General features: G+C 71.6%; 45 protein-coding genes, 4 tRNA genes and 3 pseudogenes (1 of these 52 running past the window's edge). 24 read left to right on the top strand and 28 right to left on the bottom strand.

The features are described 5' to 3' along the window. The 9 genes from ABZU99_RS21760 to ABZU99_RS21720 form a co-directional block, all read right to left on the bottom strand. Positions 1-738: the 5' portion of an HAD family hydrolase gene (locus ABZU99_RS21760; protein WP_355951629.1), read on the bottom strand. The gene continues 90 nt to the left of window position 1, outside the view; the window shows 738 of its 828 coding nt (coding positions 1-738); it begins with the start codon at positions 736-738; its stop codon lies off the left edge, out of view. A gap of 88 nt (positions 739-826) precedes the next feature. Then, positions 827-2,104 carry a serine--tRNA ligase gene (gene serS, locus ABZU99_RS21755; RefSeq protein WP_356046676.1) on the bottom strand — a complete coding sequence of 426 codons (1,278 nt, stop codon included), beginning with the start codon at positions 2,102-2,104 and terminating at the stop codon, positions 827-829. Between the two features lie 553 nt (positions 2,105-2,657). Continuing rightward, complete coding sequence (gene pheA / locus ABZU99_RS21750; RefSeq protein WP_355951623.1) at positions 2,658-3,593, bottom strand: prephenate dehydratase; 936 nt, start codon at positions 3,591-3,593, stop codon at positions 2,658-2,660. 106 nt (positions 3,594-3,699) lie between these two features. Continuing rightward, complete coding sequence (efeB, locus tag ABZU99_RS21745) at positions 3,700-4,950, bottom strand: iron uptake transporter deferrochelatase/peroxidase subunit (RefSeq protein ID WP_356046674.1); 1,251 nt, start codon at positions 4,948-4,950, stop codon at positions 3,700-3,702. Further along, positions 4,947-6,965, bottom strand: coding sequence for a copper resistance protein CopC (locus tag ABZU99_RS21740; RefSeq protein WP_356046672.1), 2,019 nt, complete (start codon positions 6,963-6,965; stop codon positions 4,947-4,949). Before ABZU99_RS21740 ends, efeB begins: the two co-directional genes overlap by 4 nt. 6 nt (positions 6,966-6,971) lie before the next feature. Beyond that, complete coding sequence (locus ABZU99_RS21735) at positions 6,972-7,442, bottom strand: copper chaperone PCu(A)C (RefSeq protein ID WP_356046670.1); 471 nt, start codon at positions 7,440-7,442, stop codon at positions 6,972-6,974. Continuing rightward, a complete protein-coding gene (locus ABZU99_RS21730; protein WP_356046668.1) occupies positions 7,439-8,119 on the bottom strand; it encodes an SCO family protein in 681 nt (226 codons plus the stop codon). The genes ABZU99_RS21735 and ABZU99_RS21730 overlap by 4 nt, the downstream gene beginning before the upstream one ends. Before the next feature lie 184 nt (positions 8,120-8,303). After that, on the bottom strand, positions 8,304-9,047 hold the full coding sequence (locus ABZU99_RS21725) for a YcnI family protein (RefSeq protein ID WP_356046666.1): 744 nt from the start codon (positions 9,045-9,047) through the stop codon (positions 8,304-8,306). Positions 9,048-9,159: 112 nt separating this feature from the next. Further along, positions 9,160-9,990 (bottom strand): hypothetical protein, encoded by an 831-nt coding sequence (locus tag ABZU99_RS21720; protein WP_355951607.1) that lies wholly within the window; start codon positions 9,988-9,990, stop codon positions 9,160-9,162. 201 nt (positions 9,991-10,191) lie between these two features. Here ABZU99_RS21720 and ABZU99_RS21715 point away from each other — a divergent pair, with 201 nt between their 5' ends. Beyond that, positions 10,192-10,695, top strand: a complete 504-nt coding sequence (locus ABZU99_RS21715) for an ATP-binding protein (RefSeq protein ID WP_356046664.1) — start codon at positions 10,192-10,194, stop codon at positions 10,693-10,695. Between the two features lie 150 nt (positions 10,696-10,845). Here the strand turns inward: ABZU99_RS21715 and ABZU99_RS21710 are convergent, their stop codons facing one another. Both ABZU99_RS21710 and ABZU99_RS21705 read right to left on the bottom strand, forming a co-directional pair. Further along, a complete protein-coding gene (locus ABZU99_RS21710; RefSeq protein ID WP_356046662.1) occupies positions 10,846-12,351 on the bottom strand; it encodes an aminopeptidase P family protein in 1,506 nt (501 codons plus the stop codon). A 146-nt stretch (positions 12,352-12,497) separates the two neighbouring features. Then, positions 12,498-14,132, bottom strand: coding sequence for a SpoIIE family protein phosphatase (locus ABZU99_RS21705; protein ID WP_356046660.1), 1,635 nt, complete (start codon positions 14,130-14,132; stop codon positions 12,498-12,500). Positions 14,133-14,728: 596 nt separating this feature from the next. On the opposite strand from ABZU99_RS21705, the gene ABZU99_RS21700 reads away from it, so the two are divergent. Continuing rightward, positions 14,729-15,403: a bifunctional DNA primase/polymerase gene (locus ABZU99_RS21700; protein ID WP_355951597.1), complete on the top strand. Its 675-nt coding sequence runs from the start codon at positions 14,729-14,731 to the stop codon at positions 15,401-15,403. 488 nt (positions 15,404-15,891) lie between these two features. Here the strand turns inward: ABZU99_RS21700 and ABZU99_RS21695 are convergent, their stop codons facing one another. From ABZU99_RS21695 to ABZU99_RS21685, 3 genes are all read right to left on the bottom strand, one after another. Further along, positions 15,892-16,860, bottom strand: a complete 969-nt coding sequence (locus ABZU99_RS21695) for a DUF5926 family protein (RefSeq protein ID WP_355951595.1) — start codon at positions 16,858-16,860, stop codon at positions 15,892-15,894. Between the two features lie 156 nt (positions 16,861-17,016). After that, positions 17,017-17,685 (bottom strand): ATP-binding protein, encoded by a 669-nt coding sequence (locus ABZU99_RS21690; protein ID WP_356046750.1) that lies wholly within the window; start codon positions 17,683-17,685, stop codon positions 17,017-17,019. A 65-nt stretch (positions 17,686-17,750) separates the two neighbouring features. Next, positions 17,751-18,584, bottom strand: coding sequence for a glycerophosphodiester phosphodiesterase (locus tag ABZU99_RS21685; protein ID WP_356046657.1), 834 nt, complete (start codon positions 18,582-18,584; stop codon positions 17,751-17,753). 217 nt (positions 18,585-18,801) lie between these two features. Here ABZU99_RS21685 and ABZU99_RS21680 point away from each other — a divergent pair, with 217 nt between their 5' ends. The 3 genes from ABZU99_RS21680 to ABZU99_RS21670 all read left to right on the top strand — a co-directional run bounded on the left by ABZU99_RS21680 (position 18,802) and on the right by ABZU99_RS21670 (position 21,325). Continuing rightward, entirely contained in the window at positions 18,802-20,370 is a 1,569-nt protein-coding gene (locus ABZU99_RS21680; RefSeq protein WP_356046655.1) for a trypsin-like peptidase domain-containing protein, read from the top strand. Between the two features lie 39 nt (positions 20,371-20,409). Next, a tRNA-Ser gene (locus ABZU99_RS21675) sits at positions 20,410-20,496 on the top strand. 253 nt (positions 20,497-20,749) lie between these two features. Continuing rightward, positions 20,750-21,325 carry a hypothetical protein gene (locus ABZU99_RS21670; protein WP_356046653.1) on the top strand — a complete coding sequence of 192 codons (576 nt, stop codon included), beginning with the start codon at positions 20,750-20,752 and terminating at the stop codon, positions 21,323-21,325. Positions 21,326-21,384: 59 nt separating this feature from the next. Here ABZU99_RS21670 and ABZU99_RS21665 read toward each other — a convergent pair whose 3' ends face one another. Next, positions 21,385-21,816, bottom strand: coding sequence for a hypothetical protein (locus tag ABZU99_RS21665; protein ID WP_356046651.1), 432 nt, complete (start codon positions 21,814-21,816; stop codon positions 21,385-21,387). A gap of 56 nt (positions 21,817-21,872) precedes the next feature. Between ABZU99_RS21665 and ABZU99_RS21660 the strand changes: the two genes are divergently transcribed. Together ABZU99_RS21660 and ABZU99_RS21655 are read left to right on the top strand one after the other, a co-directional pair. Then, entirely contained in the window at positions 21,873-22,361 is a 489-nt protein-coding gene (locus tag ABZU99_RS21660) for an N-acetyltransferase (protein WP_356046748.1), read from the top strand. Between the two features lie 165 nt (positions 22,362-22,526). Further along, positions 22,527-22,808: pseudogene (locus ABZU99_RS21655) on the top strand (glyoxalase/bleomycin resistance/dioxygenase family protein); the annotation flags it as partial. Positions 22,809-22,843: 35 nt separating this feature from the next. Here ABZU99_RS21655 and ABZU99_RS21650 read toward each other — a convergent pair. Together ABZU99_RS21650 and ABZU99_RS21645 are read right to left on the bottom strand one after the other, a co-directional pair. Continuing rightward, positions 22,844-23,512 carry a hypothetical protein gene (locus ABZU99_RS21650; protein ID WP_356046649.1) on the bottom strand — a complete coding sequence of 223 codons (669 nt, stop codon included), beginning with the start codon at positions 23,510-23,512 and terminating at the stop codon, positions 22,844-22,846. A 191-nt stretch (positions 23,513-23,703) separates the two neighbouring features. After that, positions 23,704-24,588, bottom strand: a complete 885-nt coding sequence (locus ABZU99_RS21645; RefSeq protein WP_356046647.1) for a bifunctional DNA primase/polymerase — start codon at positions 24,586-24,588, stop codon at positions 23,704-23,706. Positions 24,589-25,389: 801 nt separating this feature from the next. Here ABZU99_RS21645 and ABZU99_RS21640 point away from each other — a divergent pair. From ABZU99_RS21640 to ABZU99_RS21625, 4 genes and pseudogenes are all read left to right on the top strand, one after another. Next, positions 25,390-25,993, top strand: a pseudogene (locus ABZU99_RS21640) (hypothetical protein); the annotation flags it as partial. 53 nt (positions 25,994-26,046) lie between these two features. Continuing rightward, positions 26,047-26,898 carry a DUF1906 domain-containing protein gene (locus ABZU99_RS21635; protein ID WP_355951581.1) on the top strand — a complete coding sequence of 284 codons (852 nt, stop codon included), beginning with the start codon at positions 26,047-26,049 and terminating at the stop codon, positions 26,896-26,898. Positions 26,899-27,157: 259 nt separating this feature from the next. Then, positions 27,158-27,688 (top strand): SigE family RNA polymerase sigma factor, encoded by a 531-nt coding sequence (locus tag ABZU99_RS21630; protein WP_355951578.1) that lies wholly within the window; start codon positions 27,158-27,160, stop codon positions 27,686-27,688. A gap of 112 nt (positions 27,689-27,800) precedes the next feature. After that, positions 27,801-29,453: a long-chain fatty acid--CoA ligase gene (locus ABZU99_RS21625; protein ID WP_356046645.1), complete on the top strand. Its 1,653-nt coding sequence runs from the start codon at positions 27,801-27,803 to the stop codon at positions 29,451-29,453. Positions 29,454-29,851: 398 nt separating this feature from the next. On the opposite strand, the pseudogene ABZU99_RS21620 reads toward ABZU99_RS21625, so the two are convergent. After that, positions 29,852-29,996 (bottom strand): annotated as a pseudogene (locus ABZU99_RS21620) (IS5/IS1182 family transposase); the annotation flags it as partial. A 563-nt stretch (positions 29,997-30,559) separates the two neighbouring features. Between ABZU99_RS21620 and ABZU99_RS21615 the strand changes: the two are divergent. Continuing rightward, positions 30,560-30,898, top strand: coding sequence for a peptidase inhibitor family I36 protein (locus tag ABZU99_RS21615; RefSeq protein WP_356046643.1), 339 nt, complete (start codon positions 30,560-30,562; stop codon positions 30,896-30,898). Between the two features lie 1,079 nt (positions 30,899-31,977). Here ABZU99_RS21615 and ABZU99_RS21610 read toward each other — a convergent pair. Together ABZU99_RS21610 and ABZU99_RS21605 are read right to left on the bottom strand one after the other, a co-directional pair. Beyond that, positions 31,978-36,465, bottom strand: a complete 4,488-nt coding sequence (locus ABZU99_RS21610) for a PAS domain-containing protein (protein ID WP_356046641.1) — start codon at positions 36,463-36,465, stop codon at positions 31,978-31,980. A gap of 214 nt (positions 36,466-36,679) precedes the next feature. Beyond that, complete coding sequence (locus ABZU99_RS21605) at positions 36,680-37,129, bottom strand: SSI family serine proteinase inhibitor (RefSeq protein ID WP_355951570.1); 450 nt, start codon at positions 37,127-37,129, stop codon at positions 36,680-36,682. A 207-nt stretch (positions 37,130-37,336) separates the two neighbouring features. Between ABZU99_RS21605 and ABZU99_RS21600 the strand changes: the two genes are divergently transcribed. Further along, a tRNA-Ser gene (locus ABZU99_RS21600) sits at positions 37,337-37,426 on the top strand. Between the two features lie 326 nt (positions 37,427-37,752). Next, positions 37,753-37,825 (top strand) — tRNA-Arg (locus ABZU99_RS21595). Positions 37,826-37,948: 123 nt separating this feature from the next. Here ABZU99_RS21595 and ABZU99_RS21590 read toward each other — a convergent pair. Beyond that, positions 37,949-38,146 carry a DUF1737 domain-containing protein gene (locus ABZU99_RS21590; RefSeq protein WP_355951567.1) on the bottom strand — a complete coding sequence of 66 codons (198 nt, stop codon included), beginning with the start codon at positions 38,144-38,146 and terminating at the stop codon, positions 37,949-37,951. Positions 38,147-38,319: 173 nt separating this feature from the next. Here ABZU99_RS21590 and ABZU99_RS21585 point away from each other — a divergent pair, with 173 nt between their 5' ends. Then, positions 38,320-38,931, top strand: coding sequence for a DUF4232 domain-containing protein (locus tag ABZU99_RS21585; protein ID WP_356046638.1), 612 nt, complete (start codon positions 38,320-38,322; stop codon positions 38,929-38,931). 60 nt (positions 38,932-38,991) lie between these two features. On the opposite strand, the gene ABZU99_RS21580 is transcribed toward ABZU99_RS21585, so the two are convergent. After that, positions 38,992-39,690, bottom strand: coding sequence for a hypothetical protein (locus ABZU99_RS21580; RefSeq protein ID WP_356046637.1), 699 nt, complete (start codon positions 39,688-39,690; stop codon positions 38,992-38,994). Between the two features lie 193 nt (positions 39,691-39,883). Between ABZU99_RS21580 and ABZU99_RS21575 the strand changes: the two genes are divergently transcribed. Then, a tRNA-Met gene (locus ABZU99_RS21575) sits at positions 39,884-39,957 on the top strand. A 79-nt stretch (positions 39,958-40,036) separates the two neighbouring features. Here ABZU99_RS21575 and ABZU99_RS21570 read toward each other — a convergent pair. Both ABZU99_RS21570 and ABZU99_RS21565 read right to left on the bottom strand, forming a co-directional pair. Next, on the bottom strand, positions 40,037-40,198 hold the full coding sequence (locus ABZU99_RS21570) for a hypothetical protein (RefSeq protein ID WP_356046635.1): 162 nt from the start codon (positions 40,196-40,198) through the stop codon (positions 40,037-40,039). Positions 40,199-40,274: 76 nt separating this feature from the next. Next, a complete protein-coding gene (locus ABZU99_RS21565; protein WP_356046633.1) occupies positions 40,275-40,901 on the bottom strand; it encodes a hypothetical protein in 627 nt (208 codons plus the stop codon). A 180-nt stretch (positions 40,902-41,081) separates the two neighbouring features. Between ABZU99_RS21565 and ABZU99_RS21560 the strand changes: the two genes are divergently transcribed. Next, positions 41,082-41,960 carry an amidohydrolase family protein gene (locus tag ABZU99_RS21560; protein ID WP_355951556.1) on the top strand — a complete coding sequence of 293 codons (879 nt, stop codon included), beginning with the start codon at positions 41,082-41,084 and terminating at the stop codon, positions 41,958-41,960. 110 nt (positions 41,961-42,070) lie between these two features. On the opposite strand, the gene ABZU99_RS21555 is transcribed toward ABZU99_RS21560, so the two are convergent. Continuing rightward, on the bottom strand, positions 42,071-42,949 hold the full coding sequence (locus ABZU99_RS21555; RefSeq protein WP_356046631.1) for an LLM class F420-dependent oxidoreductase: 879 nt from the start codon (positions 42,947-42,949) through the stop codon (positions 42,071-42,073). Between the two features lie 142 nt (positions 42,950-43,091). On the opposite strand from ABZU99_RS21555, the gene ABZU99_RS21550 reads away from it, so the two are divergent. The 6 genes from ABZU99_RS21550 (at position 43,092) to ABZU99_RS21525 (ending at position 51,711) form a co-directional block, all read left to right on the top strand. Then, a complete protein-coding gene (locus tag ABZU99_RS21550) occupies positions 43,092-43,829 on the top strand; it encodes a response regulator transcription factor (RefSeq protein ID WP_356046629.1) in 738 nt (245 codons plus the stop codon). A 92-nt stretch (positions 43,830-43,921) separates the two neighbouring features. Then, positions 43,922-45,661, top strand: a complete 1,740-nt coding sequence (locus ABZU99_RS21545) for a HAMP domain-containing sensor histidine kinase (RefSeq protein WP_356046746.1) — start codon at positions 43,922-43,924, stop codon at positions 45,659-45,661. 40 nt (positions 45,662-45,701) lie between these two features. Then, on the top strand, positions 45,702-47,000 hold the full coding sequence (locus ABZU99_RS21540; RefSeq protein WP_356046627.1) for a bifunctional glycosyltransferase family 2/GtrA family protein: 1,299 nt from the start codon (positions 45,702-45,704) through the stop codon (positions 46,998-47,000). Further along, a complete protein-coding gene (locus tag ABZU99_RS21535) occupies positions 46,997-49,228 on the top strand; it encodes a glycosyltransferase family 39 protein (protein ID WP_356046625.1) in 2,232 nt (743 codons plus the stop codon). Before ABZU99_RS21540 ends, ABZU99_RS21535 begins: the two co-directional genes overlap by 4 nt. 83 nt (positions 49,229-49,311) lie before the next feature. Then, the gene (locus ABZU99_RS21530; RefSeq protein WP_355951542.1) at positions 49,312-50,838 is read left to right on the top strand and encodes an MFS transporter; all 1,527 of its coding nucleotides are present in this window, start codon (positions 49,312-49,314) and stop codon (positions 50,836-50,838) included. 75 nt (positions 50,839-50,913) lie between these two features. Beyond that, on the top strand, positions 50,914-51,711 hold the full coding sequence (locus ABZU99_RS21525) for a TetR/AcrR family transcriptional regulator (RefSeq protein WP_355951540.1): 798 nt from the start codon (positions 50,914-50,916) through the stop codon (positions 51,709-51,711). 57 nt (positions 51,712-51,768) lie between these two features. Here the strand turns inward: ABZU99_RS21525 and ABZU99_RS21520 are convergent, their stop codons facing one another. The 3 genes from ABZU99_RS21520 to ABZU99_RS21510 form a co-directional block, all read right to left on the bottom strand. Further along, entirely contained in the window at positions 51,769-52,638 is an 870-nt protein-coding gene (locus ABZU99_RS21520; protein WP_356046622.1) for a YceI family protein, read from the bottom strand. A gap of 181 nt (positions 52,639-52,819) precedes the next feature. After that, positions 52,820-55,429, bottom strand: a complete 2,610-nt coding sequence (locus ABZU99_RS21515) for an MFS transporter (protein WP_356046620.1) — start codon at positions 55,427-55,429, stop codon at positions 52,820-52,822. Positions 55,430-55,437: 8 nt separating this feature from the next. After that, entirely contained in the window at positions 55,438-55,923 is a 486-nt protein-coding gene (locus tag ABZU99_RS21510) for a MarR family transcriptional regulator (protein ID WP_356046618.1), read from the bottom strand. A 202-nt stretch (positions 55,924-56,125) separates the two neighbouring features. Here ABZU99_RS21510 and ABZU99_RS21505 point away from each other — a divergent pair, with 202 nt between their 5' ends. After that, positions 56,126-56,326 carry a hypothetical protein gene (locus ABZU99_RS21505; protein WP_355951528.1) on the top strand — a complete coding sequence of 67 codons (201 nt, stop codon included), beginning with the start codon at positions 56,126-56,128 and terminating at the stop codon, positions 56,324-56,326. Positions 56,327-57,367 lie beyond the last annotated feature (1,041 nt).

Here is a 57,367-nt window from a genome sequence, read left to right as displayed (position 1 = left end):
GTCGTCGTGCGCGTTCGCCATGGCCACACTGTGCCGGGCCCAGCCGAACATCGGGATGTCATTGGGCATATCGCCGAACGCGATCGTGTCGGCGGCCGTCAGCCCCAGCCGGCGCGCGGCCAGCGACAGGCCGGTGGCCTTGGTCAGCCCCAGCGGCAACAGCTCCACCAGCCCGGCACCGGCCATCGTGACCCCGACCAGACCCCCCGCGGCGATCCGGGCGGCGTCCGCGAGCGCGTCGTCGCCCAGCTCGGCGTGCTGGATATAGAGCTTGCTGATGGGCGCCGACCACAGCTCGGCCGGGTCAGTGAAGGCCACCAGGGGCGTGTCCCCGTCGTGGCTCATCCGATAGCCCTCGCCGAAGAGCACCTCGCCCTCCAGCCCGTCCCGGGCCGCGGCCAGCGACAGCGGGCCGATCTCCGCCTCGATCTTCTCCAGGGCCAGCAGGGCCACTTGCCGGTCCAGGGTGACGGAGGTCAGCAGCCGGTGCTCGCCCGCGTGGTAGAGCTGGGCGCCCTGCCCGCACACCGCGAGCCCCTGGTAATCGAGGTGCTCGAGTATGTGCCGGGCCACCGGGACGGTCCGCCCGGTGACGACGATATGGGCGGCACCGGCCGCGGTGGCAGCCGCTATCGCGTCACGCGTACGGGGCGAGACGGTGTGGTCGGGACGGAGCAGAGTCCCATCCAGGTCGGTCGCGACAAGCCGGTACGGAAGGTCTCGCGTCGCACCATTCACTGTCCTGTTCCACCCGCTTCTCCGCCCGTGCGGCGCAGCGGTGCGGGAATCGTCGTCGACTGCGGCCCGGCGGCCGCACGTGTGTCGCTCACCGCGCGACCGGTTCAAGGACCTCGCGGCCGCCCAGGAACGGCCGCAGTACCTCGGGCACCCGCACCGAGCCGTCGGCCAGCTGGTGGTTCTCCAGGATGGCGACGATGGTCCGGGTCACCGCGCACAGCGTGCCGTTGAGCGTCGCCAGCGGGCGGACCCGCTTGCCCTCACGCATGCGGATCGACAGCCGGCGCGACTGGAACTCGGTGGTGTTGGAGGTCGAGGTCAGCTCGCGGTACTTGCCCTGGGTCGGGATCCATGCCTCGCAGTCGAACTTCCGCGTCGCCGACGAGCCCAGGTCACCCGAGGCCAGGTCGACCACCCGGAAGGGCAGCTCCAGCGAGGTCAGCCACTGCTTCTCCCACTCCAGCAGCCGCTGGTGCTCGGCCTCGGCCTCCTCCGGCGTCGTGTAGACGAACATCTCGACCTTGTCGAACTGGTGCACCCGGAAGATGCCCCGGGTGTCCTTGCCGTACGACCCGGCCTCGCGGCGGAAGCAGGAGGAGAACCCGGCGTAGCGCCGGGGCAGCTCGCTCGCGTCCAGGATCTCGTCCATGTGGTACGCGGCCAGCGGCACCTCGGAGGTGCCGACCAGGTACAGGTCGTCCTTGTCGAGATGGTAGACGTCGTCCGCGGCCTGGCCGAGGAAACCGGTGCCCTCCATGGCCTTCGGCTTGACCAGCGCCGGGGTGAGCACCGGGGTGAAACCCGCCGCGGTGGCCTGTGCCATCGCCGCGTTCACCAGTGCGAACTCCAGCAGCGCGCCGACCCCCGTCAGGTAGTAGAAGCGCGAGCCGGAGACCTTGGCGCCGCGCTCGGTGTCGATCGCCCCGAGCAGCTCACCGAGCTCCAGATGGTCCTTGGGCGTGATGCCCTCGGCCTCGAAGTCGCGCGGGGTGCCGACGGTCTCCAGGACGGTGAAGTCGTCCTCACCGCCCACGGGCACGTCGGGGTGGACGAGGTTGCCGAGTTGGCGCAGCAGCCGCTGGGTCTCCTCGGCGGCCTCGTCCTGCTCGGCGTCGGCCGCCTTGACGGCGGCGGAGAGCTCGCCCGCCTTCTTCAGCAGCTCGGCCTTCTCGTCGCCGGAGGCCTTGGGGATGAGCTTGCCGAGCGCCTTCTGTTCGGCGCGCAGCTCATCGAAGCGGACACTGGAGGACCTGCGCCGCTCGTCGGCGGTCAGGAGCGCGTCGACGATGCCGACGTCCTCTCCACGGGCGCGCTGGGAGGCGCGCACACGATCGGGGTCCTCACGGAGCAGGCGAAGGTCAATCACACCCCCAGGTTACCGGTGTGACCTCGGGTGCTCGACACGATATTCCTTTCCGTCCCGATTTGCCCCTTTTGGTGGTGTGGATAAACCAAGGAATTCCCGTGACGGGTGCCGTCAAGGAATGCGTGCGCAGTCCCCGAAAAGGGGCATGGCGGCGGGGTCGGGATGACCGCTGCCCCTTGTGTGGGCCGGGAGTTGGGCTCCGGTTGTCCACAGGGGCCGGGCAGGCGCGGGTGAGTTATCCACAGGCTGTGTGTGAGATCTGTGGATGTCGCGGTGATCATCTGGCCCGGCGAGTGCTCGGCGATGGATTCCCCTATCAAACCTCGTTCACACACTCTTTGTGAGGGAAATCCCTCACTCCAAAGAGCTCGCCGAGGTAATTGCGGTGACAAAACCCCTATGGGTGGGATGGTCTGAAGTGTGGCAGATAGGGCGATGTGTCGACAATGTCGGATTGAGCGTGTCGACTTATCCCCAGCGCCGCCCCTCGGCCTGTGGATAACTTTTTTCACAACGACGCCGCGTCTCCCCGACGTACCGGCCGGGGCGTGGTTCAGGCCCGGCCGTCCTGGCAGCGGGCCAGCCACTCCGCCGCCGCCGAGAAGTCCTCGTCCGAGGTCCCCTGCAGGGGCGGCGCCATGTCCGCCGCCTCCGCACCCGCCTGCGGATACGAGCCCAGGAACCGCACCTTCGGGCACATCCGCTTCAGCCCCATCAGGGCCGAGCCCACCCGCCGGTCCGTGATGTGCCCCTCGCAGTCCACCGAGAAGCAGTAACGGCCGATGCCCTCGCCGGTCGGGCGCGACTCGATGCGCATCAGGTTGACCCCGCGCGCCGCGAACTCCTGGAGCAGTTCCAGCAGCGCGCCCGGGTGGTCGTCACCCAGCCAGATCACCACGGACGTCTTGTCCGCGCCCGTCCGCGCGGCGGGCCGTGCCGGGCGGCCGACCAGGACGAAGCGGGTCATCGCGTTCTGCGCGTCGTGGATGTCGGTGACCAGTGGCTCCAGACCGTACCTCGGCGCCGCGAACTCGCCCGCGAACGCCGCGTCGTACCGGCCCTCCTGCACCAGCCGGGCCCCGTCCGCGTTGGAGGCGGCCGACTCCCACTGCGCGTCCGGGAGATTCCCCGCGAGCCAATTGCGGACCTGCGGCTGCGCGACCGGGTGCCCGGTCACCGTCTTGACGTCCGCGAGCGAGGTGCCCGGCCGGACGAGCAGCGCGAAGCTGATCGACAGCAGCACCTCGCGGTAGATCATCAGCGGCTCGCCGGTGGCGAGCTCGTCGAGGGTCGCGGTGACCCCGCCCTCGACCGAGTTCTCGATGGGCACCAGGGCGGCCGCCGCCGCGCTGGTCCGCACCGCGTCCAGCGCCGCCGGCACGGAGACCATGGGGACCAGTTCGCGCGTGGCGGCCTCCGGCATGGACCGCAGCGCGGCCTCGGTGAAGGTGCCCTCGGGGCCGAGATAGGCATAGCGGCTGGCCGACATCACGGTGACTCCCTGCGATCAGACGAGAGCCGTCACGATACCCAGCGACGGCCGGGCCCGCGGACCACTGGCCGAAAGCCCGCTGCCACGGCGGCTCTCCTTGCCGTCATCCCTCCAAGAGTGCCTGACCGACGTACTCCCCCGGAGCGCAGCCGCCGGGCACCGCGAACAGCGCGCTGGCCTCGTGCCGCAGGAACCGCGAGAGATCGTCGCCCAGGTCCAGTTTGCGCTGCACCGGCACGAACCCCTTCATCGGATCCGCCTGCCAGGCGATGAACAGCAGCCCGGCGTCCGGCGCCCCGTCGTCACGGAAGCCGTCGTGGTACGAGAAGGGCCGCCGCAGCATCGCCGCGCCCTGGTTCGACGCGGGCGCCGCGACCCGTACGTGCGCGGCGCCCCCGATGGCCAGCGCCCCGTCCTTGTTCAGCTTGTCGAGCCGGACCGGGGTGGTCTCCGTGCCGCCGGACAGCGGGGCGCCGTCCGACTTACGGCGCCCGATCACCTTCTCCTGGCGCTCCAGGGAGAGATGGTCCCAGGAGTCCAGCAGCATCCGGATCCGCCGTACTACGGCGTACGAGCCGCCCGCCATCCAGGCGGGCCGCCCCGCGCCGGGCCGGTCCGGAACGAAGATCCGCCGCTCGAAGTCCTCGTCCGCCGGCTTGGGGTTGTTGGTGCCGTCGACCTGGCCCATCAGATTGCGGGTGGTCATGGGCCGGCCGGTCGCGCCGGGCGTGCGGTTGAAGCCGTTCATCTGCCAGCGCAGCCGGGCCGTGCCACCGGTCTCGCGCTGCAGCGCGCGCAGCGCGTGGAAGGCCACGAGCCCGTCATCGGCGCCGATCTGGATCCACAGGTCGCCGTTGCTGCGCTTGGCGTCGAGCGCGTCCGAGGCGAAGTCGGGGAGCGGAGCCAGCGCGTCCGGCAGCTGGTCCTTCAGCCCCGCCTTGCCGAAGAAGGTCCGGCCGAAGCCGAAGGTGACGGTGAGGGACGAGGGGCCCGCGTCGAGCGCGATCCCCGTGTCGTCCGGCGGGGCCTCGCCCGCCATCAGCTGCTCGGCCGTCCGCGACCAGCGGCGCAGCAGCGCGGCGGCCGCCTTACGGTCCGCACCGGGCGCCAGATCGAAGGCGACGAGATGACCATGGGCCTGCAGGGGCGTGGTGATGCCCGCCTGGCGCTTGCCGTGGAAGGGCACGGCGGTCGCGCCGACGGCGGTGAGGGGCTTCGGCTGCCCGCGTGCCGCCTCGGCGGCGTAGGCCCCGGCGGCCCCGCCCGCGACCAGCCCGGCCGCGCCCGCGGCGCCCGCCGAGCCCAGCAGCCGGCGCCGGGAGATCCGCGAGGAGGGGTCCTGCTCTGACGTCATTGCGCGACTTTCACGTTCCTGGTCTCCGTCACCTGGTCGATGTCGGAGGTGCGTACGGTCAGGGAGAGCTGCCACGTGCCGGCCATGGGGAGCTGGACGCTCGTGGCGCCCCAGTGCCCCGTCGAGAGGTGTTCCAGGGGGATCCGGAGCGGGCCGATGGCCTTCTCCTTGAGGGTCAGGGACACCTTGACCTCGGCCGCGTCCACGGGGCGGTCGGCCCGGTCGGTGAGGAAGACATGGAGCACGTTGTCCCCGGGGAGGGCCGGGTCGATCATGACCACGGCGTTGCCCCGGCCGCTCTTGGTGCCGGTGTCGTACGGGATCGCCACGCTCACCGGGTCCACGTTCAGCCCGCCGGGGTTCGAGGCCGCCGCGGCGGACTGCTCGGTCTCGGCCCGGCCGGGCTGGGTCCCGCTCAGCACGGTGGCCACCGCGAGCAGCACGACCGCCACGACGGTCTCGGCGATCACCGAGCGGCGCAGCCCGCTGCGCTCGGGGTCGGCGTCGCGCTGCCGCTGGGTGGCGGTCCTGGCCTTGGCGGCCTGCTGACGGGCGAGCTGGGCGGCGCGTACCGGGTCGTCGGCCGGGGAGTCGGTACCGGGGTCGGCACCGTCCTCGCCGGCTTCAGCGGCAGCGCCTTCCGCCTCGGCCCGGGTAGTCGCACGCCCCGCACGGACCGGTTGGGCGGCCGTCACCGACGCCTTGGCCTCGGCCTTCGTTTCGCTCTGTGCCGTCGCCGTGCCGTCCGTAAGGCGGCCGGTCCAGCGGCGCGAGACGGCGGCGATCCCGACGAGCACCGCGACCAGACCCACCTTGACCAGCAGCCATCGCCCGTACTCGGTGTCGGTCAGGGCGCCCCAGGAGCCGACCTGCCGCCAGGACTGGTACACCCCGGTGACGACCAGGGCGACGACCGAGCCGAAGGCCAGCCGTGAGAAGCGGCGCACCGCCGCCCGCTCGATCGGCTCGCCCGCGCGGAGCGTCACCGCGAGCGAGGCCAGTCCGCCCAGCCACACCCCGACCGCGATCAGATGGATGATGTCCACCGGCATGGCCAGCTGTCGCTGGATGCCGACCGAGGCGTGTTCGGCCATCGCCCAGGTCGCGGCGAGCCCCACGGCCACGACGGTGCCGCCGAAGGCGAGCCCGAAGGCGAGGTCCTGCCGGCGCCGCGCGTCGGCCTCCGTGTCCTCGGAGCGGCGGGTGTACGAGCCGAAGAGGACGGCCAGGAAGGCCGCCGCCGCGCCGAGCAGCACCAGCCGGGACAGCAGCGCCGCGCCCGGCTTGGTGGACAGCACATCACCGAGCCTGCCGAGTTCGGCGATCCCGCCGAACCCCTCGCCGTCGGTATAAGGACCGCGCAGCAGCAACAGCGACAGGGTGGCGGCGAAGACCGTCACCCAGCCGCCGACGGCGATCTTGCGCACCGGACGCGAGGACCGGCAGACCCCGGCGAACACACAGCCGCCGGCCAGTGCCGCGAACCCGGCGTAGGCCGCGTACCGGACGATCCCGTACACCGTGCCGACCGGCGTGGTGGAGTCCCCGCCCGACGACACCTTGACGGTGGTCTTGGACGGGGCGCCGATGGAGAAGGTGAACGCGCCGCTCACCGGGTGGCTGTCCTCCGAGACCGCCTTCCACGCCACCGTGTAGGTGCCGTCCGGCAGCCCGGAGTGCAACCCCACGGCGGCGGTCGACGACTTGCCGTCCACATGGCCGGCCTTCCCGGTGTCCACGCGCTTGCCCTTGGGGTCCAGGACGCGCACCGAGTCACCGGAGAGTGCCACGCCCTCCGAGAAGTTCAGCGTGACCTCCCTGGGCGCGGTCTTCACCACCGAACCGTCGCCGGGGTCGGTGGAGGTGAGCGCGGCGTGCGCGGAGGCGGAGTTCGCGCCCACGCTGAGCGCGCACAGCAGGGCGGCCAGCAGGGTGCCGCAGATCGCCAGCAGCCGCCGTGACGCGGTCGCGGTGGTGATGATCCCGGCGGAGGTCGGGGAGGTCAGCGAGGGCATCGGGCGTCAGTCCTTGGGGCGGTACGTCGTCGGCTCGACCGGGACTTCGATCACGATGGGATCGGACGTGGCGAAGTGAAGGGTGAAGCTGACCTTCTCACCGACCTTCGGCCGGTGGGTCAGGTTTGTCAGCATCAGATGATCGCCACCGCTGGCCAGCTCGAGCCGGCCGTCGGACGGCACCTTCAGCGAGCTCACCTGCTTCATCCGGCCGCCCGCCGTGGTGTGCAGGGTGACGTCGGAGGCGAGCGGGGTGGTGACGGACGTCAGCCTGTCCGCGCCGCTCCCGGTGTTCCGTACGGTCAGGAAGCCCGCCGCCATGTCGGTCATCGGGGGTTGCGGGAGGTACGCGCCGCCGGCGGACAGCTTGGGGCTGCCGCCGCTGTCGCTGTCGCCGGAGCAGCCGGCGAGCCCGGCGGCCAGGCCGAGGGCGAGCGCCACGGCGGCCGTCTTACGGATGCCCGGACCTGCCGTCACGGGTTCTCACCCTTGATGATCTTCGGCAGGTCCTTGGCGTACTGGCCGGCCGAGGCGTCGGTCGTGTAGATCCAGTGGGCCTTGTCGTCCTTGGGCGAGTAGCCGACCACCTCGGCACCGTGGCTGACGGTGACGCTGCCGTCCTTCTCCTTCTTCGGCTTCTCGACGAAGATGCCCAGCGGCTCGGCGGCGGCCTGGATGGTGTCGAAGTCGCCGGTGAGGCCGATGAAGTCCGTGCCGCCCTGGGCGTTCAGCCAGGACCGGATCCGCCCCGGCGTATCGCGGGCGGGGTCGGTGGTGACGAAGACGACCCGCAGCTTGTCGCGTTCGGCCTTGGAGAGCTTCTTCTCGGCGATGCCGAGGTTGCTCATGGTCAGCGGGCAGACGTCCGGGCAGTGGGTGTACCCGAAGAAGAGCAGCGTGGGCCGCTTCCCGGTTTCCTTGAGGAGGTCGTACTTCTTGCCGTCGGTGTCGGTGAGGACGAGGTCGGGCTTGGCCTTGGCGTGGCCCTTGTCGAGGACGATCGCCTGTCCCGACTTCTGGCCGCCCTTCACCTCGGCGGCGGCCTTATTGCCGCCATTGCCGCCATTGCCGCCGTCGTCGCCGGAGCCGCCGCAGGCGCTGAGGGCGAGCGCGGCGGTGGCGACGAGCGCGGTGGCCAGGATGGTGGTGCGCATGGAGTTCGGTCTCCGATAAGCAGTAAAGAGGTAATAGAGAGGTATGGGTCGGTGGTGCCCGGGGGCGGCGGGCGCGAGGCGCCGCCGCCCCCGGCGGGATCATTCGTCCGGGCCGGAACCCGCGGTCATCCCGAAGGCAACCGGACGGGTGCCCCGAAGGGCACGGGTACGGTCAGGTGCGCCCTCAGGCGGACCGGCGGCGGCTCGCGACGACGCCGAAGGCGACACCGGCGGCGCCGATGACGATGCCCGCGATGCCCAGCACCCGGGCGGTGGTGTCGCTGCTGTCGCCGTCGTCGTCCGCCTCGGCGGCCGACGTGGAGTCACCGGACGCGGCCTTTCCCGCGTCCTCGCCCTTGTCGTCGGCCGCGGCGGCGCCGTGTCCGTCCGAGCCCTCGGCCGGGGCGACGAGCTTGAGCACGGGCGCCGGGTTCTCGGGCTCGGCCGCACCCTTCTCGGGCTCCTCGATCCAGCGCACGACCTCCTTGTTGTCGTACGTCTGGAGCGCCTTGAAGACGAGCTGGTCGGCGTCCTCGGGCAGCTGGCCGACCGACAGCGGGAACTGCTGGAAGGTGCCCGGATCGATCTTTCCGCCGGTCCAGGTGATCTTGGTGACCGCCTCGTTGATCTTCTCGCCGTGCATCTCCATGGGCTTGGCGAGCTTGGTCTTGGTGACCTTGACGTCCCAGCCCGGCACCGGCTGCGGCATCACCGAGGCGAGCGGGTGGTCGGTCGGCATGGTGACCTCGAGCTTGACGGTCGAGGCCTTGTCGCGCTCGTTGGGCACCTTGAAGCTGATGGTGCTGTAGCCGCCCTTCTCGGCCTGGCCGGGCTGCACGCTGACGTGTGCGAAGGCGGGGCCGGCGGCGAGCAGCACCAGGCCGCCCGCGGTGAGGGCTCCGAGGACCGGCAGACGGCGAAGACGCATGGCGTTCATGTGAACACTCCGGTGTGCGAGTACGGGATGATCCAAAGGGTGGGCGCGCGTGCGGTGACGGCGCGTCCGCCCTCCGGTCCCGCTGGAGGAGCGTCGCGTCCGGTCAGGCCGCGAGGTCGTGGCGCGGCGGACCCCGCCTGATCACGCTGTGCTGCAGCGCGAGGGCCGTCGTCCCGCCCTCGTCCCGTTCGGAGGCGCGCGGTGGGCACGGCCCGCCGGAGGGCGCCCCGGCCAGACCGGACAGCAGCGTCCGTACGAGCCCCAGGGCGGTGCGCAGCGCCCGTACGAGCGCGGCCTCCGCGACCCCGCGCGCCCCGTCCACCGACAGCCTTACCACCCGCCACACAGCCATCTCGCCGCGCCGCACCAGCCAGCCGACGGTGAGTGCGGCGAGCAGATGGCCCAGCGCCATCGGAAGCGACGGCAGCAGGCCCACGAGCCCCGGCGCGTGCTCCGGCGCACGCGCGATGTGGTGGGGCATGGAGTGCAGGGAGTGGAGGGAGCCCGCGGCCGACGGATCCAGCCCGGCGCGGGCGAGAACGCGGTGTGCCGTCGCGGCGTCGAGCCGGCCGGGGCCCGTGTCGCACAGCAGCTTCGCGGCCAGTCCGATGACGTGCCCCCGCTCGGCGTCGGCCCGCTGGGCGGCCTCCGCGGCGGCGCTCGCCTGCTGCTGCCCGAGTCCGAAGAGCGTGTGCAGCGCGAGCTGGCCACCTGCCAGGACGGCCGCGATCCCGGGCAGCGACCGCTCCCGTCCGGCCAGCGGCAGTGCCACCGTGAACACGGCCGCGCATCCCACGCCCACCGTCCACAGCGGTACGGTCGCGCAGGAGGCCAGCACATGCCCCGCCGCGGACAGCACGACACAGACCGCGGTGAACACCGCGGCCCGCAGCATTCGCAAATCGGCGCCGGCACGGGCGACTGGGGAAGCCATGGCCGCGCCATCATCCCACTGGATGGACGCGATCCCTAAGGCGGGTCGGGCGTACCGGCGCACACCGGGTCAGGCCCATACACCGGTGCGCCCGCCGCGCGCGTCCGCCGAATGAGGGGAGTCACGTCAATCGCACGCTTACGGACCATGGACCCAGGCAATACGTAACGGTATGTCGAGCCGCGGCCGGGAGGCTGGAGCATGAGCATCTGGTGGTCACTCCATTTGCCCCGCGAGGCGGCGAGCGTTCCGCTCGCACGACGACTGCTCCTCGGCACCATGGAGACGGCCGGAGTCGATCCGGAGATCTCCTACGACCTGTCGGTCGCCCTCTCCGAGGCGTGTGCGAACGCGGTGGAGCACGGCGGCGGTGGCACGGGCGGGGATTACAGAGTCACGGCCTTCATCGACGGCGACACCTGTCGTATCGAGGTGACCGACTCGGGCCCCGGCTTCGCACGCCGCAGTAGTACGGTCCGCCGCGAATCCCGCACCCGTGGCGAGCGGCGCCCGCCCGGCGCGCCGAGGCAACAGCATCCGCACAACCCGGCTCCCGCCCAGGCGGAGCACGGGCGGGGGCTCTTTCTCATCGAGGCCCTCACCGACCACGTCCGCTACCGCGACCGGCCGGGTCGCGGCGGGGTGGTGGTGAGTTTCGACAAGATCCTCAAGTGGCGCGAGGGCGCCCTGCTCAAGGCGTCGTAGCGCGTCAAGGCGTCGTAGCGCGCTGCGTCCTGGCGCTCGGTGTTGTGGCGCTCGGTGTTGTGGCGCTCTGTTCGGGTGGCAGCGCCCGGCACAGGGCGTCCACGCGTGAGGGGAGCGGCGCACCGCCGCTCCCCTCACGCGTCGGCCGTCTCAGGACGTGAGCCGGGCCATCCAGGCTTCCACGTCGTCGGAGGTCCGCGGCAGCGCCGCCGACAGATTGCGGCGGCCGTCCTCCGTCACGAGGATGTCGTCCTCGATCCGGACGCCGATGCCCCGGTACTCCTCGGGCACGGTCAGATCGTCGGCCTGGAAGTAGAGGCCGGGCTCGACGGTGAGGCACATGCCGGGCTCCAGGGTGCCCCCCACATAGGTCTCGGTCCGGGCCACGGCGCAGTCGTGCACATCCAGGCCCAGCATGTGGCCGGTGCCGTGCAGCGTCCAGCGGCGCTGGAGACCGAGCTCCAGGACGCGCTCGACCGGCCCCTCGACCAGCCCCCACTCGACCAGCTTGGTGGCGAGGACGCGCTGGGCGGCGTCATGGAAGTCGCGGTACTTCGCCCCGGGCTTGACCGCCGCGATGCCGGCCTCCTGCGCCTCGTACACCGCGTCGTAGATCTTGCGCTGGGTGGGGCTGAAGGCGCCGTTCACCGGCAGCGTGCGGGTGACGTCCGCGGTGTAGAGGGTGGTGGTCTCCACGCCCGCGTCCAGCAGCAGCAGGTCGCCGGAGCGGACCGGGCCGTCGTTGCGCACCCAGTGGAGGGTGGTGGCATGCGGCCCGGAGGCGCAGATGGAGCCGTAGCCGACATCGTTGCCCTCGACCCGGGCGCGGAGGAAGAACGTTCCCTCGAGGTAGCGCTCGGAGGTGGCCTCGGCCTTGTCCAGCACCTTGACGACGTCCTCGAAGCCGCGGACGGTCGAGTCGACGGCCTTCTGCAGCTGCTCGATCTCGAACGCGTCCTTGACCAGGCGCTGCTCGCTCAGGAAGACCCGCAGCTCCTCGTCGCGCTCGCCGGTGACCTTGTCGGTCAGAGCCGCCTCCAGCCCGGCGTCATGGCCGCGCACGATACGGACCGGGCCGGTCGCGGCCCTCAGCTCGTCGGCCAGGTCGCGCACGTCCTTGGCGGGCAGGCCCAGCAGCCGCCGCGCCTCGGTGAGGCTGTGCCGCCGGCCGACCCACAGCTCGCCATGGGCGCCGTCCAGCCAGAACTCGCCGTTCTCCCGGTTGGAGCGTGGCAGGAGGTACACCGTCGCCGTATGGCCGTCACCGTTCGCGTCCGGCTCCAGCACCAGGACGCCGTTCTCGGTCTGGTCGCCGGTCAGGTACGCGTACTCGGTCGAGGCGCGGAAGCTGTAGTCGGTGTCGTTGGAGCGGGTGCGGAGATTGCCCGCGGGGATGACCAGGCGCTCGCCGGGGAACCGCGCGGAGAGCGCGGCGCGGCGGCGGGCGGTGTTCGCGGCCTGCGGGATCGGCTCCAGGTCGTGCAGCTCGGTGTCCGCCCAGCCGGACTTCATGTTCGCGGCGAGCTCATCGGAAACGTCCGGGTAGAGGCCGTTCTTCCGCTGCTTGATGGGCTGCTCCCCGGCCTCGGGGGTCTCCCGGGCTTCAGGAGTGTGCTCCTCGGTCACGTCATCCTCCTCGAACTGGACCTCTCCCATGGTAGGTGCGGGGATACGGCGGCCGGGAGAGCGCGAGGCCCGCGGCGATCTCGGTTCGAGCGGGCCTCGTGAAGGGGCGGGGCGCGCGGGCCTCGTGAAGGGGCGGGGGCGCCCGGGCCTCGTGAAGAGGTGGGGGCGCGCGGGCCTCAGTCGAAGTGGGCGACGAGCAGGACCAGGTCCTCGGTGCCGTCCTCCACGTCCGGACCGCCGGGGACCCCGGGCGCGCCCGGTCCGCCAGGCCCGTCGGGGAGGACCGTACGGAGCACATGGTCCGCGAAGCCCTCCGGATCACCGCGTACGGCCCTGGGGGCGTTGGCCGCCGCCGCGTGCAGCCGGGAAAAGACCCGGTCCATCGGCTCCCGGGTCCGGTGGAGCAGCCCGTCGCTGTAGAAGAGGAGCGTCTCTCCGGAGGCGGGTTCAAGCTTGACGCTGGGCGCCTCCCAGCAGGAGAGCATGCCCAGCGGCGCGGACAAGGTGGTCTCCACGAATTCGGTGCGCCGCTCGCCCGTGATCAGCGGCGGGCAGTGCCCGGCCCCGGCCAGCACCACCCTGCGTGCCGCCGGCTCACAGTAGGCGAAGAGGGCGGTGGCGGAGCGGGCGGGCTCGGTGAGCCGCAGCAGCAGTTCGAGATCGGAGAGGACGGCGACCGGGTCCTCGCCCTCCATCACCGCGTACGCGCGCAGGGAGGCCCGCAGCCGCCCCATCGCGACGACCGCGCTCGGCCCGGAACCGGTGACCGAGCCGACCGAGAGGCCCAGCGCGCCGTCGGGCAGCGGCAGCGCGTCGTACCAGTCCCCGCCACCCTGCGGGCCGGGGTGGTGACGGACGGCGAGACGCACTCCGGGGACCCGGGGCAGCCGCGTGGGCAGCAGCTCCTCCTGGATGGTCGCCACCGTCTTGCGGGCCCGGGAGAGCTCAATGAGCCGGGCGATGTGCGCGGCGGCGTAACGGCAATACAGGCCCACGAGGTGGCGCTGGCGCTCCGCGGGCTCGGCGGGCTCGTCGTAGAGCCAGGCGGCGCCGCCGAGCCGTCCGGCGGCGGGAGCGGCGCCCGCGGCGGCGACGATGCCGGGGTGGTCCGCGGTGGGGGCGGTGGCGCTTCCGGCGCCGCTCGCCGTGGTGTGCGCGCTGCCGCTCGCGGAGCCGGTCACCGGCCCGTACCCGGTGCCGGGCACCGTAGTACGGCCGTCGGCGCCCGCCGGGGAGGCCGTCCCCGGGTCGGACGCGGGGGAGGGCACGGAGACCACGCCGGGGACGGCGAACGGGCCGGGGCCGGCGGGGAACGGGTCCAGCGGCACGGCGTAGCTCGCGGAGAAGCCGAGCCGGGCGGCCACCTCGCGATGGCGGGGGTCGAGATCGGCCTCGCTCGCGATATCGGGGTGGGTGACATCGGCGCGCCGCTCGCCGTCCGGCTCGGGCAGCCCGTCGAGCAGATGCCCGGCGGAGGCCGAGCCGCGCGGGATGGTCTCGATCTGCCCGAGGTCGGCGCGGCCGAGGCCGAGGCCGACGGTGGTCACCGGCCCCAGCCCGTCGGCCGGTTCGAGCGCCACGAGCCCGCGCTGGGCGCCCACGAGCGCGGCGCCCGCCCGCAGGAGTTCATGCAGGGCGTCGTCGAGCGTGCTCGTGTGGACCAGTCGCTCGGTGAGCTCATGAAGGGTGGTGAGGTCCGACACCCAGCCGGCGAGGCGGTCCTGGACACCGGCGTTCGGCGCGCCCAGGGCTGGCGTGACGGGGTCGGCAGTCTGCGTGGGGGCCGGGAGAGAAGAATCGATTCCAGCCACTTTCGGCGGGTGGGGCGAGCTCATGGCCCGCTGCCTTTACCCGCTGGGTCCGGCTCGCTCAATAGCATCGCAAACCCCCTGTCGTGCTGCGCCGCTACTGTGCCGCTACTGTCTCCAGATGTACACGCACCGGAGAGGCGATGTCCAGCATCGTCCGGGTGGGCTTGTTGGTGTCTGTGGGGAAATTGAGATTGGCCGAAAAAAAGTCGTTAGGCTGTCAATTTAAGGTCGACTGACGTCATTCGACAGCGCGTCGTCAACACCGCGGCGGGTACACATCGGAGAGGGGCAGGGGCAGTTCGGATCGCCCCGGAACCCCGTGGGCGGTCCAGGCGTCATAGACGACGACGGCCGCGCCCATCCCCGAGTGGCGGGGATACGCACCACCCAGACGGCAAGCGCCATGCGCGCGCCACCCCTCGCCACGTTCCACGCTCGGCCTGCGGCGTGATGCGCTGCCTTGTACGCGCAGTGACTTGTGATCCACGTGTTGTGACAGGCCGAACGATGCCGGACAGCGCCACGTAGTGCCTTGTGAAGTGCCATGTAGTGCGACGGATACAGCCCTCGGCGTTAACGGAAAGGAACGAGCGCTCATGCGCGAGATCCTCGGAAGGCGACGCAAGTTCTCGCTGTGGCGTGGCGCGCGGTCGCCGCTGCTCCGCGCGGCGCTCACCTGCGCCACCGAGTGGCAGTGGCCCGTACTCCCGGGCGTTGGCCTCCAGCCCGGCGGCGGACGGCTACGGGTGTGCGGCTGCCCCGACCCGGACTGCGCGGTGCCCGGCGGTCACCCCTTCGACCCCGTTCTCCTCGCCGCCACCACCGACCCGTGCATGGTGCGCTGGTGGTGGACGAACCGCCCCACCGCGCCCCTTCTTCTGGCCACCGGCGGCCGTGCGCCCTGCGCCGTCAGCCTGCCCGCGGTCGCCGGGGTGCGGGCGCTGGCCGCTTTCGACCGGTCGGGGGTGCGACTCGGCCCGGTGGTGGCCACCCCCACCCGCTGGTCGCTGCTCGTGGCCCCGTACTCCCTCGAAGAGCTGGGCGAGCTGCTGAACCGCCAGGACTGGGTGCCCAGCTCCCTGCGGTTCCACGGCGAGGGCGGCTACATGGTGCTGCCGCCGTCGCAGACGGGCCTCGGGCGGGTGCGCTGGGAGCGCGCGCCGCTGCGCCGCGGTGGACGGCCGTGGCTGCCCCCGGTGGCCACGGTGGTGGACGCTCTGGTCGAGGCCGGCAGCAGCGCGCCCGACGGGGGCAGCCGGCTGGCCTACTGACGGCGGGCATTCACCGGCGCACACGCATCGCGGACAGGCGGCGGGCATCGCGGACAGGCGGCCGACAGGCGGCGGATCAGGCATCGCGAGAGGCATCTACGGACGCGGCGGGGCTCACGGCCCCGCCGCGTTGCTGTGGTGTCGGCCCGGCCGTCCGATGCCGTTGGGCCCGACGGGGGCTCGACGGCGCGGGAGCCCAACTGCTGTGGCGCGGGGGATGGTTGGCCTGCGGGGCGGGCCTGCTCGGCGAGTCCGCCCCTCGTCCGGCCGCTGCCGGCCCCTCGGAGGGTGCCCGGGCCCGGACATGGAAGCGCCCGGTCGCTGGCGACGGGGGATGCACCAGCGACCGGGCTTTTAGAACCGTAACAAGAGATCGGCTGTTAGCAAATTCGATCGCGGATTTCCGGACGCGTACTTGCTGGCCGTAACAGTTGGCTGTGAGCGGCGTCACGTCCGCCGACGGGGCCTCCGCCGACCTCTCACCGGGGTCAGCTGAGCGTCACCTGACGGTTGGTGAGACCACCGCGGGCACGCCGCTGCTCTGCCGTCAGCGGGGCGTCGGAGGCGAGCGCCTCCTCGAGCCGCTCGGCGAGGGCCGCGGCCGGCTTCTCGGTGTCCTCCGCGCCCATCTCGCGGGGCAGGTCCCACACCGGCACCGTGAGCCCATGAGCCCGGAAGGAGCCCACCAGCCGGGTGTTTTCGCCGAGCGAGGAAGCACCCGCCGCATGCAGCCGGGCGAGCGCGTCGAGCAGCTTCTCCTCCGGGTGGTCCATCACCCAGCGCAGGTGGTTCTTCTCCGGCGTCTCGCACCAGTAGGCGGCGTCCACCCCCGCGAGCCGGGCGGTCGGGATGGCGGCCGCGTTGGCCCGCTCCAGGGACGCGGCGACCTCCCCGGTGGCACTCGCGGCGTCCTCGAGCCAGAACTCGAACCCCTCGTGCAGGGTCGGCGTGAAAGCGCCCTTCGGGTCGAGCAGATCCTGCAGCCGCGGACCGTCGACGGGGGCCCGCTGGGCGGCCACCGGGGTGCCCGGCTCGGCGGTGAGCGCGCGGCGCACGGTGTCGGCCAGGTCGCGGCTGAGGTCGCCGGAGGGCGTGTCGTTCTGCAGACCGATCAGCACCGCGCCGTTGTCGCGGCGCAGCGCCGGCCATGCCATGGGCAGCACGGTCGCGAGGGTGACCGACGGAACCCCCTCGGGCAGCCCCTCGGCGAGGGTCAGCTCGACGGTCGCGGCGGGCACCAGCTCGCGCAGCGCCACCCAGTCGCATTCGCTGGGGAGCCCTTCGAAGGGGCGCTGCACCAGCTCGGTGACGGCGTGTGCGGCTTCCCGGCCGTGACAGGCTTTGTAGCGACGGCCCGAGCCGCAGGGGCAGGGCTCGCGCGCACCCACCACGGGAATGTCGCCGGTGGCGACCTGTGGGCCTGCGGCCTTGGTCTGGGGGCGGCGCTTCTTGGCCATGGTGAGGCTGTCTCCCGATCGTGCGGCTCAGGGCTTGCTCGTACGCCCGTGACGATGCGCGTACGGCCGCGGCGGTGCTCGTACGGCTCGTACGACTGGTACGGGCGCGAGCCTAGCCCTTTGGCCGAACCTCGTCGGCTCCACTTGCCGCGTCGGCTACGCGAGCTCGTCCAGATCGGCGAAGTCCAGCTCGCGGTCGAAATCGGGATCGATGTTCGTGTCGAGATTCGAGCGCAGCTCCGTGCCCAGCTCTGGCCCGAGATCGGAGCCGAGCTCTGGCCCGAGATCCGGTGGAATCGTGACACGCCGGATGAAACCGGTGCTGCTCGTCAGAAGGGCCCATACGGTGACATCACCGGTGCCGTCCCGTACGCCCCAGTCCTCGGCCAGGGACATGATGATGTTCAGTCCGCGACCGCCGCGCGCGGTGACCGAGGGTTTGGCCGGAAGGGGCCTTGTGGGGCCACCACCATCCGTCACTTCAACCGTCAGCCGGTCGTCCTCATCGACGCGCCATGCCGCGCGAACCGTGGTGCCACCAGGGCCGGAGCGCCATGGGCGGCCATGTCGCCACGCGTTGCTCAGTAGTTCTGAAAGGATCAATACAGCGTCGTCTATGACCGATTCCGCTACCCCAGCCCTGCCCAAATCGCCACGCATCCAATGTCTTGCCGCGCGGACGCCCGCAGGACCATGGGGAACGGCCATGGTCGACGACGTCGGCACCTGCCGTGCCACCACCAACGCCACCCCCGAGACCTCCTTAGCCCCACGCCACGGGATGGATGCCCCAACCGGCTGCAACGGAAACCGGCCAAGTGGCATCGTGTGACGCACTCGTCACGATCGAATACTTACCGAACGCGCCGGTGCACGCCTTGTAATGCCCCCTATGTGCGTCCCAGTTGTGACAGCACCTGTTTGGGGCGGTTGGTGATGAGTGCGTCGACCCCGAGGTGTACACACAGCTCTACATCCCCCGGTTCGTCGACGGTCCACACGTGCACTCGGTGCCCCTCACGATGCAGCCGCGCCACGTACTCGGGGTGATTGCGGACGATCCGGATGCTCGGGCCCGCGATCCGCACCCCCGTCGGCAGCTGCCCGTCCCGGTGGCGCGGCAGCATGAACTGCATCAGATAGACGGTGGGGATGGCGGGCGCCGCGATCCTCACGCGGTGCAGCGAACGCGCCGAGAAGCTCATCACGCGCACGGGCGACGGCTCGCCGGGCGGCGTCGTGTCCAGTCCGTAGCGGCGCAACAGCGTGAGCAGCCGGTCCTCCACCTGACCTGCCCACCGGGTGGGGTGCTTGGTCTCGATCGCCAGTTCGATGCGGCGCCCGGCATCCGCGACGAGCCCCAGCAGCCGTTCCAGAGTGAGCACGGACGTGCTGTCCCGGCTGGCGCGGTCCGGCTCCTCCTCGTCGGCGGCCTGGCCCTTCCAGGAGCCGAAGTCGAGGGCGGCGAGATCGGACAGCTCCAGCGCGGAGACCGCGCCCCGGCCGTTGGAGGTGCGGTTGACGCGGCGGTCGTGGACGCAGACGAGGTGGCCGTCGGCGGTGAGGCGGACGTCACATTCCAGGGCGTCGGCCCCGTCCTCGATCGCCTTGCGGTAGGCCGCCAGGGTGTGCTCCGGGGCGTCCTGGGAGGCCCCGCGGTGGGCGACCACGGAGATGGTGTGCGGACCGGGGCGGATGTCCCGGGAAGGGCGCGCATAGGTCACCGCGTTATGGTGCCACCGCCCGGCATGAGCCGGTGGACATGGGCCCGCAGATCGCCGCGCGGAATGGCGGCAGGGCGAATTGTCCGGGATAAAGGGTGGTAGTCCACGGGGCCACCGCTCCTTACGGTGGTCTGACGCGCCGTGGGAAAAGCTGACGACGGTGATGCGTACACGTGGGCCGTCATGGAAAAACTGTCGTGCACCTGAGGAGAGAGCTGTGAGCACCGAGAACGAGGGCGCTGCCGTTCCGCCGGCGGCCGGGCCGCGTCCGGCCCCTCCGGCGCCGCACCCGAACCCAGCGGTGCCGCCCGCGCCGGACTTCGAGCCCACCGCGGGCACGGATTCGGGCGCACCGGATGCCTCCGGCGGGCCGATAGGCGCGGCCCCGGACGGATCGGCGGGGGCCACGGGCCCCGCGCCCTCGTCCGTGCCCCCGGCCCCGTCGGCGCCCCCGCCCACGTCACCGGCGGCCGCACCGGCCGCCTCGGCGTCGGCCGGCGCGGGCGACGGGTCCGGCGCCCAGGACCCCGCCTCCGGCGCGCCCGCCGGGCAGCCCGGGACATGGTGGTCCGGCCCCGGCGGACAGCCGCAGGACGGCTCGGGCGACGGCCCGGGCGGGCCGTGGGGGGCCGCTCCCGTGCCGCCGCCCGGGGCCCCCGAGCGCAAGCCCCGCGGGCTCGTCGCCGCCGTGCTGGCCGCCGTGCTCGTCGCGGGCGCCATCGGCGGCGGCGTCGGCTTCTGGGCCGCCGACCGCCAGGAGAACTCGGGCGACACCACCACCGTCTCCGCCTACGGCAACCCCAAGGCGGAGAGCCGCGCACCCGGCTCCGTATCGAGCATCGCGGGCAAGACGCTCCCCAGCGTCGTCACCATCGAGGCCCAGGGCAGCAACGGCCAGGGCGGCACCGGCACCGGCTTCGTCTACGACAAGCAGGGCCACATCCTCACCAACAACCACGTCGTCGCCTCCGCCGCCGACAACGGCAAGCTCACCGCCACCTTCTCCAACGGCAAGCGGTACACCGCCGAGGTCGTCGGCCGCGCCCAGGGCTACGACGTCGCCGTGATCAAGCTGAAGAACGCCGCGGACGCCAAACTCAACCCGCTCCCGCTCGGCAACTCCGACAAGGTCGCGGTCGGCGACGCCACGGTCGCCATCGGCGCCCCCTTCGGCCTCTCCGGCACCGTCACCACCGGCATCGTGAGCGCCAAGAACCGCCCGGTCGCCTCCAGCGACGGCGGCGGTGGCAACGCCTCCTACATGAGCGCCCTGCAGACCGACGCCTCCATCAACCCCGGCAACTCCGGCGGCCCGCTGCTCAACGCGGACGGCGGCGTCATCGGCATCAACTCCGCCATCCAGTCGGCCGGAAACGGCAGCGGCCTCGGCGAGTCCCAGCAGTCCGGCAGCATCGGCCTCGGCTTCGCCATCCCGATCAACCAGGCGAAGAACGTCGCCCAGCAGCTGATCAAGACGGGCAAGCCCGTCTACCCGGTCATCGAGGCGACGGTCAACATGAAGGACACCGGCGGGGGCGCCACCATCGCCTCCAACGGCGCCGGCGGCAGCCCCGCGGTCGTCCCCGGCGGCCCGGCCGCCAAGGCGGGCCTCAAGTCCGGCGACGTGATCACCAAGCTCGACGACACGGTCATCGACAGCGGCCCGACCCTCATCAGCGAGATCTGGACCCACAAGCCGGGCGACAAGGTCACTCTCACCTACAAGCGTGACGGCAAGCAGTCGACGGTCGACGTCACCCTGGGGCAGCGCAAGGGTGACAGCTGACGCGCTAGGCTGATCCCCGCGCCCCCGAGGGTGGCGCGGGGAGGCTTGCCCGAGCGGCCTAAGGGAACGGTCTTGAAAACCGTCGTGGCAGCGATGTCACCGAGGGTTCAAATCCCTCAGCCTCCGCAAGTGAACGGCCCCTGACCAGGAATGACGGTCGGGGGCCGTTGCCATGCAGGCTGCCCGTCGGGCACCGCCGTTTCCCGTGATTCCCCGACCGTCAGCGCAGACGTGGCGCCCGCCTGCTGCGCCGCCGCCATCCACCTACGCACCGCACATCTCAGCAGTGGCAGCACCAGTCCCGCCGACGACACCGGCTCGCCCTCTCGTCCCGCTGGGCAAAGTCGCCCTCACCAAGGCCGGCCAGGCGACCATTGACATGCGCAAGGACGACCCAAGCCTCGTCGTGACGGCCACACTTGAGTGGAACGGCGGAAGCGCAGCCCGACGACAAGCTGGCGCGGACCTCGACCTCTACGCCCTCTACGTCCCTGGAAGTCTTGTCACCCCACCTGGAAAGCGACCGAACAAGTCAGAGGAAGTCATCTACTACCGACAGCTCGGATCGCCCTCGGCGCCGCCCTACATCGCCCTGGACGGCGACTCCCGGGTGCCAGGCCGTGAGACCATCACGATCCGTCGCCCCGACTTCCAGGGCTTCGTCCTCATGTGTGCCTACAGCGCGGTGGAGAACGGTACCGGTTCCTTCAAGTCCTACGGGGCCCGGGCAGTTGTCACTGATGGACGGGGCTCCATCGTCTCGGTTCCGCTATTCAACAACCGTAACCTGTCTTACTGGGTCGCCATTGCCCTGATCGACTTCACCGTGCCCGGCGGTGCCCAGATCCGGCACGTGGAGAAGTACAGCGGCAACCATGTCGAGGCCCGCCCCACGCTGTACTCGAACGGGAACTTCCGAATGAGTACGGGAAAGGTCGAATTCAAGACCAGATAGGCAGTAGCAAGATCAGGGCATCCAACCGGCTCCCACCTCCGGCCGGCTCCCCGCGAGAATCAGCTCGCCCCAGCCGGCGCCCCAGCGGGGTGCGATGACGTACCGCTTCCGGTGGCCGGGGCGTCGCGGGAGCGCTGCGGGGCGGCCTGTGGCACCAGCAGCCGTAGCAGCGCCGCCGGTACGGGCTGGACGGCGGAGGTGCGGTGCGGCACCACTCGGTACGTGCCGAAGGGAGTCAGGGAGCCCGGGCCGACCAGGTGGCCGCCGGTTCCCCGCACGTCGATGCAGGGGGCCACCTCTCGGAGGGCGACCACGCCGTCCACGGCGTGCTTGCGGCCGAGGTCCACGCCGATCAGGTACGTGGGCTGGCGATCCAGGGATGCCAGGGTGTCGACGTCTTCGGGGACGGTTTCACGCGGGGACCGGGCAATGCGGAGGGCCCGCGTGCCGACGACCTTGAGATCGTGGCCGGCCAGGAGTGCACTGAGCAAACGGCGTTGCGGCCCGTGTGATCGGCGTGAATGCTGGCTCGCCGGAGGCGGTGAAGATGATCAACGTTGTGTTGAAGCTGTCAGCGCGTGATTTGGTGCATGCGGATCTGGTGTCGTGCGGGTGGCCCGGGTCTGATCTCCACCTGGCAGGCGTCGCGAAGCAGTTGGAACGTGCCCGGATCGGTGAAGTCGACTACCTTGCGGTCTGCCCTGCAACGGATATTCCCGTGGCGAAGGGCGGCGTCGACTACCAGGTCAAGGAGGGCGTGGGCACTCTCTGGCAGCTGGCGGTTCACCCCGCATTGCGGTCATGCGGGATCGGCACGTTCCTTATCGGAGCGGCAGAACTTCGTATAAGGAATCGCGGTTTGCGGCAGGCCGAGCTAGGTGTCGAAGAGAACAACCCCCGGGCGCGGGCGCTATACGAGCGACTGGGCTATGTCGCGTACGACCGTCAGCCGGACTCGTGGGACGAGCGAGCCCCGGATGGATCGGTGCGCCGGTACGAAACGATGTGCACATTGATGCGCAAGGAACTTACGTAGGTTCAGTCACCTGCTCAGTCATGCTGGTGTTTCTCCTGCTCGTGTCGTCGGCCGAGGACGCCGGCGGCTCCCGCCGGCCCGATGGCCAGTGGCACAGCCCACTTGCACAGAGCCGGTCGGGGCGGGTGCGGGCGCCTGGATGATGACGACGGGCGGCTGAGTTCGGAAGTCTCCTCCACCGAACAGGTCACCGCCGCCACCGACCGGCTCAAGGGCGCAGGGCTCGCCACGCTCGAGGAGAACGACACCTCGTGCTGCTACGCCCTCCAGGACAAGGTCTGGGTCCACGCCCCCGGCAAGGAGCCCTGGGAGGTCTACGTCGTCAAGGGCGACGCGGACCAGATGGGCAGGAGCGCGGCTCTCGACGCCGCCGGCGCCTGCTGCCCGAGTCAGCCGGCTGCTGCGGAGGTCCCCGAGGCCGCGACGGGCTGCGCGTGCGGAGCCTGACGGCAGACTCCGCGAGTTCCCAGTCCCTCGCGGGCTCACATGGCGAGGTCGGCTTGGCGTAGCAGGTGAGGCGCGGACACGTGGCCGTCGCGCAGGACCGACGCCTCCACGAGCACGGCGATATCGGCGGCCAGCGACCGGTCGGCGCCTTTCTCGATCAGCCAACGGGCGGCCGCCACGGTGCCGTAGGTGGACCAGCCCCCGATGAGTACGACGCGCCTGTTCGGGGTGAGGGGGTGCGGAGCTCTGACGACATAGCCGCAGTCGCGTGTGATCTCGCCATCGATGGTCTCGCCCCGGTACGCGGTTCCGTCCCAGGTGATCTCTCCCCCGCCCAGCCGGAAGGGCAGTGACCCCGCCATGGCGGCAAGGAGCCGGCGGGCAACTTCATTGGTCTTCGGTCCGCCGAGGACGAGCAGGTCATGCTCCATCTCATGGCCTGGCAGATGGGCCGACAGCCGGACTTTCTCCAGATCGAGGTCCCGGTAGACGTGAGTGAGGGAGGGGATCAGCAGGGACAGAGCCCGGACCTGGCCCAGACCGGCCATGGGGCGCTGGTAGCGACCCGTGTCAACGTGCCCGGTGTCCAACACGATGGAGAGCCGGCCCGCATCCGCATAACGCCAGGTTCGGCGCGCGGGCAGCCGTCTGACCAGGAACCAGCGCACCAGTCCGCCAACGCCGGTGAGCGCTGCGGCGACCACTGCGCTGAGAATCTGAGAGCCGACAGCCCCCGCGATGCCGTCCATGTCATTCGCCCCCTCGGCTTCAGCGTGGCACGCCTTCGGGGCACCGTCTTGCCAGGCGGCGTTGCGTTCTGCGATCCGGCCTGAAACCTGTGGTGGGCGGTGCCGCCGCGCCTGAGATGCCGCCGCTCATCGCCGTCAGCCCCCGCTCACCCGGGCGAGCACGCGTCCGGGGGCCGGAGGCGGCGGGCCGCGCTGCGGGCCGCGGAGGCGACCGTGGCCTGGGCCTCGCGGGCTGGCAGCCCCGTATGGAGCGCCGCTTCGACGAGGGCCGGGGCCAGCTCGGCGCCCGCGCCCGTCTCGTACGCGCGGCAGGCGGCCCAGAACAGCCTGACGTTGCGCTGCCCCTCCCGCGAGTCGCGGACGAACCGTACGAGCGCGGCGGTGTGCTGCCCCGAGGGCGGCGAGCCGGGATGGTGCGGCCGGGGTGGGGCCGGGCGCGGGGGCCGGAGCAGCCGCATGAGTGCGGGCGGGACGGGGGCGGGGGTCCAGGCGGGGGAGCCGGGTGCGAGCCGGTAGCCGCCGTGTGTGGTGGACGAACCGGGGCCGACCAGGTAGCCGCCGGTCCCGCGGATGTCGATGCCGAGGGCCAGGCGGCCGGCGGAGTTGGGGATGGAGAGGCCGGGCGGGCCGCACAGCCACAGATGCCGGCCGCCGCCGGGTGTGAGCACGGTGACGGTGCGGGGGACGGCGAAGGCGTGCTCGCGGGCCAGCCGGGCGAGCGCGGCGGTGCCGTCGGTTCCGTTCTTGTGGTCGAGGTCGACGCCGATGAGGTGGTACGGGGCGCATCCGCAGGCGATGCCGTAACCGGTGGCCCAGGGCGCGGCGGCGAACAGTGCGCGGACCGTCTCCGGGTCCGCCGTCGCGTCATGGACGCCATGGCCGATCCGGCCGCATTCGCCACGGCACGGCAGGGGGTCGGGGTCGCGGTGGTGAGGGGAGCGCACGGCGGGCAGCTTCGCGCGGGACAGCGGGATCACGCGGAAGCCGTGCGCCGCGGCGGCCAGAGCGTGGGCGAGTGCGAGGGTCGCCATGTCGTCCATTTTCGGACAAGTGTTCGGCAATGGGAAGAGGGCCGGAGAACCCGCTGAGGATGGCCGAAAGTGTGTGGAACCGGTTCTGCCTCGGCCGCGCTCGTTGGACGGGGGTGGTGCACGGGTGTGGCCGGGGGAGCGAGGGTGTGTGGGGCGTTTGAAATGGGTTCATCATGCTTGCGTGGTAATTGGGGCGGCCTGGGCGCATCGTCCGCGGCTCGGCGGGCAAATCTGCTTCGGCGATGACTTCCCGAGCATCGGAGGGCCTGACATGGCAGAGGACCGGACCTGCTTCTTCCGTCTCGCGTGCGCCGCGCGCCTTGTGTCCGGAGTGTGGCGCGGCCGGGAGGTGGTCCTCAAGTGCACCGCGCGGGGCTGGTCAGCGTCCGGAACGGGATGAGTGAGCTGTGGTGATTCATTGAGCAAAGAGGACGGGTGAGGTCGTACGGTCGCGCGGTGGCACATCGATGCCGCCGCGCGATCGTGCTTTTGCGGCGTGCTTGACGTGTGCCATGCGACTGACGGATAGTCAGAAAATCCCGAGGCGGGGGCGCGAGCGGCGTCACGCTCGCGGGAACCGGATGGGCCGCCGAGGTGTACAAGATGTGTCAGGAGATCGCGGGAGAGGCGGGGCAGGATCCGCGGCGGGGGGAAGCGATGACACACGATGAGCTGTACGGACCGCTGAGGGCGTACGAGGGGCGAGCGGCCGCGAGCGGCGGCGAGGGCAGGGCTGAGGGCGTACGAGGGGCGGGCGGCGGCGAGCGGCGGCGAGGGCAGGGGCCCGGTCAACGAGTCCATGCCGTCGAGGCCGTCCAGGCGGCCCTGGACGACGCGGGGCTCAGCCCGGCCGAGGTGGACGGGCTGGTCACCTTCACCATGGACACCAGCCCCGAGATCACCGTGGCCCAGGCGTGCGGCATCGGTGAGCTCACCTACTTCTCGCGCGTCCACTACGGCGGGGGCGGCGCCTGCGCCACCGTGCAGCACGCCACCGTGCAGCACGCCACCGTGCAGCACGCCACCGTGCAGCACGCCACCGTGCAGCACGCCACCGTGCAGCAGGCCGCGCTCGCCGTCGCCACCGGGGTCGCCGACCCCGGCCGATATCGAAGTGGGCATCCTCTCCGACTGCATCAGGCCGAACGGCCTGATGCAGTCGGAGGAGTTCGGCTACTGCGGGAGGGGCGAGGCGGGCGGATTCGTCGCCGAGGGCGCGCTGTCGCTCAATACGCACGGCGGCCAGCTCGGCGAGGCGTATCCGCACGGGATGAACGGGATAGCCGAGGCCGTCCGCCAGATACGCGTCACCGCCGTCAACCAGGTCCCGCGCGCTGCTCACGCCCTGGTCACCGCGGGCACGGGAGTACCGACATCCGGGCTTCTCCTCGGCGCAGACGGCTGAATCGCGCGCGTGTCTGCGGCTCCGTCCGTCCGGTGTCCACTTTGACTCGTCATATGAACCGAAGAAGGAAGAGCAGATGGAAATGCACGGGCTGGACCGCCGGCCTGATCGCGGTGCTGGCCACCTCGATCGCCGGCGCCGCCCCCGCCTCCTCGGCGGAGATCCTGCCCGACCCCCGGCCGCTGGGCGCCAAGGTCTTCAAGGGCTGGGCCTTCGACACCTGCCACGCACCGTCTCTCGCCACCCTGACTGCGTGGAAGAGCTCCCGCTACCGCGCCGTCGGCGTCTACTACGCCGGCCGTGGCCGGGCCTGCGCCAGCCAGCCCAACCTCAGCGCCGCCTGGATGCGCGGGGCCAAGGCCAGGGGGTGGAAGGTGCTGCCCATCTTCGTCGGATCCCAGTCCCCCTGTGTCCGCAACACCAACAAGAAGCACGTCCCCATCGGCAGCGCGCCCTTCTCGCAGGGCAAGAAGGAGGGGAAGGACGCGGTGAAGCGCGCCAAGGCGCTGGCCATGAAGAAGCGCACCGCGCTCTACCTCGATATGGAGGCGTACGACCTGAAGCGCAAGGCCTGCGCCGCCACCACTCTCTCCTTCATCCGCGGCTGGAACCGCGAAGTGCGCTCCCGCGGCTTCTTCCCCGGTTTCTACAGCAGCGCCGAGTCCGGAGTGCGCCACATGGAACAGGCCCGGAAGGCCGGGCTCCATGACCTCCCCTCCGTGATGTGGTTCGCGCGCTGGAAGAAGAAGGCCTCGCTGTACGGGGAGCCGGTGCTGCCCAAGAGTGCCTGGCATCCGCACCGCCGCATCCATCAGTACGTGGGCAATGTGGATGTGACCCACGGCGGCCGGAAGCTGCGGATCGACCGCAACAAGGTGGACGCACCGGTCGCGATCATCAGCTGAGCAGCGGGGCGGGCCCCGGCGGGAGCCACCGCAACGGACGCTGTCCCGGCCGCCGGCGCGTGAAACCCTGCGCGGGCCGGGCGCGGACCCCCGTCGTGGGCCCCGGCGCGGGCGCCGGCCTCCGGAAAAACCCTGATGGACTACCCGCCCCCTCCCCCCGCAGGAGGTGATGCCGAGCCCGCCCCTACAACCTGAGGCTGATTCGCCTTCGGCACCTTCGACCGATCCGCGGTGACCGCCCCGCTCCTAGCGTTGAGCCATGACCACGACCGTGTGCACAGGCGCATCCGCCGCCGCGTTCCCGTCGTTCACCTCGTACGTACGGGCGAGGGGGCCGGTGCTGCTGCGCACCGCCCGCTCGCTGACCTCCAACGCCTGTGACGCGGAGGACCTGCTGCAGACCGCGCTGACGAAGACGTACATCGCGTGGGAGCGCATCGAGGACCACAACGCGCTGGACGGCTATGTGCGGCGCGCGCTGGTGAACACCCGGACCTCGCAGTGGCGCAAGCGCAAGGTCGACGAGTTCGCCTGCGAGGAGCTGCCCGAGCCGGATCCGGTCCCCGCGCCGGACCCCGCCGAGCAGCAGGTGCTCCACGACACCATGTGGCGCGCGGTGCGGCGGCTGCCGGACCGTCAGCGGGCCATGGTCGTCCTCAGGTACTACGAGGACCTGAGCGAGGCCCAGACGGCGGAGGTGCTCGGGGTCTCCGTCGGCACGGTCAAGAGCGCGGTCTCGCGCGCCCTCGGCAAGCTCCGCGAGGACCCGGAGCTCAGCCGCGCCGCCTGAGGGCGCGCGGCAGCTCGCGGTGCGCTGCCAGGGGGGTAGTGACATACCGGCCGGTCGGCTGCAGAATCGGCGGCACCCCTACCCGCGCGTAACCGGAACCCTGGAGGCCCCGGTGCTCAGCACGATGCAGGATGTACCGCTGACCGTGACCCGCATCCTTGTGCACGGAGCGCTCGTGCACGGCGCGTCGCACGTGACCACCTGGACCGGTGACGGTGAGCCACAGCGCCGTACCTTCCACGAGGTGGGCGTGCGGTCGATTCAGCTGGCGAACGCGCTGCGGGACGAGCTCGGAGTCCAGCCGGGACAGGCCGTGGGCACGCTGCTGTGGAACAACGGCGAGCATCTGGAGGCGTACCTCGCGGTCCCCTCCATGGGCGCCGTGCTGCACACACTCAACCTCCGGCTGCCCGCCGAGCAGCTCAGCTGGGTCGTGAACCACGCCGCCGATCGCGTGATCATCGCGAACGGCTCCGTGCTGCCGTTGCTCGCGCCGCTCCTCCCCGCCCTCGGCTGTGTGGAGCACATCGTGGTCGCGGGGCCCGGCGACCGGTCGGTCCTGGACGGATGCCGGGCCCGGGTCCACGACTACGAGGAGCTGATCGAGGGCCGCCCGCAGCGCTACGCCTGGCCGGTCATCGACGAGCGCCAGGCCGCCGCGCTCTGCTACACCTCGGGGACGACCGGGAACCCCAAGGGGGTGGCCTACAGTCACCGTTCCATTTATCTGCACTCGATGCAGGTCAACAGCACCGAGTCCTTCGCGATGTCCCAGCGGGACACCCTGTTGCCCGTGGTGCCCATGTTCCACGCGAATGCCTGGGGGACTCCGCATGCCGCCTTCATGGCGGGCGCCTCGATGCTGATGCCCGACCGTTTTCTGCAGCCCGAGCCGCTCGCCGAGATGATCGAGCGTGAGCGTCCGACGATCGCCGCCGCCGTCCCCACCATCTGGCAGGGGCTGCTCGCCGAGCTCGACGCGAAGCGGCCCGATGTGTCCTCGCTGGGCCATGTCTACATCGGTGGCGCGGCCTGTCCGCCCGCCCTGATGAAGGCGTTCGAGGAGCGCCACGGCATCCGTGTCGTGCACGCGTGGGGCATGACGGAGACCTCGCCGCTCGGTTCCATGGCCCATCCGCCCGGCGGCCTCTCGGCGGAGGACGCGTGGCCCTACCGGATATCCCAGGGCCGCTTCCCCGCTTCCGTGGAGGCCCGGCTGACCTCGCCCGACGGCGAGCGCGCGGCCTGGGACGGGAGGACGACGGGCGAGCTGGAGGTGCGCGGGCCCTGGATCGCGGGCGCGTACTACGGAGGGGTGGACGGCGAGCCGTTCCGCCCCGAGGACAAGTTCACCGAGGACGGCTGGCTGAAGACCGGCGACGTCGGCACGATCTCGCCCGACGGCTTTCTGACGCTGACCGACCGGGCGAAGGACGTCATCAAGTCAGGCGGTGAGTGGATCTCGTCCGTCGAGCTGGAGAACCAGCTGATGGGTCATCCGGAGGTCGCGGAGGCGGCGGTGGTGGCGGTGCCGGACGAGAAGTGGGGCGAGCGCCCGCTCGCCACGGTCGTGCTGAAGGAGGGTGGCACGGTCGGCTACAAGGAGCTGCGGGCGTTCCTCGCCGAGCGGGTCGCACGCTGGCAGCTGCCGGAGCACTGGGCGCTGATCCCGGCGGTGCCGAAGACGAGTGTGGGGAAGTTCGACAAGAAGGTGATCCGCAAGCAGTACGCGGACGGGGAGCTGGATGTGACCACCCTCGGCTGAAGAACGGCCGGGTGGGGCGCGAACGGGGCGCGGGCCGGTTGGCCCGCGCCCCTTCGTACCAGCGGAACCGACGGAACTCGCTCTTCGGCGGGCCCCGCCGTCAGCGCCGCACGAGCACACCCGACACCCAGTGACCGTCCGGCTGGATGGTCCGGCCGCCTCTCCCGGGTGCCCGGACCGCCCGGCGGAGCACGCGGTTGACGGTCATCCGCCATCAGCAGGAGCGGTGAGCTGCGCCCCACCAGCGCACCACCAGCGATGTCCCGCCGGGCCGCCGGGCGGGCCAGGGATTTCATTGCACCGGTTGCCCGGGACGTGGTTGCCTCGGGTGCCCGCCTGCCGCCGGAGAGACCGTGACCAGACCCGCCCCCGCTATGCCCCCGTGGACAGCGCTGACCGATGCCGCGGGTGGCGGCGTGCTCGACGGCGGTGTTCTTGTAGCCGGCGTCAGTGAAGGCTTTGGAGATGCTGGGCTGGTGTGTGGCGAGGTGATCCAGGAGGCGGGATGCCGCCGCGGAAGTCCTGGACGCTGGCGGCGGTGACCCGCGGGGACGAGGATGAGCGGGCGGTGTGGTACTTCGTCGCGGTCTTCCCGCCGCGGATGCGGCACGGGCAGCCCGCCGGGGGCTTCACATTTCGGATAGTTGTTGTTCTACCGTCATTGCGGATTGATTGGGCGTCGGGTCCACCCATAGTCTGTCGGAACCGTCTCGCAGAACGCCGGACGCGCGGCTTGCTCCAGGAATGGAGTCAACGATCGGTTTTAAGCCGCAGCAGTGGCTCGACTGGTACAACAATCGGTGACTTCACAGTGATGTAGGCCACATCCCGCCCGTCGAGTTACGAAGCCAACCGCTATCGAGTAGCCACATAAACACAGCTCTTAGCACCTGGCTGAGAAGTCCACCGGGCCCGTGACAGTCCCGCACGTAGAGTATCCGGGGCATGTGGCACCCTACCAACGCTCATATTGCTCCGGTAAATTGAAATACCGTCACCGCTAACCGGCATCTGTGGTCGGTATCGTGGGAATCAGCCGAACGAGGGGAAAACCAAAAATGTTACGCACACAACCAAGAAATGTCCGCCTCGCCACGGCCGCAGCAGTGTTCGCCGCTGCTGCGGGCATGGGAATCGTCAACGCTCCATCGGCCGCGGCATCACCCGAGCAGTGTCAGGTTGGATACTTCTGTGTCTGGCAGAACAGCAGCTACACCGGCCGGTTCTACGCGGCGCGGGGCAGTGTGCCCAACATCGGTGATTTCATGAACGATAGGACGACGTCGTACTGGAATCGCACCACGTCCTGGATCACTTTGTACAGCGACTCGAACTACCGGGGCTGCATGACTGCGGTGCCGGCCGGGGGGTCGGCCGCGGCCATCGCCTCGAATCTGAACGACAGGATGACCTCCTTCACGATCTCCCCTCGCCCCACCTGCTAGCCCGAACCGGAACGCCGGCCAAGGGCTTTCGGGCGCGAGTTACCGGAACCGCTCAGAGTTCGTGAAGTGACGGACGGAGATTCCAATTTACTCCGCCGAATATCGCCCTGGCATCGCGATATCCACAAATGGACGCGGTTGCCTGCGTACTCGCCGCGGCTTTTCTGGGCGCCCGCGCCGAGCTGAGTGTCGTGGCCGCTGGTCCGGGTCTGGGAGCCGTGGCCGCCTACGGGGTGGCAAGGACGCGGGCCGCACTGCCGTGCGCGGCCATCGCCTGGCCGGGAGCCGGGGGCGTCGCGGGCACCCTGAGCTGGGGCCTGGGGGGAGGACTATCCGTTCGGCTACGCGCTGGCGGCCTTCCAACTCCTCGTCGGCACCGTGTTGCTGCCCGGGCACCTGCGGCGCTCGGCCCACCGGGCCGTCGCGGGCGCCCGGGCGGGCCGCAGCGGACGCTAGACCTCCGCCGGAACCTTCTCGGCCGCCGTCTCGGGAGCCTCTTCGGCAACGCCACCGGCAGCATCGTCCGCAAACGCCACCGGCAACATCGTCCGCAGCGGCCGTGGCGGCCGTGTCGGCGAACGCGGTGGACATGGCCGACCCCTGCTGGTGTGACTTCTCGACGGCGTTCTTCTTGACGAGGGTCACCAGGTTGCTGCGCACGGTCTGAACCGACGTCGCCCGGTCCGGATGGTCCTGCGCGAGCTGGTCGGTGACCTCACGGGCCACGCGCGGCTCGCCGGGGGTCTTGAGGAGGATGGCCAGATGAGCTCGTGCAGCGGCGGGCCCGCCTTCTCCTTGGGCGCGGGCGTCTCCGTCGGGATCTCCGCGGTGGTGGCGGTCTCCGTCGGGATGTCCGCGGTGGTGGCGGTCTGCGTCGGGACCTCCGCGGTGGTGGCGGTCTCCGCCGGAGCCTTCTCGGCCGTCGCCTTCTTGGCGGTGGTCTTGCCCGCCGTGGTTTACTTCGCGGCCGCCTTCTTCGCGGGCTGCTTGGACTGCGCCGCCTTCACCGGCTTGTCCTGCCGTGGCTGCGGAACGGTCTGGGGCGCATCGGCAACGGCTCCGGGGGCGCGCGGACGGCGTCAGTTGGTGCCGATCTTCGCCAGCAGATCCACGATCCGCGCCTGCACCTCCGCGCTCGTCGAGCGCTCCGCGAGGAACAGCACCGTCTCGCCCGCACTCAGCCGCGACAGCTGCGCCGGATCGATGTCGGCGGAGGTGTAGACGACCAGCGGGGTCCGGTTGAGCAGCCCGTTGCCGCGCAGCCAGTCGACGATTCCGGCCCGGCGGCGGCGTACCTGCATCAGGTCCATCACCACGAGATTCGGGCGCATCTGGGCCGCGAGCGTCACCGCGTCCGCGTCCGTCGCCGCGCGGCCCACCTGCATACCGCGCCGCTCCAGCGTCGCCGTCAGGGCCGTCGCGATCGGCTCGTGTTCCTCGATCAGCAGGACGCGCGGCGGATGCTGTTCGCTGTCGCGCGGGGCGAGCGCCTTCAGCAGCACGGCCGGGTCGGCGCCGTACGCCGCCTCCCGCGTCGCCTGACCGAGCCCCGCCGTCACCAGTACCGGCACCTCGGCGGCGACCGCGGCCGTACGCAGTGACTGCAGTGCGGTCCGGGTGATCGGGCCGGTCAGCGGGTCGACGAAGAGCGCCGCCGGATACGCGGCGATCTGCGCGTCCACCTCCTCACGGGAGTTCACGATCACCGGGCGGTAGCCGCGGTCGCTCAGCGCCTGCTGCGTGGACATGTCCGGCGCGGGCCACACCAGGAGACGGCGCGGGTTGTCCAGCGGCTCCGGCGGCAGTTCGTCGTCCGGCGGCGGAGTGCGGTCGTCCACGATCTCGATGGCGCCATTGGGACCGTCCAGCGGCTCCGGGCCCTCGGCGCCCTCGTCCGGTGCGCCGATCGCGAAGGCGCGGCCCGAGCTCTGCGGCGAGCCCGCAGACCGCTGCGGCTGCGGACCCGGTCCGGCTTGCGGACGCGGCTGTGTGCCGGGTTGCGCTCCGGCTTGCCCACCGACGTGTGCGCCGGCGTGCGGATGCGCCCGGCTGCCGGTCGCCTGCATCTCGGCCGAGGTGCCCTGGTCCGCCATATCGGGGCGGGCGGCCAGCTTGCGCCGTCGGCCGGAACCGGCGGTGTTGGTGCCGCCGGAGGGCGTGTGCGGCTGGCCCTGCGGAGGCCGGCCCGCCGGCTGCTGGCCCCGCGGGAGTTGACCCGGCTGGAGCCGGCCCTGCGGGGGCTGCCCCAGCTGGTGCTCGTTGACCTGCTGGGCGAAGGGTACGCCCTGTCCGAGCGTCCGCACGCTGATCGCGCGCCCCTGAGTGGTCTCCGCGCCCGGCGGGGCCTCGGCGGGCAGCGGCTGCGAACCGGACTGCGCGGGCGCACCCCACTGGCCCGTCGGCTGACCCGGCTGCTGACCGGGCTGTTGCCCGCTCGCCGCCGCGGGCGGCGGCGCGCCCTGCCCGTTCGCGCCCTGCCCGTTCGCGCCCTGCCCGTTCGCGCCCTGCCCGTTCGCGCCCTGCCCGTTCGCGCCTTGGCCGTTCGTGGCGGGCGGCTGCTCCTCGGAGAGCGGCCGCCGGGCCCGGCGGCGTCCGGTGGGCTGCTGCTCCTCGGCGGTGCCGGCGGAGGGCAGTGCGGGCATGGGGGACTCGCCCGGCCCGGCGGCCACGCCGGGACCGCCCCGCCCCTGGGGCGGGTTCTGGGCCTGGCCCTGGCTCTGACCGGGGTCGGATGGCCGGCCTCCGGGCCGTGCGACACCGTTGCGGGGTACGGCGCCGTTGGGGGGCACGGGTTCGCCCCGTACGGCCAGACCCCCGCCACCGCCCTGCTGCGGCGGGGGGGCGGCGCTCCGCGGGTCGCGGCCGTGCTGCGCGGGCACGAGCCCGGCCGGGCCGAGCTCCGGCGGGAGAGCGCCGGGCTGCGGCGGCCGGTCGGCCGCGGCGGGCGGCAGCGCGAACGGGGACCGGGCCACGCCCGGCTCCCCCGCCTGCTGCGGCTGGGGCTGCGATTGGGGCCGCGGCTGTGGTTGCGACGGCCCCTCGGGCGGCGTCTGATCGGGCATCGGCCGGTTCGGCGCCTCTGTCAGCGCACGCCGCGCCCGGCGCCGTCCGGTGGGCTGTGCGTCCTGCTGCGGCTGACCGCCGTTGGTGTCCGACGGGGGCCGCTCCCCGGTGTTCTGCTGCTCGGGTGTCCGGGCGGCGGGCAGCGCGGGCATGGCCGGTGCGCCCGGCTGCGGTCCCGGCCGGGCGGCATCGGCCGCCGCCGGGGGCAGAGCGAGGGCGGACCGACCGCCTCCGCCCTGTGCGTTGGCACCGGCCCCCTGGGGGCCGCCCTGCTCCTGCGCCGGCGCGCCGCGCCGGGCGCGCCGCCCGCCCGGAGGCCGCTGCTGGCCGGCCATGCCCTGGGGCGGTACCACGCCCATGGCAGGCGGGCCGGCCGGCTGCGGACCGGCCGCTTCCGGTGCGTCGCCGGGGCGGGCGTGGTGATGGGAACGGGTCGTGCCGCCCTCGGTGTCGGGGTCCGTGGCCGCCGACGGATCCTCGTCGGGGTGGGGGCGGGCCCGGCGTCGGCCGGTCGGCCGGGGCTCGTTCGGCGCGCCCTGGACCTGCTGCTGTACGGGCGTGGCCTCGGCGGCGGGCGCGGGCCCGGCGGCGGCCACGCCGCCCTGCGTGCCGCCGTGGATGCCCTTCGGTCCGGCGGCGCCGCCGCCCGTACCGTCCGCGCCGCCGCTCGTACCGCCCCCCGAGGTTTCGGACCCCGCCCCGTGCCGTGCCCGGCGGCCGGTCGGCGTCTGGCCGGTCCCGTTGCCCGCCGCGGTGACCTGGCCCGTGCCGGTGCCTTGAGCCGTGCCCTGGCCCTGCGTACCGTCGCCGTGCTCCGACGGCGTCGGGGCACCGCCCTTCGCACGCTCCTGGTCCGCGGCGGCTGCCGAGATCGGCACCTCCAGCACATAGGCGTGTCCGCCCATGCCCGGCATCTCATGCGTCTGCAGTACGCCCCCGTGCCGGCGCACGATCCCGCGCACGATCGGTTCGTGCACCGGGTCGCCGCCCGCGTACGGCCCGCGCACCTCGATCCGTACGACACTGCCGCGCTGGGCCGCCGCGACGACGATGGTCGAGTCGCCCGACGCACTGCCCGCGTTCGAGGCGGCCTTGCCGGTGGAGTCGACGCCGGCCACGTCCGCGATCAGGTGGGCAAGCGCCTGGGCCAGCCGCTCCGCGTCCACTTCGGCGTCGATCGGCGGCGCGTGCACGGCGAACTGCGCGCGCCCGGGGCCGATCAGCTCGACCGCGCCCTCGACGCCCGCCGCGACGACCCCGTCCATCGAGACCTTGCGCCGGGCCAGTTTCTCGCCGTCCGAGTCGAGCCGCTGATAGCTCAGGACGTTGTCGACGAGCATGGTCATCCGGGTGTAGCCGGCGGCGAGATGGTGCAGGATCTGGTTGGCCTCGGGCCACAGCTGCCCGGCCGGGTCGTCGGCGAGCACGCCGAGCTCGCGGCGCAGCTCCAGCAACGGCCCGCGCAGCGACTGATCGAGCACGGCCAGCAGCTGGGTGTTCCGGGCGGTCACGGATTCCAGCTGATCGGTGTATCGCTCGCGCTCCTGGGCCAGCTGGGTCCGCAGCTCCTCCAGCGCCTCCGTGTGCTGGGCGATGAGCTCCTCCAGCTCCTTGGCGTGCTGGGTGGTGAGGCTCTCCACCTCCTTGGCGTGCTGGGTGGTGAGGCTCTCGACCTCCTCGGTGTGCTTGGCCACCAGGGCCTGCTCGGGGCGCCGGTCGGTGAAGGTCATGACGGCCCCGACGAGTTGGTCGCCGTCCCGTACGGGCGCGGTCGTCAGATCGACCGGGACCTGGCTCTTGTCCTTCGCCCACAGCACCTGGCCGCGCACCCGGTGCTTGCGGCCGGAGCGCAGGGTGTCGGCGAGCGGGGACTCCTCGTACGGGAAGGGGGAACCGTCCGGGCGCGAGTGGTGTACTAGAGAGTGAAGCTCCTGACCGCCCAGGTCACTGGCCCGGTAGCCGAGAATCTGCGCCGCGGACGGGTTGACGAGGACCACCTTGCCCTCGGTGTCCACGCCGACCACGCCCTCCGCCGCCGCGCGCAGGATCATCTCGGTCTGGCGCTGCTGGCGGGCGAGTTCGGCCTCGGTGTCGAGCGCCCCGGTCAGGTCTCGCAGGATGAGCATCAGCAGCTCATCGCCGGTGTAGCTGTACTGATCGGCGTAGGGGGCCCGCCCGTCCTCCAGATTCGCGCTGGTCACCTCGACGGGGAACTGCGTCCCGTCGGTGCGCCGGGCCATCATCCGGGTCGGCTTGGTGCCGCCGGTCTGTGCCGATTCGCCGGGGCGCCGCATCGACCCGGGAATGCGATTGGGATCGAAGGAGGGGAGGAGATCGAGCAGACCACGACCGACGAGGGCCGTCCCCGGCGTCTCGAAGGACTCCAGCGCGATGTGGTTGGCGTTGACGACCGTGCCATTGCAGTTGACGAGCAACAACGCGTCCGGAAGAGCGTCGAGTATCGCTGCGAGGCGAGCAGCGCCTCGGGATGGCCTGCTGCTCACGACGACGCTTCCTCCCTGGCTACCGCACCTTGCCGACACTCGCGGTCATTCTGCCGCCCCGTCTGCGGAGTGTCTCAAGGGGAGTCTACGGGCACCGGGGGCGGGCGCGGCCAGTAGATGGGAGGGAGGCCGCGGCACGACATACGCGTCTCCGCGCACGTCCGGACAAACCTCCCCGGGCTCCCCTCTTCCCTGACTTGGACCAATCCCCAGGTCAGCTCCCAGTGGTACGCAAAACGATGGAGAAGCGATTCCACCGGGCGATTTCACACCCGTTGGTGCGGCTGAAACGGGTGTTGACGGGCCGCCCCGCCCAGTGGCCGCTCACCTCCGCCGTGGCCGGCCCGCCGTACTGCCCTGTGCACATCGCGCCGGGCGGCACGGGCGCGAACGGATCCCGCCCCCACTCGGTCACCGAATCCAGCTGTCTGCACGCGGCCCGCGCCCGGGGGTGCGTACCGCCGGCCGGGTGGCATGCCAGGACGTATGTCGCGGCGTCACCCGGCTCCCCCGTCTCGTTCACGGTGACGAGAAGCCGGTCGGCGCTCTCCCCGTCGACCGGCAGGGGCAGCGGCAGCGGCGTGCCCCAGGCGGGGGTCAGCGCGGTGACGGAGGCGGCGGCCGTCAGGGCGGCCGTGACGGCGAAACGGTGCAGCAGGGGCATTGGAGGGTACTCCTGTCTTGATCATTCCGGGGCGCACTGCCCCTGCCCCGTCTAACGCGCCGCCGATGCCCGCGTTGCGCCGCCATAAGGGCTTTGCGATCGCGCCCGCCCGCCGAGTACCGTAGGCCGCGATTGGTGACATCCCGCAGGGCTGTGCCATCATCTGCACACACCACATCGCGCTCGCGTGAGCGTCGTCGGTGTGCTGGAGGCTTCGCCTAGTCTGGTCTATGGCGCCGCACTGCTAATGCGGTTTGGGGTAACCCCCCATCCCGGGTTCAAATCCCGGAGCCTCCGCTTCTCCAGAGCCCCGGCCGGGATCGGTCGGGGCTTCTGCGTGTTCCGGGCCCTCACCCTGCGGCCGGGTAGCCGATGGATCACCCTCTGTTGCGGCCGATCAGGTGATCATGCACCGCGCCCCGGAGCGGCGGCCTCCGTCCCGGCGGCCCCACCCTCTGTGTCGACCTCTCCGAGCGCATCTCGCCGCCGGGGTCGGCCGACCCCTCAAACAGGAGTTTTCCCAGCTCAGCGGGGGTGCGGGCAACGGATTTCGCCTAACGGCGCAGGTCATGTAATGTTGTCCCCGCAACGCCGACCGGCAAGAAAAACCGCCGGGAAGCCAAGCGCTCGTAGCTTAACGGATAGAGCACTTGACTACGGATCAAGAGGTTGCAGGTTCGAATCCTGCCGAGCGCGCACCAGGCCAGAGGCCCCTTCCGATAACCGGAAGGGGCCTCTCGCGTTACCGGGTGACGGCGGTGGGTGACGGCAACCGCTGCCCCGCCGTGCGTGACGGCGACCAGCCCCTGCCTTCTCCCGTCAGGAACGGGTCTCTTGGCTCGTGGGCCAGAGAAGTGCCTGGGCGACGATCACGTGCTCACCGTTGAAGGTGACGGCAGGGCCTTCGTGCAGCCGGTAGCCAAGGGCGATCGCCTCGCTCACCCGCCGGCAGAACGTCTCGTCGTCGGGGCCGGTCAGGACGCGGTAGGCGGGCCATCCGTTCGGTGGTGTGCTCATGGGGACAAGCGTCTCAGACTCGTTCTCCGGCCCCTGGTGGCAGGTTCCGCCCCCGCGGCGGGCATTAGGGGGGCGTTAGTGGTGCGCCAGTGAGGTGTTACTGGAGTGACAGTGGAGGGGAGCAGGGTCGGTGGTGCGAGAGAGACCCGCACGTACCAACCGAGGGAAGCCTCATGTCGCACCACACGCTCAGGGCCCGCCGCCGTAAGACCCTTGTCGCCACGCTCATCGCCGCCGCCGCGATCGGGATCACAGCCTGTCAGGACAACGAGTCCGATGCCTCGGAGACGCCGTCCTCCTCCGCCTCCTCGCAGGCCGCTTCGTCGGATGGTGGCGCGTCGGATGGCGGCGCGGGGGGTTCCGCGGGTGGTGGGGTGCGCCGTTGTACGTCCGCCGCGATGAGTGTGCGGGTGGGTGCTGCCGACATCGGCGCGGGCAACATCCGCTATCCGCTGGTGTTCACCAACAAGGGCGACCGGGCCTGCACGTTGAGCGGGTTCCCCGGGGTCTCGCTGTTGGCCAAGGACGGGCAGGCCATTGGCAGGCCCGCCACGCGCGAGGGTGGTGCGGGCGCGCCCGTCACGCTGGCTGCCGGGGCCGGCGCGCACGCCGTGCTGCATACGGTCAACGACGGGGTGTCGGACAAGCCGTGCTGGGACAACGCCGCGCTGGTGCGGGCCTGTCCGCCCGGCTCGAAGGAGGCCATGACCGCGCGGGTCTCCCGGCTGGGCGTCTGTGGGGACGAGTTCAGCGTGACCGCCGTGAGCCCTGGGGCTGGCGAGTGAGAGTAGGCGTCCCGGGGTGGCCGGATCCGGCGTGGCGCCGGCCACCCCTCGCCGCGGTCGTCAGCCCTGCGTGGCCTTCCAGTAGACCGGGTCCTTGTCGAAGTCGCCCGTGTACAGCACGACGGACGGCGTCTCGCTCTTCGGCAGCAGGAAGATCTTGCACAGCGTGGTCTTGGCGCCCGCCGCGAAGTCGTCCGGGTCCTTGCCCGGGCAGGACGCCACCGCGTCGTCCGGGGTGATGAGGACCTTCCCCTGGTTGCCCTGGCCGTCGCGGACGGAGGTGGGGGTGTTGAGGAAGGGGTAGTGGAGGGACTTGTCGCCGATGTTCTTGAAGGTCATCGTGACGTAGTACGGCTGCAGCGTCTTCGCCTTGGCGTCCAGGGTGAGGTTGGCCAGGTCGGCCTGTGTGCCCTTCCGCACGCTCTTCGCCGCGATCTCCAGCGTGGCCGTCTTGTTCGCGCGCCGGTAGGTGAGGGCGGTCGGCTGGCCGAGGGGGAGCGTCTTGCCGGCGTCGCCGCCGACGGCCTTGTCCCCGTCCTTGCCGCCCTCCTCGCCCTTGCCGCCCTGGTCCGTGCCCTTGCTCGCGGAGGCCGAGGGCTGCTGGTCCTTGGCGGGCGACTGGCTGCTGCCGCCGTCCTGGGCGAGGTCCTCGTTGCAGGCGGTGGCGGAGAGGGCGAGGCCGGCCGCGCAGAGGAGGGCGGCGGCGGTGCGCCTCCGGCGCGAGGTGAGCCGAGCTGTGCCTGTGGTGCGGTTGTGCATGGATCGGTCCCCGTTGTGTGGTGTCGTGTGCTGGTGAGTAGTGCTGCCGTTCATCATGGCCGTGACAAGCAGGCCGAACGGCGATGAAGATCCACTCGCGGCGGGTCCGGGACCGTGCCGTTGCAAAGTAACGGAGCCAACAGGCGATGGATTTCCCAGAGCGAGCCGAATGACGTAGGGTTACCACTACCGACGCGGGGTGGAGCAGCTCGGTAGCTCGCTGGGCTCATAACCCAGAGGTCGCAGGTTCAAATCCTGTCCCCGCTACTCCGAGGTCGAGGGCCCGGCACTTCACCAGTGCCGGGCCCTCGATCGTTGCCGCCCGTCGCGTCAGGCCAGGCCCCGGTCAGGGTGCCGCCTTCCAGCGCACCGGGCGCCGTGTGTCGTCGCCTGTGCTGTACGTCACCACGGACGGCCGCTCGCCCTTCGGCACCAGGAACACCTTGCACAGGGTGGCGCTCGTGCCCGAGGCGAAGTCGTCCGGGTCCACGCCGCGGCACGGCTTCACCCCGTCGTCCGCGGTGATTCGGGCCCTCGATCGTTCCCGCCCGTCGCGTCAGGCCAGGCCGCGGTCAGAGCCGCGGTCAGGGTGCCGCCTTCCAGCGCACCGGGCGCCGTGTGTCGTCGCCTGTGCTGTACGTCACCACGGACGGCCGCTCGCCTTTCGGCACCAGGAATACCTTGCACAGGGTGGCGCTCGCGCCCGGGGCGAAGTCGTCCGGGTCCACGCCGCGGCACGGCTTCACCCCGTCGTCCGCGGTGATGAGGGGCTGGGCGTCCGTTCCGCTGGTGTCCTCGAGTCCGGTGGGGGTGTTGAGGAAGGGGTAGTGGAGAGGGCTGCCACCGGTGTTCTCGAAGGTCATGGTCACGTAGTACGGATGCGTCGTCCGTGCGTCGGAGCGCGAGCCCGCCCGCTTCAGCTCGGCGCGGGTGCCTTTCCGTATGCTCACCGCCGTCACCCGCAGGGTGCCTCGCAGATGGTCCGAGCCGCGTTTGTAGGTGATCGACGTGGGCTCGCCGAGCGCGAGCGTCCTTCCGCCGTCGTTGTCGGCGCCGGTGCCTGCCCGGTCGGGCTGGCGCCCGGCCTGGACCGTGGGCCGGTGCCGGGCGGGCGCGGTGTCGTCGGTCCCGCAGCCGGCGGTGGCGAGGGCGATGCCGAGTGCGCAGATGAGAGCGGTCCCGGCTCGGGCGCGGATCGGTCCGCGGTGCATGGGCGTCCCCTGGTGGTCATCGATGCCGACGGCGGTGGTCAGGCCGCGAGGTGTGCAGTGATCTTGATACCGCAGATCATCATGGGCCCGGCAAAATCCATGGTCGCGGGTGTGATCAACCCGCGGCGACGCTGAGACGAGGCTGTGGCAATGGGAGGTCGGGGCCTTACGGTGACCCCTATGAGTGATCCCGCCGCGATATCGGTACAGCGGTTCTGGCAGGGGCTCGGGCTGCCCGGACTGATCGATGTGCACACCCACTTCATGCCTCAGCGTGTCCTGGACAAGGTTTGGGCGTACTTCGACGCGGTCGAGCCGCTCGTCGGCGTCCCCTGGCACATCACCTACCGCGAGGAGGAGGACGAACGGCTCGCGGTGCTACGGGGGTTCGGGGTGCGGGCCTTCACCTCGATGATCTATCCGCACAAGCCGGACATGGCGGCGTGGCTGAACGACTGGGCGGCCGGCTTCGCGGCCCGTACGCCCGACTGTCTGCACACCGCGACCTTCTTCCCGGAGCCGGGCGCGGAGCGGTATGTGCGCACGGCGCTGGAGGGCGGGGCGCGGGTGTTCAAGGCCCATGTGCAGGTGGGGGCGTACGACCCGGGCGACGCGCTACTCGACCCGGTGTGGGGGCTGCTCGCCGAGAGCGGCACGCCGGTGGTCATCCACTGCGGTTCGGGACCGGCGCCGGGCAAGCACACCGGGCCGGAGCCGGTGGCGCGGGTGCTGGCCCGTCATTCCCGGCTGCGGCTGATCATCGCGCATATGGGGATGCCGGAGTACACGGACTTCCTGGACCTGGCGGAGCGCTACCCGGGCGTGCACCTGGACACGACGATGACCTTCACGGACTTCACCGAGCGGCACTGGCCGTTTCCCCGGTCGGAGTGGGGGCGGCTGACGGCTCTGGGGGACCGTGTGCTGTTCGGGAGCGACTTTCCCAACATCCCGTACGGGTACGGGCACGCGCTGGAGGCGCTGACGCGGGTGGGCCAGGACGAGGAGTGGCTGCGCGGGGTCTGTTACGGGAACGCGGCGCGCCTGTTCGGCCTGTGAGGGCAGGGACCGCCGGGCGCGTGGCCCGGGGCCGTAGGGGTCCATAGGGCGGGGGTCCATAGGGCGGAAGTCGGCTCTCGTAGCGCGGAAGAGGGTCCGTAGGGCGGAAGTCAGCTCCCGTGCAGCGGAAGGGCCTGGGCCAGGGCGCGCCACTCGGCCCGGGGGAGGGCCCTCAGCGGGTCCGCCGTCACCACCTGGACCGCCACGTGATCGGCGCCCGCGGCCAGGAAGGCGTCGACGCCGCGCCGGATCGCCTCCTCGTCGCCCAGGGCGAAGACGGACGAGATGAGACGGTCGCTGCCGCCGTTCGCGAAGTCCTTCTCCTCGAAGCCCAGCCGCAGGAGGTTGTTGGTGTAGTTGGGCAGGGCCAGATAGAAGGACAGGTAGTCGCGGGCCGTGGCGCTGGCGCGGTCGAGGTCCGTGTCGAGGACGACCTTGAGCTCGGGGGCGAGGACGGCCTCAGCGCCGAGGATCTCCCGCGCGGAGGCGGTGAACTCGGGCGTGACGAGGTACGGATGCGCTCCGGCCGCGCGGTCGCCGGCCAGCCGCAGCATCTTGGGGCCGAGGGCGGCCAGCACCCGGCGGGACGCGGGGACCGGGACCGGGGCGGAGTCCAGCGCGGTGAGGTACTCCCGCATCGCCGTGTAGGGCCGTGCGTACCGGTCGACGATCTTGCTGTGGCTCACCCCGAGGCCCAGGACGAAACGGCCGTCGTGGACCGCGTCGATGGCGGCGAACCGCTCGGCCACATAAGCCGCCTCGTGGTCCCAGATGCTGAGGATGCCGGTGGCGACGCCGATCCGGGAGGTCGCGTCCAGCAGAAGGCCGGCCTCGTCCGGGGCGGGGCTGCCGCCGAGCCAGATGGCGCCGTAGCCCAACTCGTCCAGTTCGGCCGCCGCCTCCCTGACCTCCGCCTGTCGTGCGGGATCGGTGGAGCGGAGCGCCGCGGTCCAGATGCCGATCGTGCCCAGTGCGGGATGAGAACCCATGGAGAGGGAACCGGCGGATCCTTTGTGATTATTCCCTCGCCGGGTCCTGTCTTCCCGTCGTCCCACCTTCCCTCACGGGATTCTCAGGCAGTTCACAGGGAGCGGAAAGGAAGCTCTCAGACCTCGGCCGGAAGGTAAGGGCATGAAGGCGACCTCGCCCCCTGGGCGTACCGAGCTGCTGCGGCCCGACGGGAGCCCCGTGCGGGTGCTGGTGGTGGACGATGAGGCGGCGCTCGCCGACCTCCTGTCGATGGCACTGCGCTACGAGGGCTGGGAGGTGCGCACCGCGGGCGACGGCGCCGAGGCGATACGGACGACCCGCGAGCTGCGGCCGGACGTCGTCGTCCTGGACATCATGCTCCCCGATATGGACGGGCTCACGGTGCTCGGGCGGCTGCGCCGCGAGCTGCCGGACATCCCGGTGCTGTTCCTGACCGCGCGGGACGCGGTCGAGGACCGGATCGCCGGGCTGACGGCGGGCGGTGACGACTACGTCACCAAGCCCTTCAGCCTGGAGGAGGTCGTCGCCCGGCTGCGCGGACTGCTGCGCAGGTCGGGGGCGGCGGCCGCACGCAGTGACTCGGTGCTGGCCGTCGGGGATCTGGTGCTGGACGAGGACAGCCATGAGGTGTCGCGCGGGGGCCGGGAAATCCACCTCACCGCGACCGAGTTCGAGCTGCTGCGCTATCTGATGCGCAATCCGCGCCGGGTGCTCAGCAAGGCGCAGATCCTCGACCGGGTCTGGAACTACGACTTCGGCGGCCAGGCCAACGTCGTGGAACTCTATATCTCGTATCTGCGGCGAAAGATCGACGCGGGGCGCAGCCCGATGATCCATACCCGGCGCGGCGCCGGGTATCTGATCAAGCCCGGGGAGTAGCCGCCGTGGCACACCCGACCCCCTCGAACCCCTCGTCCCAGGGCCGCGCACACGCCCGGCGCGCGCGGCGTGCCACGCGCCGCCCCTGGTCGCTGCGCACTCGTCTGGTCGTCTCGTCGGTGGTGCTGATCGCGGTGGTCTGCGCGGTGATCGGCGCGGTCACGACCATCGCCCTGCAGTCCTATCTCCAGGGCCAGGTGGACATCGATCTGCGCTCGTCCATCGGCCGCTTCCTGACCAAGCCGGGCGGGAGCAGGACGGACGAGCAGCCCCGACGGGACGTTCTCTTCGTCGCGTCGCCCGGCCAGCCCATCGGCACGGTCGGGGCGCGGTTCGGGCAGGACGGCGCCATCACCGAGTCGGGCAAGAGCAACGACTCGCCCATGACATCCGACCTGGACCCGGAAGAGCGGGTGGACCCCCTGACCAGCGGGCAGCTGAAGGCGCTCGCGGCCGTCTCGCGGGACGGCCGGGTGCATACAGTCGAACTGCCCGGCCTCGGCAGCTACCGCGTCGTCACCCAATGGGACCGGGTACAGCGCGGGATGATCCTCGCCGCCCCGCTCGGCGAGACACAGCAGACCGTGGGCGCTCTGATCCTGGTCGAGGCCTGTGTGGCCGTCGCCGGGCTGGTCGCCGCCGGGATCGCCGGTGTCGCGATGGTCGGCATCTCGCTGCGCCCGCTGCGCCGGGTGGCCGCGACCGCGACCCGGGTCTCCGAACTCCCCCTGCACAGCGGCGAGGTGGCGCTGCGCGAGCGGGTTCCGCCGTCCGAGGCCGATCCGCGCACCGAGGTCGGCCAGGTGGGGGCGGCACTCAACCGCATGCTGGGCCACGTGGAGTCGGCGCTCGCGGCGCGTCAGGAGAGCGAGACGCGGGTGCGGCAGTTCGTCGCCGACGCCAGCCATGAGCTGCGCACACCGCTCGCCTCGATCCGCGGCTACGCCGAGTTGACCCGGTGGGGCCGCGAGGAGATGGGGCCGGACACCCGGCATGCCCTCGGCCGGGTGGAGTCCGAGGCCGGCCGGATGACTGGTCTCGTCGAGGACTTGCTGCTGCTGGCCCGGCTCGACGCGGGCCGGCCGCTGGAGTGCGCGGAAGTCGACCTCTCACCGCTCGTCGTCGACGCGGTCAGCGACGCGCGGGCGGTCGGCTCCGACCACGAGTGGCGGCTGGAGCTGCCCGATGAACCGGCGCTGGTGTACGGCGACGACGCCCGGCTGCGCCAAGTGCTCGTCAACCTCCTCGCAAACGCCCGTACGCACACCTCGGCCGGAACGACCGTCACGGCGCGCGTGCTGTGGAGCGGGTCGCAGCAGTCGGCGTACCCGGCGCCCCACGGGTTCTCGTACGGTCCGGCGGCGTACGGCAGAGAGGGGCACGGCAGAGAGGCGTATGACACACAGGCGTACGACCCAGCGCCGGGGCCCTCCGTGCCGGGGCCCTCCGTGCCGGGGCCCTCCGTGCCGGGACCCTCCGCGCCGGGGCCCGGTCCCGGCTCCGGGTCCCCGCCGTACGTCATGGCGTACGGCGCCCGCACCGGCTCCTTCGGACCCCCGCAGCCGCCCTCGTACCTCTCGCTGGAGATCGAGGACGACGGCCCGGGCATCCCGCCCGAACTGCTGCCGCATGTCTTCGAGCGGTTCGCGCGCGGTGACGCCTCGCGTTCCCGCGCCGCGGGCAGCACCGGACTGGGCCTTGCCATCGTGCACGCGGTCGTGGCGGCGCACGACGGCGAGGTGACGGTGGACAGCGTTCCGGGGCGCACGGTCTTCGGCGTGCATCTGCCGGTGCACCGGCCGCAAGGCACTCACAGCCAGGGCACAGGCTGACCACACAGCGGTGACAGCGCCGCTGGCGAGTGTCGAGCTCATGCGAACCGACACCCCTCCCGAGGCGCCGCCCGGGACACCCCTGCACACCTTGCCGGCGCGCCGGCACGTCGCGGTCGATCGCGGCCGTCCGGTGCTCGATGTCGTGGTTCCCGTCTACAACGAGGAGGCGGACCTCGAGCGGTGCGTGCGACGGCTGCACGACCATCTGGCCCGTACTTTCCCCTACCGGTTCCGGATCACCATCGCGGACAACGCCAGTACGGACCGCACGCCCCATGTCGCGGCCTATCTCGACGACACGGTCGAGGAGGTGACGGCGGTCCGGCTGGAGGAGAAGGGTCGCGGCCGGGCGCTGCGCACCGTGTGGTCGCTGTCCGAGGCGCCCGTGCTCGCCTATATGGACGTCGATCTGTCCACCGATCTCAACGCGCTGCTGCCGCTGGTGGCGCCGCTGATCTCCGGTCACTCGGACCTGGCGATCGGGTCGCGGCTGGCGCGCAGCTCGCGCGTGGTGCGCGGACCCAAGCGGGAGTTCATCTCGCGCGCGTACAACCTGATCCTGCGCGGCTCCCTGGCCGCCCGCTTCTCGGACGCCCAGTGCGGCTTCAAGGCGATCCGTAAGGACGTCGCCGAACGGCTGCTGCCGCTGATCGAGGACGCCGGGTGGTTCTTCGACACGGAACTGCTGGTGCTGGCCGAGCGGGCGGGGCTGCGCATTCACGAGGTCCCGGTGGACTGGGTCGACGACCCGAACAGCACGGTGCACATCGTGAGGACGGCGACCGAGGACCTCAAGGGCGTCTGGCGGGTGGGGCGTGCGCTGGCGACCGGTGCGCTCCCGCTGGACCGGGTGCGCCGCCCGTTCGGGGACGATCCGCGGGACCGCGAGCTGAGCGGGGTGCCGGGCGGGCTGGCCCGGCAGCTTGTCGGGTTCTGTGTGGTCGGCGCGCTGAGCACGCTCGTCTATCTGGCGCTGTACACGGTCTTCCGGCTCGGTACGGGCCCGCAGCCGGCCAACGCGCTGGCGCTGCTGCTCTCGGCGCTCGGCAACACCGCGGCCAACCGGAGACTGACCTTCGGCGTCCGCGGACGGGACCGCGCGGTGCGCCACCAGGCCCAGGGACTGGTCGTCTTCGCCATCGGCCTCGCGCTGACCAGCGGGTCCCTGGCCGCCCTCGACGCCGCCCCCGGCGCCCCCTCGCACGGCACCGAACTGGCCGTGCTGATCGCGGCCAACCTCGCCGCGACCGTGCTGCGCTTCCTGCTCTTCCGGGCCTGGGTCTTCCCGTCGGACAGCGGGGCCACCATCGACCACGATCCGAGGAACACCCGATGACCCGTTGCGACTACGGCACCCGGGACGCCGGACCCCTGCCCCCGGTGCCGACCATGCCCCCGGCCGGCCCGGGCGCGCATCGTGCGGAGGGACCGCGGGTTCCCGGCGGCTCGCGCCTGGCACGGGCGTGGCGGGGCCGGCCGGAGGACCCGCGCTGGGCGCGGCCCGCGTTGTGGGCGCTGCTGGCCGGGACCACGGTGCTCTATCTGTGGAGTCTGGGCGCCTCGGGTTACGCCAACCAGTTCTACTCGGCCGCCGTGCAGGCGGGCAGCGAGAGCTGGAAGGCGTTCTTCTTCGGCTCCTCCGACGCCGCGAACTCCATCACCGTCGACAAGCCCCCGGCCGCGCTGTGGCCGATGGTGCTGTCGGTGCGGGTCTTCGGGCTCTCCTCGTGGGCGGTTCTCGTCCCCGAGGCGCTGATGGGCGTGGCGACGGTCGGCGTCCTGTACGCGGCCGTACGGCGCCGGTTCAGCGCGGCCGCCGGGCTGATCGCGGGCGCGGTGCTCGCGGTCACCCCGGTGGCCGCGCTGATGTTCCGCTTCAACAACCCGGACGCGCTGCTGTGCCTGCTGATGGTCTCGGCGGTCTACTGCGTACTGCGCGCCCTGGAGGACGCCCGGACGACGTGGCTGGTGTGGGCGGGCGTCTGCTTCGGCCTCGGCTTTCTGACCAAGACGCTGCAGGCGTGGCTGATCCTGCCGCCGCTGGCGATCGTGTACGCGGTCTGCGCCCCGGCCAAGCTGGGCCGCCGGATGGGTCAACTGCTTCTCGCGGGGCTCGCGATGGTGGTCTCCGGCGGCTGGTGGGTCGCGATCGTCGAGCTGTGGCCGGCGTCCTCACGGCCCTACATCGGCGGCTCGCGGCACAACAGCTTCCTGGAGCTGACCTTCGGCTACAACGGTCTGGGCCGGATCAACGGCGATGAGACCGGCAGCGTCGGCGGCGGCGGTCCGCGCGGTGGCGGTGGCGGTGGCGGCGGCAGGTGGGGCGAGACCGGAATCGGCCGGCTCTTCGACTCCGACATGGGCGGTCAGATCGCCTGGCTGCTGCCCGCGGCGTTCCTCCTGCTGGCGGCGGGAATCCGGCTGACCCGGAAGGCCGAGCGGACGGATGCCCGGCGCGCGGCGTTCCTGGTGTGGGGCGGAGCGCTGTTGATGACCTTCGCGACCTTCAGCTTCATGTCCGGGATCTTCCACCAGTACTACAACATCGCCCTCGCCCCGTATATCGCGGCGATCGTGGGCATGGGCGCGGCGCTGCTGTGGGAGCGGCGGTCGAGCGTGGCGGCCTCGGTGGTGCTCGCCGTCACGGTGGCGGCCACGGCCCTCTGGTCGTACGTGCTCCTGGGCCGGTCGGCGGACTGGCATCCGTGGCTGCGCTGGGCGGTGCTGATCGCCGGGCTCGCGGCGGCCGTCGGGATGCCGCTCGCGGCGCGGCTGGGCCGGACGACGGCGCTGGGCGTGGCGGGGCTCGGCCTCGCGGCGGCGCTGGCCGGGCCCGTCGCGTACTCGCTCAACACGGTCGGTACCCCGCACGGCGGCTCGATCGTGACGGCCGGTCCCGTTGTCTCGGGCGGTATGGGCGGACCGGGCGGTGGCGGTCGTCCCGGCGGTGGCCGGATGGGCGGCCCGCCGGGGATGCCGGGCGGCCGGAACGGCGCGTTCCCCGGCGGCTTCCCGCGCGGCGGGCCCCAGCAGAACGGCACGGCCCAGGGCCAGGGCCAGAACGGCACCGCCCAAGACCAGGGCCACAAAGGTCGGCCCGGCATGATGCCCGGAGGCGGCCTGGCCGAAGGCGCCGGGCGCGGTACGGGCGGCGGCGGCATGGGCGGGCTGCTGGGCGGTCGGCAGGTCGGCGCAGCCGTGAAGGCGAAGCTGGAGAAGAACGCCGACAGCTACACCTGGGTCGCCGCGGCGGTCGGGTCGCAGAACGCCGCGAGCCACCAGCTCGCCACCGAGAGGCCCGTGATGGCCATCGGCGGCTTCAACGGCAGCGACCCGTCCCCGACCCTCGCTCAGTTCAAGAGGTATGTGCGGCAGGGCAGGATCCACTACTTCCTCTCCTCGGGTACCGGCATGGGCGGCGGCCCCGGCGGCGGCAGGGACGGCACCTCCTCCCGGATCGCCGCCTGGGTCGAGGCGAACTACCCGGAGGTCACCGTGGGCGGCACCACCCTTTACGACCTGACGCGGAAGGCGGAGACGTCCCCGGAGGCCTCTAAGGAATAATTCCCTGTACGTCGTAGGGCGGCGCTTGTACGGTGTATGGCGAGCCAGTCACAGTCATACACCGCACAAGCCCTGGAGACTCCATGACGGCATCGACCGCCGATACCGCTCCCGCCGCCCCGCCCGATGGCCCGGCCGGCGGCCACCCCCGGCGCTGGCTGATCCTCGCCGTCATCTGCCTGGCTCAGCTCACCGTGCTGCTCGACAACACCATCCTCAATGTCGCGGTCCCCTCCCTCTCCCGGGAGATGGACGCGAGCACCGCCGACATCCAATGGATGATCAACGCCTATTCGCTGGTCCAGTCCGGGCTTCTGCTCACCGCGGGCAGCGCGGCCGACCGCTACGGACGCAAGAAGATGCTGATCGCCGGGCTCGCCCTGTTCGGCGTGGGGTCGCTCACCGCGTCGATGGCGCAGGGGCCCGGTCAGCTGATCGCCGCCCGCGCGGGCATGGGGATCGGCGGGGCGCTGCTGATGACCACGACGCTCGCCGTGGTGGTGCAGGTCTTCGACCAGGAGGAGCGGACGAAGGCCATCGGCGTGTGGGGCGCGGTCAGCTCCCTCGGCTTCGCGGCCGGTCCGCTGATCGGCGGATCGCTGCTGGAGCACTTCTGGTGGGGCTCGATCTTCCTGATCAATCTCCCCGTGGCACTGCTCGGCCTCGCCGCCGTCGTCCGGCTGGTGCCGGAGTCCAAGAATCCGACGGGCGACCGGCCCGATCTGCTCGGTGCGCTGCTCTCCACCGTCGGCATGACCGGAATCGTCTTCGCGATCATCTCCGGGCCGGAGCACGGCTGGACCTCGCAACGCGTCCTGCTGTCGGCCTTCGTCGGCGTCGTCGTGCTGACCGGCTTCGCGCTGTGGGAGCGCCATATCCCGTATCCGATGCTGGATATGCACTTCTTCCGCAACCGCCGGTTCGTGGGCGCGGTCGCGGGTGGCATCCTCGTCGCCTTCGGCATGGGCGGTTCGCTCTTCCTGCTCACCCAGCATCTGCAATTCGTGCTCGGCTACGGCGCGTTGGGCGCGGGGCTGCGCACCGCACCGCTCGCCCTGGTGATCGTCGTGCTCAATCTCTCCGGTGTCGGCGCGCGGCTGCTTCCCAAGCTCGGCCCTCCGCTGACGATCGTCACCGGGATGGGGCTGCTCGCGGCCGGTCTCGCGGCCATCGCGACGCTCGGCGCGGATGGCTATGGCGGAATGCTGATCGGGCTGGTGGTGATGGGGATAGGCATCGCGCTCGCCATGCCCGCGATGGCGGCGGCCATCATGTCGGCCATCCCCGCGGAGAAGGCAGGCGTGGGCGCGGGGGTCAACGGCACCCTCACCGAATTCGGCAACGGCCTGGGCGTCGCCGTCCTGGGCGCCGTGCTGAACTCGCGCTTCGCCTCGCTGCTGCCCGCGGTGGCCGCCGGAGCCGGCTCGCTTCCGGCCGCCGTCGCCTCGGCCCGCACGCCCGAGGACCGGGCGGCCGTGGCGGACGCCTTCGCTTCCGGCGTCGAAACCGGTCAGCTGGTCGGCGCGGTGGCCGTACTGGCGGGCGGGGTGCTGGCCGCGCTGCTGCTCAGCCGGGCAGAACGATCTTCACAGGCATCACCGGCGGCATAGCATCGGATATGTACGACCCGCTGCGTACGGTGCTCCCGGTACGTGGCTCAGCGCATCGGAGAAGGAGAGCCCGCCATGGCGACCGACAGCCGTGTCATCCGTCCGCGGTCCAGTGTCTGGCTCTCCGAGCGCAAGGCCCCCAAGCGCAAGGGTGATCAGCAGCCGGTCGGGCTCGACCAAGTGAAGATCGTCGCGGCGACGGTCCGGCTGCTGGACGCCGAGGGCCTCTCGGGGTTCTCGATGCGGCGGCTCGCGGCGGAGCTCGGAGTCACCGCCATGTCCGTCTACTGGTACGTCGAGACCAAGGACCATCTGCTCGAACTCGCCCTTGACGCCGCCATGGGAGAGATCAAGCTGCCCAGGGAGGCCGTCGGGCAGGTGGAGGGCCTTGAGCCCCCGGAGGAGGAAGAGCCGCGGGACTGGCGCGGGCAGCTGCGCCAACTGGCCTCCGAATACCGGCAGGTGCTGGTCCGCCACCCCTGGCTGCCCGCACTGCTGGGCGAGTACCTCAACATCGGGCCCAACGGGATGGCGTTCGCCAACGCCGCCCAGGGGGTGATGCGCAACAGCGGTCTGCCGATGGACAGGTTGCCCAGCGCGCTCTCCCTCGTCTATCAGTTCGTCTATGGCTTCAGCACCATCGAAGGCCGCTTCGCCGCCCGCTGCCGGGCGGCCGGGGTCACCCAGGACGAACTGCTGAACGAAGTGATGAGCATGGTCGACGACCGGCCGGAGTTCGAGGAATCACGGCAGATCATGGAGGCCCGCGGCGGCGACACGGTCGAGGAGATGCGCGACCGGGACTTCGCCTTCGCGCTGGACTGCGCGATCGCCGGTATCGAGGCCCTGCGGGACGCTGCCCGGGAGGGCTGAGCCGGGCCGACCACGCCCCCGGGTCACGGGGCGGCGACGACACAGGGCGGCGAACCGTCAGCCAGCGGGAAGCTCCTCGCCCCGCACGGCCTGGCCCCCTTGAACTGCTTGAATGGCCAACTCGACACGCAGCGTCGTGCCGATCGCCGCGATACCCGCCGCGACCACCTGGTTGTAGTTCATCGCGAAATCCTCGCGGCGCAGCTCCACGGTGGCCCGGAAGGCCGCGCGCACCCCGCCCCAGGGGTCGGGGCCGGTGCCCAGATACGTCAGATCCAGATCCACCTCCCGGACGACGCCGTGCAGCGACAGCTCCCCGTGCACCGTCCACCGGTCCGCGCCGGCCGCGCTCAGATGCGAGCTCTGGTAGGTCAGCACCGGGTACTGCTCGACGTCGAGGAAGTCGGGCGACTTCAGATGGCCGTCCCGCATCCCGTTCCCGGTGTCGATGCTGGCCGCCTGGATCACCGCCTCGACCCTGGACTTCTCGAGGGTCTCGGCTATCTCGATCCGCCCGCCGAACTCCGTGAACCGGCCGTACACGCTGGAGATCCCCAGATGCTGCGCGACCGCGCCCACCGTCGAATGCACCGGGTCGAGCGTCCACACCCCCGGCGGGGGCAGCTCCACGCCGCCCTGCCGCGCCAGCACCACCGTGCCCAGCTCGGCGCGCCCGGAGGCCGTGACGATCGCCGTCGACGCGACGGGCGCATAGCCGACCGCGGTGGCGATGACCGTGTACGGACCGGCCGGCAGCGGCTCGTCGGTCCGCACGGAACCGTCCTCGGTGGCCTGCGCGCGCAGCACCTGGGCGCCCGTCATATCCGTGACGGTCAGCACCGCGTGCTGGACCGCCCAGCCGTCACGGGTGCGGATCCGGGCCCGCAGCCCCGCGCCCCCGCCTGCTCCTGCTCCTGTGGTCGTCATTCCGCCTCTCGCTCCCGCTCCCGTGTTCTTGGTCTTCCCCCGCCGGACCCGGCGGCGGCGTGCGGCCGTCCCCTGCCGTGAATACACCGCCGCCGGGCCCGGGGTTCCGGTCCGGCGGGATTCCGCCGTCCCGGTCCGGGCCGGGGCGCGTCTCCGCTCGTCGCGCCCCTGCCCGGGGTCGTCACTCGCCCGGGTGGGCGAGCTCGATGTCGTGGCCGTCGACTCCGGTTCCGGAGACCGTCAGCGCGCCCGCGACCGGCGGGTAGCCGCTCGCGATGACCGTGTAGTCGCCCGCGTCCAGGTCGGTGAAGGCATACGCCCCGTCGTCCCCGGTGGTGGCGGTGGCGACCACGTTCCCGGCCGCGTCCACGAGCGTGACCCGCGCGTCCGGCAGCGGCCGCCGGCCGGCGCCGGCCCGTACGGTGCCCTGCACCCGGGCGCCCGCCTGCAGCGCTATCTCCAGCCGGGTCAGGCCCTGGGCGCCGACCTCGACGGGCAGCGCGGCGGGCCGGAAGCCGGGGGCGTTCACCGCGACCGTGAAGGTCCCGGCGACCAGTTCCTCGAAGCCGAAGTCGCCGTTCTCCCCGGTCTTCCCGGTGGCCAGCACCTCGCCGCGGACATCGGTGACCACGACCATCGCGGCGTCGACCGGCTCCCCGTCGGCGGCGGCGCGCACGGTGCCGGCCAGACCGCTGGTGGCCGAGAGGACGATGTCGAAGCCGAGCGGCTCGTCACCGACCACGACGGTGGATGCCTGCGGCTGGTGGCCGTCGGCGGCCGCGATCAGGACGTACGAGCCGGAGCCCGGCGCGTCCAGGGCGTAGGAGCCGTCGGAGTGCGCCACCGAGCGGCCGAGCTGGCGTCCGGCCAGCGAGATCAGCGTTACCGCGGCGCGGGGGACGGCGCCGCCGTCTCCGTTCCGCACGAAGCCGTGCACACCCTGCCGGTGCGGCTCGTCCGGGCCGTCGCCCCCGGCGGAGGCGAGCGCCGCCAGCCGCTGCGGGGCGGTGGCCGTAAGGGCGCCGTCCGCGTCCTTTGCGTTCGGCTTGTGCACATCGGGGGCCGGAGCGCCCACGAGGGCGGGCTCCAGGTCGGCGGCCTGGCCGGCGGCGGCCAAGGACTCCACCGGGTCCACGGTGTCCGCCGGGGCGGACGCGGCCTGCTGGGTGCCGGAGTTGGTCTTCAGCGCGACCTCCTTGATGAACAGGGTGACCACGAAGGCGAGCAGCGCGGCCGGCGCGGCGTAGAGGAAGACGTCCGCGACCCCGTGGCCGTAGGCGCTCTCCACGATCGTGCGGAACGGCGCGGGGAGCTTGTCCAGGTCGGGGATGCCGCCGCCGACGGTGCCACCGTGGCCCAGCGCGGCGCCCTTGGGGCCGAGCTCGGCCACGCCGTCCTTGACGTAGTGGGTGACCCGGTTGCCGAGCACCGCGCCGAGCGCCGAGACGCCGACCGCACCGCCCAGGGACCGGAAGAAGGTGACGACGGCGCTGGCCGCGCCGAGGTCCTGGGGGGCGACCTGGTTCTGGGTGGCGAGCACCAGGTTCTGCATCATCATGCCGATGCCGAGGCCCATGAGCGCCATATAGAGGGCCAGGTGCCAGTACGGGGTGTCGTACCGCATGGTGCTGAGCAGTCCCAGCCCCGCGGTGAGCAGCGCTCCGCCGCTGACCAGCCACACCTTCCAGCGGCCGGTCTTGGTGATGATCTGGCCGGAGACCGTCGAGGAGATGAACAGGCCGCCGATCATCGGGATGGTCATGACGCCGGACATCGTCGGCGACTTGTCGCGCGCCAGCTGGAAGTACTGGCTGAAGAAGACGGTCCCGGCGAACATCGCGACACCGACGAAGAGCGACGCCAGCGAGGCCAGGGTGATCGTCATGTTGCGGAACAGCCGCAGCGGGATGATCGGCTCGCTCGCCTTGGACTCGATCAGGACGAAGATCAGGGCGAGGACGATCGAGCCGCCGACCATCGCGTAGGTCTGCCACGAGATCCAGTCGTACTTGTCACCGGCGAAGGTCACCCAGACCAGCAGCAGCGAGACGGCGGCGCTGACGAAGAAGGCGCCCGCCCAGTCGACCTTGACGTCCCGCTTCACGACCGGGAGCTTCAGGGTCTTCTGCAGCACGATCAGCGCGATGATGGCGAACGGCACGCCGACGTAGAAGCACCAGCGCCAGCCCAGCCAGTCGGTGTCGGTGATCACACCGCCCAGCAGCGGGCCGCCCACGGTCGCGACGGCGAAGGTCGCGCCCAGGTAGCCGCTGTAGCGGCCACGCTCGCGCGGCGAGATCATCGCGGCCATGACGATCTGGGCAAGGGCGGACAGACCGCCGACGCCGATGCCCTGGATGACGCGGCAGGCGATCAGCATGCCGGCGTTCTGCGACAGGCCGGCGACGATCGAGCCCGACACATAGATCAGCAGGGCGACCTGGACCAGCAGCTTCTTGCTGAAGAGATCGGAGAGCTTGCCCCACAGCGGGGTGGCGGCCGTCATGGACAGCAGGGCGGCGGTGACGACCCAGGTGTACGAGGACTGGCTGCCGTGGAGGTCGGCGATGATCTCGGGCAGCGCGTTCGAGACGATCGTCGAGGACAGGATCGCGACGAACATGCCGAGCAGCAGCCCGGAGAGCGCCTCCATGATCTGCCGGTGGGTCATAGGCGCCGAGGAGTCGGCGCCGTGCCCGTGATGGCCCCGGTGTCCCCCTCCGCCCTGCTTGGCGTGGGCGGGGTGCCCCGCGGGACCCCGCACACCGCCGTCCGGTGTGGTCGTTGCCATGAAGTTCCTTATCCTTGCGAAGGTGTACGGGTGGTGCACTCCCCCTGGTGGGGCAGGGCCCGGGAACGGGTGTCCCCGAAGCCGGCCCGCAGCCGGGCGAGAAGTTCATTGAGACGGTCGACGTCCTCGTCGGACCAGTCGCTCAGACAGTGGGCGAGCGCGTTCGTATAGCGCTCGGATACGTGCCTGAGCAGCTTTTCTCCGCTGGCGTTGATGCTCAGCAGCCGGGACCGGCGGTCGAGTGGATCGCACTTGCGGTCCACCCAGCCGCGCTCGGCGACATGCGCCACATGGCGGCTGGTCACCGACATATCGATGTCGAGCAGCTCGGCGAGTTTGCTCATGCGCATCTCGCCGTAGCGCTCGAGGAGCATCAGGACGGCGGCGGCGCCCGCCGGGCAGTCGCTCGGCAGGATCCGGCCCAGACCGCGCTTGACGGTGCCGATGGCGCTGAGCTGCCGGGCCAGCTCCTCGTAGTGGCTCTGGGTGGCCACGGCACCTCCTGCGGAGACGATAAGTTGCTTAGGGCAACCATAGAAGAAGTTAGTTGCTGCAGGCAAATTAAAGGGCGGTCTGGGCGGTAAATTGCGATTAAAGGCTCGGCCTCTTATCGGTCAAGCGGGACCGGTGAGGTGTGAGGGACTGGATGGACCCGGGGGTGTCCCGGATTCCGCTTGTTCGCTAGGGTCGTGGGTCATGGCGAACAACCCCCAGAACCCCAACGGCGGTCACGACCCGGCCGGCTCCACCCAGATGTTCCGTGCCTTCGTCGACGAGGGCACGCGGCAGCCGCAGGCGGCCGCCGCGTCGAGCAGCGGTTCGCGCGTCGGCGTGATCGTCGGTGTGATCGCTGCGGTCGTCATCGTCGCCGCGGTGGCCTGGCTGGCGCTGGCCTGAGCCTGGGAGCTCGGGCTTGGTCCGAAGGCCCGGGGAGCCGGCCTTACGACTTCCAGACGGCTGAGACTTCCCGTGTCTCGATGTGCACGCCCAGCGGCACCCGCCAGTCGTCCACGCACACCGTCCAGGTCTTCTTCCTCTTCTGACCCGCGCCGATCGGCGCGGGCAGTTCTTCCTTGACTCCAGTGCCGCCCAGTCGATGCCCATCCCGTCGATGACATGCGTCCCGAAGGTGACGGTGCCTGAGGTGACGGCCACGCCACCGGTGTTGCGGAACTCCACGGTCACCTTCTCGCACCGGCGTTCGCCGGCCGCCGCGCGCTCCGGGGCGCCGACCTCCAGTACGGCCGGTCCGGTGGGCGTCGTGGGTGTGGTGGGTGAGGCGGACGGCGAAGACGGGGATCCGGAGGGTGTGGGCTCGCCGGGCTCGTCGTCGTCCGTACCGCGGCCGGGGGCGCCGGAGTCGCCCTGGCCGCCGCTCGGGACCGCAGGGCCCATGGCGCCGATGCCGTCCGCCGGCCGTCGGGTCGCGTCCGCTCCGCCCGTGCCGCCCGTGCCGCCCGTGCCGCCCGTGCCGCCCGTGCCGCCCGTGCCGCCCGTGCCGCCCGTGCCGCCCGTGCCGCCCGTGCCGCCGGTGCCGCCCGTGCCGCCGGTGCCGCCCGTGCCGCCGGTGCCGCCGGTGCCGCCGGTGCCGCCGGTGCCGTCCGCTCCGCTGGTGCCGCCCGTGCCGCCCTTCGAGGTGCGGCCGCCGGGTGGTGGGGAAGAGGGCCCGCGCGATGTCCCTCCGTCCGGCCCGTTACGGGCGGCGGCGGGTCGGCGGGCCGTGTCCCGGCCGTCGCCACGGTCGCCGTCCCGGTCCCGTGGCACCAGGGTCACCCCGTCCGTGGGGCGGGACGGCCTTCGCCGTCCGCCGGCCGTCGGGTCGCGTCCGCTCCGCTGGTGTCGCCGGTGCCGCCGGTGCCGTCCGCTCCGCTGGTGCCGCCCGTGCCGCCCTTCGAGGTGCGGCCGCCGGGTGGTGGGGAAGAGGGCCCGCGCGATGTC

The sequence above is a fragment of the Streptomyces sp. NPDC005266 genome (genome assembly GCF_040607655.1).
GTDB lineage: Bacteria > Actinomycetota > Actinomycetes > Streptomycetales > Streptomycetaceae > Streptomyces.
This window is presented reverse-complemented; position numbering and strand designations above follow the sequence as displayed.

Bases quoted from the DNA above. Each gene is read 5' to 3' on its own strand.
- pheA (WP_355951623.1), bottom strand. From the start codon at position 3,593: ATGTCGGCCAGCCGCTATGCCTATCTCGGCCCCGAGGGCACCTTCACC.
- efeB (WP_356046674.1), bottom strand. From the start codon at position 4,950: ATGACGTCAGAGCAGGACCCCTCCTCGCGGATCTCCCGGCGCCGGCTG.
- ABZU99_RS21740 (WP_356046672.1), bottom strand. From the start codon at position 6,965: ATGCCCTCGCTGACCTCCCCGACCTCCGCCGGGATCATCACCACCGCG.
- ABZU99_RS21730 (WP_356046668.1), bottom strand. From the start codon at position 8,119: ATGCGCACCACCATCCTGGCCACCGCGCTCGTCGCCACCGCCGCGCTC.
- ABZU99_RS21725 (WP_356046666.1), bottom strand. From the start codon at position 9,047: ATGCGTCTTCGCCGTCTGCCGGTCCTCGGAGCCCTCACCGCGGGCGGC.
- ABZU99_RS21720 (WP_355951607.1), bottom strand. From the start codon at position 9,990: ATGGCTTCCCCAGTCGCCCGTGCCGGCGCCGATTTGCGAATGCTGCGG.
- ABZU99_RS21715 (WP_356046664.1), top strand. From the start codon at position 10,192: ATGAGCATCTGGTGGTCACTCCATTTGCCCCGCGAGGCGGCGAGCGTT.
- ABZU99_RS21710 (WP_356046662.1), bottom strand. From the start codon at position 12,351: ATGGGAGAGGTCCAGTTCGAGGAGGATGACGTGACCGAGGAGCACACT.
- ABZU99_RS21700 (WP_355951597.1), top strand. From the start codon at position 14,729: ATGCGCGAGATCCTCGGAAGGCGACGCAAGTTCTCGCTGTGGCGTGGC.
- ABZU99_RS21695 (WP_355951595.1), bottom strand. From the start codon at position 16,860: ATGGCCAAGAAGCGCCGCCCCCAGACCAAGGCCGCAGGCCCACAGGTC.
- ABZU99_RS21690 (WP_356046750.1), bottom strand. From the start codon at position 17,685: ATGCCACTTGGCCGGTTTCCGTTGCAGCCGGTTGGGGCATCCATCCCG.
- ABZU99_RS21670 (WP_356046653.1), top strand. From the start codon at position 20,750: ATGCGCAAGGACGACCCAAGCCTCGTCGTGACGGCCACACTTGAGTGG.
- ABZU99_RS21660 (WP_356046748.1), top strand. From the start codon at position 21,873: ATGATCAACGTTGTGTTGAAGCTGTCAGCGCGTGATTTGGTGCATGCG.
- ABZU99_RS21645 (WP_356046647.1), bottom strand. From the start codon at position 24,588: ATGGCGACCCTCGCACTCGCCCACGCTCTGGCCGCCGCGGCGCACGGC.
- ABZU99_RS21635 (WP_355951581.1), top strand. From the start codon at position 26,047: ATGAACCGAAGAAGGAAGAGCAGATGGAAATGCACGGGCTGGACCGCC.
- ABZU99_RS21630 (WP_355951578.1), top strand. From the start codon at position 27,158: ATGACCACGACCGTGTGCACAGGCGCATCCGCCGCCGCGTTCCCGTCG.
- ABZU99_RS21605 (WP_355951570.1), bottom strand. From the start codon at position 37,129: ATGCCCCTGCTGCACCGTTTCGCCGTCACGGCCGCCCTGACGGCCGCC.
- ABZU99_RS21590 (WP_355951567.1), bottom strand. From the start codon at position 38,146: ATGAGCACACCACCGAACGGATGGCCCGCCTACCGCGTCCTGACCGGC.
- ABZU99_RS21585 (WP_356046638.1), top strand. From the start codon at position 38,320: ATGTCGCACCACACGCTCAGGGCCCGCCGCCGTAAGACCCTTGTCGCC.
- ABZU99_RS21580 (WP_356046637.1), bottom strand. From the start codon at position 39,690: ATGCACAACCGCACCACAGGCACAGCTCGGCTCACCTCGCGCCGGAGG.
- ABZU99_RS21565 (WP_356046633.1), bottom strand. From the start codon at position 40,901: ATGCACCGCGGACCGATCCGCGCCCGAGCCGGGACCGCTCTCATCTGC.
- ABZU99_RS21560 (WP_355951556.1), top strand. From the start codon at position 41,082: ATGAGTGATCCCGCCGCGATATCGGTACAGCGGTTCTGGCAGGGGCTC.
- ABZU99_RS21555 (WP_356046631.1), bottom strand. From the start codon at position 42,949: ATGGGTTCTCATCCCGCACTGGGCACGATCGGCATCTGGACCGCGGCG.
- ABZU99_RS21550 (WP_356046629.1), top strand. From the start codon at position 43,092: ATGAAGGCGACCTCGCCCCCTGGGCGTACCGAGCTGCTGCGGCCCGAC.
- ABZU99_RS21540 (WP_356046627.1), top strand. From the start codon at position 45,702: ATGCGAACCGACACCCCTCCCGAGGCGCCGCCCGGGACACCCCTGCAC.
- ABZU99_RS21535 (WP_356046625.1), top strand. From the start codon at position 46,997: ATGACCCGTTGCGACTACGGCACCCGGGACGCCGGACCCCTGCCCCCG.
- ABZU99_RS21530 (WP_355951542.1), top strand. From the start codon at position 49,312: ATGACGGCATCGACCGCCGATACCGCTCCCGCCGCCCCGCCCGATGGC.
- ABZU99_RS21525 (WP_355951540.1), top strand. From the start codon at position 50,914: ATGGCGACCGACAGCCGTGTCATCCGTCCGCGGTCCAGTGTCTGGCTC.
- ABZU99_RS21520 (WP_356046622.1), bottom strand. From the start codon at position 52,638: ATGACGACCACAGGAGCAGGAGCAGGCGGGGGCGCGGGGCTGCGGGCC.
- ABZU99_RS21515 (WP_356046620.1), bottom strand. From the start codon at position 55,429: ATGGCAACGACCACACCGGACGGCGGTGTGCGGGGTCCCGCGGGGCAC.
- ABZU99_RS21505 (WP_355951528.1), top strand. From the start codon at position 56,126: ATGGCGAACAACCCCCAGAACCCCAACGGCGGTCACGACCCGGCCGGC.